52 protein-coding genes are annotated in these 55,264 nt (G+C 66.4%); 23 read left to right on the top strand and 29 right to left on the bottom strand.

The window, feature by feature from the left end:
- The first annotated feature begins 322 nt into the window (after positions 1 to 322).
- Complete coding sequence (locus IOC69_RS05830) at positions 323 to 841, top strand: hypothetical protein (RefSeq protein WP_290542597.1); 519 nt, start codon at positions 323 to 325, stop codon at positions 839 to 841.
- 75 nt (positions 842 to 916) lie between these two features.
- On the opposite strand, the gene IOC69_RS05825 is transcribed toward IOC69_RS05830, so the two are convergent.
- From IOC69_RS05825 to IOC69_RS05780, 10 genes are read right to left on the bottom strand one after another with little or no spacing between them, the layout of a single operon-like run.
- Positions 917 to 1,675: a pseudouridine synthase gene (locus IOC69_RS05825; protein WP_290542596.1), complete on the bottom strand. Its 759-nt coding sequence runs from the start codon at positions 1,673 to 1,675 to the stop codon at positions 917 to 919.
- The gene (gene moaD / locus IOC69_RS05820) at positions 1,675 to 1,926 is read right to left on the bottom strand and encodes a molybdopterin converting factor subunit 1 (protein WP_290542595.1); all 252 of its coding nucleotides are present in this window, start codon (positions 1,924 to 1,926) and stop codon (positions 1,675 to 1,677) included. The genes IOC69_RS05825 and moaD overlap by 1 nt, the downstream gene beginning before the upstream one ends.
- Entirely contained in the window at positions 1,926 to 2,534 is a 609-nt protein-coding gene (gene pgsA, locus IOC69_RS05815) for a CDP-diacylglycerol--glycerol-3-phosphate 3-phosphatidyltransferase (protein WP_290542594.1), read from the bottom strand. The genes moaD and pgsA overlap by 1 nt, the downstream gene beginning before the upstream one ends.
- Positions 2,531 to 4,441: an excinuclease ABC subunit UvrC gene (gene uvrC / locus IOC69_RS05810; protein ID WP_290542593.1), complete on the bottom strand. Its 1,911-nt coding sequence runs from the start codon at positions 4,439 to 4,441 to the stop codon at positions 2,531 to 2,533. The genes pgsA and uvrC overlap by 4 nt, the downstream gene beginning before the upstream one ends.
- A gap of 43 nt (positions 4,442 to 4,484) precedes the next feature.
- Positions 4,485 to 4,883 (bottom strand): dihydroneopterin aldolase, encoded by a 399-nt coding sequence (gene folB, locus IOC69_RS05805; protein WP_290542592.1) that lies wholly within the window; start codon positions 4,881 to 4,883, stop codon positions 4,485 to 4,487.
- On the bottom strand, positions 4,880 to 5,635 hold the full coding sequence (locus IOC69_RS05800) for an SDR family oxidoreductase (protein ID WP_290542591.1): 756 nt from the start codon (positions 5,633 to 5,635) through the stop codon (positions 4,880 to 4,882). The genes folB and IOC69_RS05800 overlap by 4 nt, the downstream gene beginning before the upstream one ends.
- Positions 5,632 to 6,003 carry a cupin domain-containing protein gene (locus IOC69_RS05795; protein ID WP_290542590.1) on the bottom strand — a complete coding sequence of 124 codons (372 nt, stop codon included), beginning with the start codon at positions 6,001 to 6,003 and terminating at the stop codon, positions 5,632 to 5,634. The genes IOC69_RS05800 and IOC69_RS05795 overlap by 4 nt, the downstream gene beginning before the upstream one ends.
- An 8-nt stretch (positions 6,004 to 6,011) precedes the next feature.
- The gene (locus tag IOC69_RS05790; protein ID WP_290542589.1) at positions 6,012 to 7,193 is read right to left on the bottom strand and encodes a CCA tRNA nucleotidyltransferase; all 1,182 of its coding nucleotides are present in this window, start codon (positions 7,191 to 7,193) and stop codon (positions 6,012 to 6,014) included.
- Positions 7,190 to 7,819 carry a CoA pyrophosphatase gene (locus IOC69_RS05785; RefSeq protein WP_290542588.1) on the bottom strand — a complete coding sequence of 210 codons (630 nt, stop codon included), beginning with the start codon at positions 7,817 to 7,819 and terminating at the stop codon, positions 7,190 to 7,192. The genes IOC69_RS05790 and IOC69_RS05785 overlap by 4 nt, the downstream gene beginning before the upstream one ends.
- Positions 7,816 to 8,397: a DUF1285 domain-containing protein gene (locus IOC69_RS05780; protein WP_366935501.1), complete on the bottom strand. Its 582-nt coding sequence runs from the start codon at positions 8,395 to 8,397 to the stop codon at positions 7,816 to 7,818. The genes IOC69_RS05785 and IOC69_RS05780 overlap by 4 nt, the downstream gene beginning before the upstream one ends.
- Before the next feature lie 124 nt (positions 8,398 to 8,521).
- On the opposite strand from IOC69_RS05780, the gene IOC69_RS05775 reads away from it, so the two are divergent.
- From IOC69_RS05775 to IOC69_RS05760, 4 genes are read left to right on the top strand one after another with little or no spacing between them, the layout of a single operon-like run.
- Positions 8,522 to 9,520, top strand: coding sequence for a MoxR family ATPase (locus IOC69_RS05775; protein ID WP_290542587.1), 999 nt, complete (start codon positions 8,522 to 8,524; stop codon positions 9,518 to 9,520).
- A gap of 4 nt (positions 9,521 to 9,524) precedes the next feature.
- Positions 9,525 to 10,403 (top strand): DUF58 domain-containing protein, encoded by an 879-nt coding sequence (locus tag IOC69_RS05770; RefSeq protein ID WP_290542586.1) that lies wholly within the window; start codon positions 9,525 to 9,527, stop codon positions 10,401 to 10,403.
- Complete coding sequence (locus IOC69_RS05765) at positions 10,400 to 13,180, top strand: DUF4159 domain-containing protein (RefSeq protein ID WP_290542585.1); 2,781 nt, start codon at positions 10,400 to 10,402, stop codon at positions 13,178 to 13,180. Before IOC69_RS05770 ends, IOC69_RS05765 begins: the two co-directional genes overlap by 4 nt.
- The gene (locus tag IOC69_RS05760) at positions 13,180 to 15,237 is read left to right on the top strand and encodes a hypothetical protein (RefSeq protein ID WP_290542599.1); all 2,058 of its coding nucleotides are present in this window, start codon (positions 13,180 to 13,182) and stop codon (positions 15,235 to 15,237) included. Before IOC69_RS05765 ends, IOC69_RS05760 begins: the two co-directional genes overlap by 1 nt.
- On the opposite strand, the gene IOC69_RS05755 is transcribed toward IOC69_RS05760, so the two are convergent.
- Together IOC69_RS05755 and IOC69_RS05750 are read right to left on the bottom strand one after the other, a co-directional pair.
- A complete protein-coding gene (locus IOC69_RS05755) occupies positions 15,178 to 15,741 on the bottom strand; it encodes a GNAT family N-acetyltransferase (RefSeq protein WP_290542584.1) in 564 nt (187 codons plus the stop codon). The two genes, IOC69_RS05760 and IOC69_RS05755, sit on opposite strands and share 60 nt — an antisense overlap.
- Positions 15,742 to 15,966: 225 nt before the next feature.
- Positions 15,967 to 16,446, bottom strand: a complete 480-nt coding sequence (locus tag IOC69_RS05750; protein WP_290542583.1) for an NUDIX domain-containing protein — start codon at positions 16,444 to 16,446, stop codon at positions 15,967 to 15,969.
- 128 nt (positions 16,447 to 16,574) lie between these two features.
- Here IOC69_RS05750 and IOC69_RS05745 point away from each other — a divergent pair, with 128 nt between their 5' ends.
- The 5 genes from IOC69_RS05745 to IOC69_RS05725 all read left to right on the top strand — a co-directional run bounded on the left by IOC69_RS05745 (position 16,575) and on the right by IOC69_RS05725 (position 22,130).
- A complete protein-coding gene (locus IOC69_RS05745) occupies positions 16,575 to 17,717 on the top strand; it encodes a dATP pyrophosphohydrolase (RefSeq protein WP_290542582.1) in 1,143 nt (380 codons plus the stop codon).
- 56 nt (positions 17,718 to 17,773) lie between these two features.
- Positions 17,774 to 18,709 (top strand): metallophosphoesterase, encoded by a 936-nt coding sequence (locus IOC69_RS05740; RefSeq protein ID WP_290542581.1) that lies wholly within the window; start codon positions 17,774 to 17,776, stop codon positions 18,707 to 18,709.
- Between the two features lie 162 nt (positions 18,710 to 18,871).
- Positions 18,872 to 20,092: an LptF/LptG family permease gene (locus tag IOC69_RS05735; RefSeq protein ID WP_290542580.1), complete on the top strand. Its 1,221-nt coding sequence runs from the start codon at positions 18,872 to 18,874 to the stop codon at positions 20,090 to 20,092.
- Positions 20,089 to 21,165, top strand: coding sequence for an LptF/LptG family permease (locus IOC69_RS05730; RefSeq protein ID WP_290542579.1), 1,077 nt, complete (start codon positions 20,089 to 20,091; stop codon positions 21,163 to 21,165). The genes IOC69_RS05735 and IOC69_RS05730 overlap by 4 nt, the downstream gene beginning before the upstream one ends.
- A complete protein-coding gene (locus IOC69_RS05725; protein WP_290542578.1) occupies positions 21,162 to 22,130 on the top strand; it encodes a diacylglycerol kinase family protein in 969 nt (322 codons plus the stop codon). The genes IOC69_RS05730 and IOC69_RS05725 overlap by 4 nt, the downstream gene beginning before the upstream one ends.
- A 113-nt stretch (positions 22,131 to 22,243) precedes the next feature.
- Here the strand turns inward: IOC69_RS05725 and IOC69_RS05720 are convergent, their stop codons facing one another.
- From IOC69_RS05720 to IOC69_RS05665, 12 genes are all read right to left on the bottom strand, one after another.
- A complete protein-coding gene (locus IOC69_RS05720; protein ID WP_290542577.1) occupies positions 22,244 to 23,452 on the bottom strand; it encodes an aminotransferase class I/II-fold pyridoxal phosphate-dependent enzyme in 1,209 nt (402 codons plus the stop codon).
- Between the two features lie 3 nt (positions 23,453 to 23,455).
- Positions 23,456 to 23,695 carry an acyl carrier protein gene (locus tag IOC69_RS05715; RefSeq protein WP_290542576.1) on the bottom strand — a complete coding sequence of 80 codons (240 nt, stop codon included), beginning with the start codon at positions 23,693 to 23,695 and terminating at the stop codon, positions 23,456 to 23,458.
- Positions 23,692 to 24,663: an NAD(P)-dependent oxidoreductase gene (locus IOC69_RS05710; RefSeq protein WP_290542575.1), complete on the bottom strand. Its 972-nt coding sequence runs from the start codon at positions 24,661 to 24,663 to the stop codon at positions 23,692 to 23,694. The genes IOC69_RS05715 and IOC69_RS05710 overlap by 4 nt, the downstream gene beginning before the upstream one ends.
- Before the next feature lie 28 nt (positions 24,664 to 24,691).
- Positions 24,692 to 26,491, bottom strand: coding sequence for a fatty acyl-AMP ligase (locus tag IOC69_RS05705; protein ID WP_290542574.1), 1,800 nt, complete (start codon positions 26,489 to 26,491; stop codon positions 24,692 to 24,694).
- A gap of 484 nt (positions 26,492 to 26,975) precedes the next feature.
- The gene (locus tag IOC69_RS05700) at positions 26,976 to 27,143 is read right to left on the bottom strand and encodes a hypothetical protein (RefSeq protein ID WP_290542573.1); all 168 of its coding nucleotides are present in this window, start codon (positions 27,141 to 27,143) and stop codon (positions 26,976 to 26,978) included.
- Positions 27,130 to 27,378: an Ada metal-binding domain-containing protein gene (locus IOC69_RS05695; RefSeq protein WP_290542572.1), complete on the bottom strand. Its 249-nt coding sequence runs from the start codon at positions 27,376 to 27,378 to the stop codon at positions 27,130 to 27,132. Before IOC69_RS05695 ends, IOC69_RS05700 begins: the two co-directional genes overlap by 14 nt.
- Positions 27,379 to 27,460: 82 nt before the next feature.
- On the bottom strand, positions 27,461 to 28,231 hold the full coding sequence (locus IOC69_RS05690; protein ID WP_290542571.1) for an SDR family oxidoreductase: 771 nt from the start codon (positions 28,229 to 28,231) through the stop codon (positions 27,461 to 27,463).
- Positions 28,232 to 28,251: 20 nt separating this feature from the next.
- Complete coding sequence (locus IOC69_RS05685) at positions 28,252 to 29,016, bottom strand: sterol desaturase family protein (RefSeq protein ID WP_290542570.1); 765 nt, start codon at positions 29,014 to 29,016, stop codon at positions 28,252 to 28,254.
- Positions 29,016 to 30,074, bottom strand: a complete 1,059-nt coding sequence (locus IOC69_RS05680) for an AbrB family transcriptional regulator (RefSeq protein ID WP_290542569.1) — start codon at positions 30,072 to 30,074, stop codon at positions 29,016 to 29,018. Before IOC69_RS05680 ends, IOC69_RS05685 begins: the two co-directional genes overlap by 1 nt.
- Positions 30,067 to 30,873, bottom strand: a complete 807-nt coding sequence (locus IOC69_RS05675) for an HAD-IIB family hydrolase (RefSeq protein ID WP_366935500.1) — start codon at positions 30,871 to 30,873, stop codon at positions 30,067 to 30,069. Before IOC69_RS05675 ends, IOC69_RS05680 begins: the two co-directional genes overlap by 8 nt.
- Positions 30,870 to 31,943 (bottom strand): FAD-binding oxidoreductase, encoded by a 1,074-nt coding sequence (locus IOC69_RS05670; protein ID WP_290542568.1) that lies wholly within the window; start codon positions 31,941 to 31,943, stop codon positions 30,870 to 30,872. Before IOC69_RS05670 ends, IOC69_RS05675 begins: the two co-directional genes overlap by 4 nt.
- Before the next feature lie 36 nt (positions 31,944 to 31,979).
- Entirely contained in the window at positions 31,980 to 32,915 is a 936-nt protein-coding gene (locus IOC69_RS05665; RefSeq protein ID WP_290542567.1) for a 3-keto-5-aminohexanoate cleavage protein, read from the bottom strand.
- A 153-nt stretch (positions 32,916 to 33,068) separates the two neighbouring features.
- On the opposite strand from IOC69_RS05665, the gene IOC69_RS05660 reads away from it, so the two are divergent.
- The 5 genes from IOC69_RS05660 (at position 33,069) to IOC69_RS05640 (ending at position 38,672) form a co-directional block, all read left to right on the top strand.
- Positions 33,069 to 34,076 (top strand): GGDEF domain-containing protein, encoded by a 1,008-nt coding sequence (locus IOC69_RS05660; RefSeq protein WP_290542566.1) that lies wholly within the window; start codon positions 33,069 to 33,071, stop codon positions 34,074 to 34,076.
- A gap of 400 nt (positions 34,077 to 34,476) precedes the next feature.
- Complete coding sequence (locus tag IOC69_RS05655) at positions 34,477 to 35,637, top strand: extracellular solute-binding protein (RefSeq protein WP_290542565.1); 1,161 nt, start codon at positions 34,477 to 34,479, stop codon at positions 35,635 to 35,637.
- Positions 35,638 to 35,742: 105 nt separating this feature from the next.
- Positions 35,743 to 36,846 carry an ABC transporter ATP-binding protein gene (locus IOC69_RS05650; RefSeq protein WP_290542564.1) on the top strand — a complete coding sequence of 368 codons (1,104 nt, stop codon included), beginning with the start codon at positions 35,743 to 35,745 and terminating at the stop codon, positions 36,844 to 36,846.
- Complete coding sequence (locus tag IOC69_RS05645) at positions 36,843 to 37,790, top strand: ABC transporter permease (protein ID WP_290542563.1); 948 nt, start codon at positions 36,843 to 36,845, stop codon at positions 37,788 to 37,790. Before IOC69_RS05650 ends, IOC69_RS05645 begins: the two co-directional genes overlap by 4 nt.
- Before the next feature lie 6 nt (positions 37,791 to 37,796).
- Positions 37,797 to 38,672, top strand: coding sequence for an ABC transporter permease (locus IOC69_RS05640; RefSeq protein ID WP_290542562.1), 876 nt, complete (start codon positions 37,797 to 37,799; stop codon positions 38,670 to 38,672).
- A 28-nt stretch (positions 38,673 to 38,700) separates the two neighbouring features.
- On the opposite strand, the gene IOC69_RS05635 is transcribed toward IOC69_RS05640, so the two are convergent.
- Both IOC69_RS05635 and IOC69_RS05630 read right to left on the bottom strand, forming a co-directional pair.
- Positions 38,701 to 39,771, bottom strand: coding sequence for a BsuBI/PstI family type II restriction endonuclease (locus tag IOC69_RS05635; RefSeq protein WP_290542561.1), 1,071 nt, complete (start codon positions 39,769 to 39,771; stop codon positions 38,701 to 38,703).
- Entirely contained in the window at positions 39,768 to 41,333 is a 1,566-nt protein-coding gene (locus IOC69_RS05630; RefSeq protein WP_290542560.1) for an Eco57I restriction-modification methylase domain-containing protein, read from the bottom strand. The genes IOC69_RS05635 and IOC69_RS05630 overlap by 4 nt, the downstream gene beginning before the upstream one ends.
- 615 nt (positions 41,334 to 41,948) lie before the next feature.
- Between IOC69_RS05630 and IOC69_RS05625 the strand changes: the two genes are divergently transcribed.
- Positions 41,949 to 42,245 (top strand): hypothetical protein, encoded by a 297-nt coding sequence (locus IOC69_RS05625; protein ID WP_290542559.1) that lies wholly within the window; start codon positions 41,949 to 41,951, stop codon positions 42,243 to 42,245.
- A 43-nt stretch (positions 42,246 to 42,288) separates the two neighbouring features.
- Here IOC69_RS05625 and IOC69_RS05620 read toward each other — a convergent pair whose 3' ends face one another.
- On the bottom strand, positions 42,289 to 42,717 hold the full coding sequence (locus IOC69_RS05620) for a YccF domain-containing protein (RefSeq protein ID WP_290542558.1): 429 nt from the start codon (positions 42,715 to 42,717) through the stop codon (positions 42,289 to 42,291).
- Positions 42,718 to 42,874: 157 nt separating this feature from the next.
- Between IOC69_RS05620 and IOC69_RS05615 the strand changes: the two genes are divergently transcribed.
- From IOC69_RS05615 to IOC69_RS05595, 5 genes are all read left to right on the top strand, one after another.
- Entirely contained in the window at positions 42,875 to 44,002 is a 1,128-nt protein-coding gene (locus IOC69_RS05615; RefSeq protein ID WP_290542557.1) for a DNA repair exonuclease, read from the top strand.
- Positions 43,999 to 46,659: a hypothetical protein gene (locus tag IOC69_RS05610; RefSeq protein ID WP_290542556.1), complete on the top strand. Its 2,661-nt coding sequence runs from the start codon at positions 43,999 to 44,001 to the stop codon at positions 46,657 to 46,659. Before IOC69_RS05615 ends, IOC69_RS05610 begins: the two co-directional genes overlap by 4 nt.
- Before the next feature lie 348 nt (positions 46,660 to 47,007).
- The gene (locus IOC69_RS05605) at positions 47,008 to 47,574 is read left to right on the top strand and encodes a BA14K family protein (RefSeq protein WP_290542555.1); all 567 of its coding nucleotides are present in this window, start codon (positions 47,008 to 47,010) and stop codon (positions 47,572 to 47,574) included.
- Positions 47,575 to 47,686: 112 nt separating this feature from the next.
- Positions 47,687 to 48,043 (top strand): metalloregulator ArsR/SmtB family transcription factor, encoded by a 357-nt coding sequence (locus IOC69_RS05600; RefSeq protein WP_290542554.1) that lies wholly within the window; start codon positions 47,687 to 47,689, stop codon positions 48,041 to 48,043.
- A 465-nt stretch (positions 48,044 to 48,508) separates the two neighbouring features.
- On the top strand, positions 48,509 to 50,323 hold the full coding sequence (locus tag IOC69_RS05595; RefSeq protein ID WP_290542553.1) for a PKD domain-containing protein: 1,815 nt from the start codon (positions 48,509 to 48,511) through the stop codon (positions 50,321 to 50,323).
- Positions 50,324 to 50,435: 112 nt separating this feature from the next.
- Here the strand turns inward: IOC69_RS05595 and IOC69_RS05590 are convergent, their stop codons facing one another.
- Both IOC69_RS05590 and IOC69_RS05585 read right to left on the bottom strand, forming a co-directional pair.
- Positions 50,436 to 51,872, bottom strand: coding sequence for a phosphomannomutase (locus IOC69_RS05590; RefSeq protein ID WP_290542552.1), 1,437 nt, complete (start codon positions 51,870 to 51,872; stop codon positions 50,436 to 50,438).
- Positions 51,859 to 53,298, bottom strand: a complete 1,440-nt coding sequence (locus IOC69_RS05585) for a mannose-1-phosphate guanylyltransferase/mannose-6-phosphate isomerase (protein ID WP_290542551.1) — start codon at positions 53,296 to 53,298, stop codon at positions 51,859 to 51,861. Before IOC69_RS05585 ends, IOC69_RS05590 begins: the two co-directional genes overlap by 14 nt.
- 330 nt (positions 53,299 to 53,628) lie before the next feature.
- On the opposite strand from IOC69_RS05585, the gene IOC69_RS05580 reads away from it, so the two are divergent.
- Both IOC69_RS05580 and modA read left to right on the top strand, forming a co-directional pair.
- Positions 53,629 to 53,982, top strand: a complete 354-nt coding sequence (locus tag IOC69_RS05580) for a hypothetical protein (protein ID WP_290542550.1) — start codon at positions 53,629 to 53,631, stop codon at positions 53,980 to 53,982.
- A gap of 102 nt (positions 53,983 to 54,084) precedes the next feature.
- Positions 54,085 to 54,870 (top strand): molybdate ABC transporter substrate-binding protein, encoded by a 786-nt coding sequence (gene modA, locus IOC69_RS05575; RefSeq protein ID WP_290542549.1) that lies wholly within the window; start codon positions 54,085 to 54,087, stop codon positions 54,868 to 54,870.
- Positions 54,871 to 55,264 lie beyond the last annotated feature (394 nt).

Below are 55,264 nucleotides of genomic sequence, written 5' to 3'. Positions count from 1 at the left end.
GTTCAGTTGGTCACTCTGGCGGCGCGTTCACCAAGCCCATGCCGCCGAGGCCCACTACCGCGCAAGACTCACCACGCAGACGCAACTGTAGTATTAGATTGCCGGGCGGTCAGCTGAAATCGGAATGATTTCCTCCCTTTTCGGGGACGGCTGTCGCATATGGCCTGAAACTGCCCTCTCCCCCCGGTCTGTACACCCCGGTGGGGGAGAGGAAAGATGAGGGCAGGGATCGATGGGCTGGACGAAAATGAAGGACCATGCTCCAAGGGACTGGCAACGCAAATCCCCTTTCATGCCCCTGGCATCGCGATTGGATGATCCCGTGATCGAAATCAAGATCAACGCGCCGGAACAGATTCTGAATTCCTTCGATCCGTCGCCATTCCACATCCGCGACCTGGATGACAGGGCAGCCGAATACATCATCGAATCCGCCGAGGAGCTGGGATCGGCCAACCCGCTGCTGCTGGTCATCGAACTCCCGCGCAGCGAGGCGGAGCGGGATCTGTCGCAAGACCTTCCCGAGGCTCTGAGCAATTCCTTTCGCTACCGCGCCACGCAGGCGCGCTTTCGGCTGAGGGACCTGTTCCGGATCGGCCGCCTGTCGCTTGCCATCGGACTGGCGGTTCTCGGCCTCTGCACGCTCACCATCCACCTGCTGGGGCATTCGGACGGAAGCTCGGCCCTCGTTCAGATGACCGAACAGGGTCTGTTCATCCTCGGATGGGTGGCCCTGTGGCGGCCGCTCGAGATCTTCCTTTATGACTGGTGGCCGATCAGGAAGCGGATCGCTCTCCTCGACCGCCTGGCTGGCGCGCGCATCGAGATCAGGCCGCGATGAGAGGCCTCATCCCGGTGCATATGGCTGCTCAGCCTGCCCTCTCCCCCACCGCGCCGCGGCGGCGAATGGGAAAGCTCAGAGCTTCGCGCCTTTCTTCGCGAGCTCGTCCATCAGCGCCTTCACCTGCGAGGATGGCGCTTCCCGGATTTCGCCGGGTTCAATGCCGCCCAATGTGAAGGGGCCGTATTGCAGGCGCACGAGGCGGTTCACCACGCAGCCGAAATGACCGAAGAGCTTGCGGATCTCGCGGTTCTTGCCCTCCGTGAGCACGCAGCGGTACCAGCGGTTGGCGCGCCCGTCCTGGCCATATTCCTCCACGAACTCCGCCCCGCGGTAATCGACGCCGTCAATGGCGATGCCCTGGGCAATGGCCTCGATCCCGGCGGGATTCAGCTGGCCCCGCACGCGCACGCGGTAGAGCCGCGACAGCGCGTTGTCCGGGTTCATCATGGCCTGGGCCAGCGGTCCGTCGGAGGAGAGCACCAGCAGGCCTTCGCTGTTCACGTCCAGCCGCCCGACATTCATCACCCGCGGGTGGCGGCTGGTCCATTGCGGCGGGTTCAATGCGGGGAGATCGAAGATGGTCTTGCGGTTCTTGTGGTCGCGGTGGGTGACCAGGACGTCGACCGGCTTGTTGAGCAGGAACAGGCGCGGCAGCGGCTTTGTCTCCGGCGCCACGGGGCGGCCGTCGATCAGCACGGTGTCGCCCTCCTCCACCGGCATGATCGGCGTGGCCTTGATGCCGTTGACCGAGACGCGGCCATCGGCCACCAGCCGCTCCGCCTCGCGGCGGGAACCCGCCCCCGCCTTCTGGAGATAAACGTTGAGGCGCATCAGCCGCCCGTGACGGGCGGGAAGAAGGCCACCTCGCGCGCGCCCCTCACCGGCGCGTCGAGCGCCACATGGGCCTGGTCCACCGCGGCACGCAGCGTGCGGCGCTCGGCCAGTGCCGCGGCCACGGCTTCGTCACGCGCGCTGAGGTGATCGATGAGATCGGCGACGGTGGCGATGGAGGCCGGCACATCAACCTCCTCCGAGCTCTTGCCGGCGATCTGCCGGATGCGGGCGAAATAGAGGATCTTCATCAGTCGACGACGTGGCGGATGCCGGCGCGGAAATAGTCATAGCCGGTGTAAAGCGTGAGGGCGGCGGCAACCCACAGCATCGTGATGCCGGCGGCCGTGGTGAGCGGGATGACGGTGTCGCCCGCCGGGCCGGCGATGAGGAAGCCGATGGCCACCATCTGCACCGCCGTCTTCCACTTGGCGATCTTGGTGACGGGGACGGACACCTGCAGCTCGCCCAGATATTCGCGAAGCCCCGAGACCAGCACCTCGCGCGAGAGGATGATGATGGCCGCCCAGATGTGGCCGCCGCGCAGAATGTCATCGGCGCAAAGCACGAGCAGCACGACAGCCACCAGCACCTTGTCGGCGATCGGGTCCAGCATGCGGCCGAGGGATGATTGCTGCCGCCAGCGCCTTGCCAGATAGCCATCGAAAAAATCGCTGATGGCGGCCAGCACATAGACGCCAAGCGCCGCCCAGCGCGCCTCGTTGCCGCCCCACAGCAGCAGCCCCGCCACCACGGGCACCGCCACGATGCGGCCATAGGTGAGGATGTTCGGAAGGTTCCACACCTTCGAATAGGCCGCCGTCCCGTCCGAATCCATTCCGTCCATTGCGCCGCTCATTCTGCACTCTCGTGGAAGTGGTCGTAAATGGCCTGCGCCAGGGCATGGCTGACGCCTTCCACCGCCGTGAGGTCGGTCACACTCGCGCGTGACACCGCTTTGGCCGAACCGAAGGCTTGCAGCAAGGCTTTCTTGCGCAGGGGTCCGATGCCCGGCACCTCGTCCAGCGGGTTGACCCCGATGGCCCTGGAGCGCCTGGCCCGGTGCGAGCCGATCGCAAAGCGATGCGCCTCATCGCGCAGCCGCTGGATGTAGTAAAGCACGGGGTCCCTCGCCTCGAGCATGAAGGACTGGCGGCCCGGCACATAGAAATGCTCGCGCCCCGCATCCCGGTCCGGCCCCTTGGCGACACCCGCCACAGGCAGGTCCGGCAGGCCCAGCCCGTCCAGCACGGCCTTGGCGGCGGAAAGCTGGCCCTGGCCGCCGTCGATCAGCACCAGGTCCGGCCAGGCCTGCACGTCTTTCGCCTGTTCCGCGCCGCGCTCCTGCGGCTCCTCCCGGAGCAGGCGGCTGAAGCGGCGGGTGAGCACTTCGCGCATCATGGCGAAATCGTCGGAGCCGATCTCTTCCGACCGGATGTTGAACTTGCGGTACTGCGACCTGATGAAGCCGTCCGGCCCCGCCACGATCATGCCGCCCACCGGATTCGCGCCCTGGATATGGGAATTGTCATAGACCTCGATGCGGCGCGGCGCCCCGGGCAGGCCGAAGGCCTTCTGCACGCCCTCGAGCAGCTTCATCTGCGAGGAGGTTTCGGCCATCTTGCGGCCCTGCGCCTCGCGCGCATTGGTGACGGCGTGCTCGACAAGCGTCTTCTTCTCGCCGCGCTGCGGCACGGCCACCTCGATGCGGCGGCCGGCATGGGTGGAGAGCGCTTCTTCCAGCAACTCGCGCTCCTCCACGTCATGCGACAGAAGCACGAGGCCGGGGATCGGCTTGTCGTCATAGAACTGGGCGAGGAAGGAGGCCATGATCTCCGCGGCCTCGTGGCTCTTGTCGGCCTTTGGGTAATAGGCGCGGTTGCCCCAGTTCTGGAAGGAGCGGAAGAAGAACACCTGGATGCAGGTCTGTCCGCCCTCCTGGGCAAGCCCAAACACATCCGCCTCCTCCACGCCCTGCGGATTGATTCCTTGCGTCTGCGTGACGAAGCTCATGGCCTGGATGCGGTCGCGGTAGGTGGCGGCGCGCTCGAAATCGAGGTTCAAGGCGGCCTCCTCCATCTGCCTTGCCAGCTCCGCCTTCACCGTCTGGCTCTTGCCGTTGAGAAAGGCTTCCGCCTCCCGCGCGAGCGCGCCATAGGCCTCTGGCGCGATGTGGCTGACGCAAGGAGCCGAACACCGCTTGATCTGATAGAGCAAACACGGCCTGGTGCGGTTGGCGTAGACGCTGTCGGTGCAGGTGCGCAGAAGAAACGCCTTCTGCAGCGTGTTGATGGCGCGGTTCACCGCACCCGCCGAGGCGAAGGGACCGAAATAACTGCCCTTGCGGTTGCGCGCGCCGCGGTGCTTCGCCAGCTGCGCCACGTCATGATCCCTGGCGATGAGGATATAGGGGAAGGACTTGTCGTCCCTCAGGATCACGTTGAAGCGCGGCTTCAGCTTCTTGATCAGGTTGGCTTCCAGCAGCAGCGCCTCGGCCTCGGTCGCGGTGGTGACGAACTCCATGTTGGCGGTGAGCGAGATCATGGTGGCGATGCGCGCCGTGTGGCCCCAGGCGCGGGTGTAGTTCGAAACGCGGCTCCTGAGGTTCCGCGCCTTGCCGACATAGATGACGCCGCCCTTGGCGTCATACATGCGGTAGACGCCGGGCCTCGCCGGAAGCCTGGTGACGAAGTCCCTGATGAGGCCTGCTCCCCTTGCGTCAGGCAGGGGCGACTCATCGGGCGCCTGGGCGGGTTCGGACGTCATGACGGCTTTCTACATCCGCGGCGCGGTGCGGCAAAGCACCCTGCTATCTCTGGCGCTCGATCTCGACGCCCACGCTGCGGGCATTCTTGATGATGTCGGGCTTTTCGACGCGCACGCGCGCGGCCACCACCCGTTTGTCGCGCAAGCAGGCGGCGGCGATCTTCTCGCACAGCGTCTCGACGAGGTTGATGTGCCCCCCGGCAACGATCTGCTCGACCTTCTTCACCACGATTTCATAGGACACGACATGGCCGATGTCGTCGTCCTGCGGGCCCTCGCCCTCCTGAACCGAGAGGTCGATGTTGACGATGATGCGCTGCGGCTCCGTCTTCTCGTGCGCGTAGATGCCGATCAGCGCCATCAGGTCCAGATCGCGCACGAAGACGTGGCGGAGGCCCGAGGCGGCGCTCGCCACGTGATGGCTGATCATCGGCTTCTTCATTCATTGACCTCGACGACATCGGGTGTCTGCCAGACCAGATGCTGCCCGCCGTCCAGCGCGATCATCTGACCCGTCAGTGACGGTTGTGACAATATGAACTTGACGGCGGCGGAAATCTCCTCCGGCGACGTGCCGCGGCCCAGAAGCGTCAGTTTCGCCTGCTTGTCGAACTCCGCCTGGTCCATGCGGGCCGAGGGAAGCGCGGGTCCGGGGCCGATGGCGTTGACGCGGATATTGGGCGCCAGCGCCTGGGCCAGCGTGCGGGTCGCGGTCCACAGGCCGGACTTGGACGTGGTGTAGGAGAAGAACCTGGGGTTCAGCTTCCACACCCGCTGGTCGATGATCGAGATGATGTTGCCCGCTTCGCCCTGCGGCAACTGCCGGGCGAAGGCCTGGGACAGGAACACAGGCGCGCGCAGGTTGGTGTCGAGATGATCCGCCCAGCTCGCCCTGGTGATGGCGCCCACCTCGTCAGGCTCGAACAGCGAGGCATTGTTGATGAGGCAGGTGAGGCCGCCCAGCGCGGCGGAAGCTTCCGCGATCAGCCGGTCCGGCACATCGGCCTCGGACAGGTTGCCGCGCACGATCACCGTGTTGCGGCCCATGGCGCGGATGAAGCCCGCCACCTCTTCGGCTTCCGCGATCGAGGCGTTGCAATGGACGGCCACGTCCCAGCCGTCCCTCGCGAAGTCGAGCGCCAGGCGGCGGCCGATGCGCCTGGCCGAGCCCGTGACGAGAACCGACATCCTCATGCGGAGGGCTTCGGCAGCAGGATGACGTAGTGCTTCCTGACCTTCTTCACGGTTTCCCATGTGCCCCTGAAGCCCGCCGGGATGATGAAGGCATCGCCCTTCCGGAGCGTCCAGGACGTGCCCTCCTCATTGGTGATGATCGCCTTGCCCTCGATGAAATGGCAGAACTCCCACTCGGAATAGTCCACCTTCACCTTGCCCGGCGTCGACTCCCAGATGCCGCAATGGAGCCGGTCATCCTCGCCGGTGAAATGGTTCCAGGTGGTGGTGCGGTACTTGCCCTTGACGAGCTTTTCCGTGTCCGGCTTGCCCTTTTCGGGCAGCGGCGCATGCTTGCCCTTGCTCTTCATCACCAGAATGTCGGCCATGTGTTCCCCTATGTCAGCCGTTTCAGCAATTCGTCGCGGCCGGGCTGGAAATCGGACGCGACCCACCAGTCCTCAAGTTTCCTCAGCATTGCGCCGATTTCAGGTCCGGGGCTCATGCCCGAAGCAACAAGATCCTTCCCCGCCACGGGAAGGCTGGGAATGGGCCAGCGATCAGGCAATTCCAGCAAGTCCCGCCACCGGGCGCCGTCAGCCGCAGCCCCGGAACGCGCCCAGGCGATGTGCACAAGGTCACGCCAGGCCGCAGCCCCGGTCTGGTAGAGGATGATGCGCTGTTCCGCGGGGCGCAGCGCGGGCGTGGGCGGGATGAGCGAAACGACGGCCTCCAGCCGCCGCGCCTCATGGTTCGACAGGCGCCAGCGGCCGGGCATCGACAGCGGATCCCGCGCCAGGACCGCCAGCCGCAGCAGCGGATCGGGCGGCAGCCGCTCCAGCACGCCCCAGTCCTCCGTATACGGAAGAAGACGCGCGAGGATGCCCCGCGCCGCCATCAGCCTCAGCGTCTCCGCCGCGCCGGGGGCGGCCATCAGCTTGAACATCTCCTGCCGGATGCGCTCCGCCGAGAGGTGATCGAGCCCGGACCTGAGGCGCGTGCAGGCGTCAAGACCCGCGGCATCGGGCGCGCCATGGCCATAGCGCGCATGGAAGCGGAAGAAGCGCAGGATGCGGAGACAGTCCTCGGCGATGCGCTGTTCCGCGTCGCCCACGAAAATGACGCGGCGGGCCTCCACGTCCGGCCAGCCATTGACGAAATCATGGACCGTGCCCCGCGCATCGCAGTAGAGCGCGTTCATGGTGAAGTCGCGGCGCCGGGCATCGGCCGCCCAGTCGCCGGTGAAGGCCACCCTGGCGCGGCGGCCGTCGGTTTCAAGGTCATGGCGCAGCGTGGTCACTTCGAAGGGGTGGTGACCGGCCACCACCGTCACAGTGCCGTGGTCGAATCCGGTGGGGTGAACGGCCATGCCCGCCGCAACGCAGGCCGCGGTGACCGCGTCAGGCGACAGGGTGGTGGCGACATCGATCTCCGTCACGTCCTCGCCCAGCAGCGCATTGCGCACGGCGCCACCCGCCACGCGGCCCTCGCCGCCAGCCGCGGCGAGCACGGCGAAGAGGCGCTGCAGCGCGGGCTCCCTGAGCCACGCTGCGGCGGCGAGGGAGGGAAGCTTGCTCATGGCGTTTCGTACATCAGGCGATAGAGGTTGCGGATCATGCCGGCGGTGGCGCCCCAGATATAGCGCCCCTGCCAGGGCATGGCATAATAATACCGGGTCTGGCCCTGCCAGTCGCGCGCATGGCGTTGATGATGCGCGGGGTCCATCAGGAAGCCGAGCGGCACCTCGAAGACGTCCTTCACCTCCGCCTCCTGCGGGGTGACGGTGAAGCCGGGGCGCAGCATGGCCACCAGCGGCGCGACGCGGTAGTTCGTCGAGGTCAGATAGGCGTCAAGGAAGCCGATGGGCTCCACGAAGGCGGGCGCGATCCCCGTCTCCTCCTCCGTCTCGCGGAGCGCGGCGGCCACGGCATCGCGATCCGTGTCGTCAATCCGGCCGCCGGGAAAGGCGATCTGCCCGGCATGGCGGCGCAGATGCGGCTGGCGCTCGGTCAGGAGCAGGTTGAGGCCGTCCCCGCGCGGCACCAGCGGCACCAGCACGGCGGCGGGTTTGGGCGGCACGTCGGCGGGGATCATCCGCAGGGCGGGATTGAGGTCGTCGTCGCTGAGTCCGTGGACGGGCGGGGCCGCGGCATGAAGCCGGCCGGTGGCGCGGGCGCGGAATTCCCGCTCGTCGAACAGGCTCAAGAGGCGAGCCCGATCTCGGCGGCCTTCTGCATAGGATAGAAGCGGCCTGACGACCAGACGCCGAACCAGCCATCCTCCACCGCGCCCGCCGCAGCCAGGTCATAGAACAATGCCCGGCTGACCAGCGCCTCAAGCCCGGCGCGGACCATCACATAGGGCTTGAGGCCGCCTGTGCCCTGCTCCTCGGCAAAGCGCAGGGGGTGGGCGTCATCGACCGTCACCGCGTCATCCACATTGGTCTCGAATTGGATGATCTGGCCCCGCCCCTCGCCCTCCACCCGCATGCGGATCGCGGTAAAGGGCGCGTCATCGACGAGGATACCGGCCTTTTCCACCGGGGTGACGAGATAGTATTTCCCGTCCGCATCCAGCCGCAGCACCGAGGCGAAGAGCTGGACCAGCGGTTTCCGCCCGATCGGCGAGTTCATGTAGAACCATGTGCCGTCCTGGGCGATGCGCATGCCGATGTCGCCGCAGAAGGGCGGATTCCACAGGTGCACGGGCGGCGGTCCCTTGGCCTTCCGGGCCTCTCCCAGCCCCTTCAGGGGATTGGCGGCATCGCGCTGATCCGTGTTCATTTTCGTGTCATTACAGGTGAGTCGGACTGTCCTTCGCGCCTCTTTTAGGCCATTCTCGACCGGCAAGGATGAAACCAATCGAGCCGGACCCTGCCGGCTTCGCATGCATATGATAGTGAGTTCCATGGCCAGCATCAACGAAGCAGACCACCAGATCGTCTCCGAGCTTGAGGCCGCCGCCGAACGGCTGGGCAAGGTCCGGCACGCCATCGGCCGGGTGATCTTCGGGCAGGACGAGGTGATCGAGCAGGTGCTGATCGCCATCCTCGGCGGTGGCCATGCGCTTCTGGTGGGCGCCCCCGGGCTTGCCAAGACCAAGCTCGCCGCCACGCTGGGCCGCGTTCTGGGCCTCAACGAAAAGCGCGTGCAGTTCACGCCCGACCTGATGCCGGCCGACATCGTGGGCTCCGAGGTGCTGGACGAGGACGAGACGGGCCGCCGCCAGTTCCGCTTCCTGAAGGGCCCCGTGTTCTGCCAGCTGATGATGGCGGACGAGATCAACCGCGCCTCGCCGCGCACCCAGTCGGCCCTGCTGCAGGCCATGCAGGAGCACCACGTGACGGTGGCCGGCCAGCGCCATGACCTGCCGCGGCCCTTCCACGTGCTCGCCACGCAGAACCCGATCGAGCAGGAAGGCACCTATCCGCTGCCCGAGGCGCAGCTTGACCGCTTCCTCGTCCAGATCGACGTGCCCTACCCTTCGCTTGAGGCCGAGCGCCGCATGCTGTTTGCCACCACGGGCGCCACCGAGGCGGAGGCCGGGACGGTGCTTTCGACCACGGAACTGCTGAATGCCCAGCGGCTGACGCGCCTCATTCCGGTGGGCGAGCAGGTGGCGGACGCGATCCTGCGGGTGGTCCGCGCCGCGCGCCCCGGTCCCGATGCCGACGATTACGTGAACCGCAACGTCGCCTGGGGCCCGTCGCCGCGCGCCAGCCAGGCGCTCATGCTCGGCGCGCGCGCGCGGGCCATGCTGCAGGGCCGGCTTTCGCCGTCGCTGGACGACGTCGCGGCGCTGATGGGCCCGGTGTTCCGCCACCGCATGGCGCTGAACTTCACGGCCCGTGCCGACGGCCACACCATCGACGGCGCCATCGGGCGGCTCTCCGGCCTCATCGCCTGAGCCGATGTCCAACGCCCCGGCTCTCACCCTTGCCGACCGCGCCGCGGCCCAGGCGCGCGCGCTGCCGCCCCTGCTGGTGGAGGCGGAGCGCATCGCCGCGACGGTGATCCTGGGCGAGCATGGGCGCAGGCGCGCCGGACCCGGCGAGAGCTTCTGGCAATACCGCCATTACAGCTTCGGCGATTCCACCCAGCGCATCGACTGGCACAAGTCGGCGCGATCGACCCATGTCTATATTCGCGAGAACGAGTGGGAGGCGGCCAACACGCTGTGGGTCTGGTCATCGCCGTCGGTTTCGATGACTTTCAAGTCGCACCTCGCCCGGGTGACGAAGCGCGAGCGCGCGCAGCTCCTGGCGCTTGCCATCGCCTCGCTCGCGGTGCGGGCGAGCGAGCGGGTGAGCGCGCTGGGGTCGCCCCACGCGCCTGACCACACGCGGGCGCAGCTCATCAAGCTCGCCCAATGGTTCATGACGGCGGAGGGCTCCGCACTGCCGGGCCTCACCCGCATGCCGCGCTTCTCGGGCGCCGTGCTGGCGGGCGACTTCCTCGAGCCGGTAGAGGACATCGCACGCGCCATCACGCCGCTTGCCGAAGCGGGCGTCAGGGGCCACCTCGTGCAGGTGGTCGATCCGGCGGAGGAGACGCTGCCCTATTCCGGCCGCGTCGAATTCCACGGGATGTCGGGGCCGCTCAAGTTTCTTTCGTCCAGGGCCGAGACGCTGCGCGAGGCCTATGCGCGGAAGCTCGCGGAGCATCGCGCGGCGCTCAGGGAACTCTGCCGGCGCATCGGCTGGAGCTTCCTCATCCACCGCACGGATGAGCCGCCCACCGGCACCCTGCTGGCGCTGCATGCGCTGATCTCCGGCGAGGCAGGCCGATGAGCATGCTCAGCGCCCTCACCTTCGCCACGCCGCTGGCGCTTGCCGCACTGCTGCTGCTGCCGGTGATCTGGTGGCTCCTGCGCTTCACGCCGCCGCGGCCCGAGACGGTGCGCTTCCCGGCGATCCGCCTGCTGCTGGGCCTGCGCAACCGTGAGGAACAGCCGGACAAGACGCCGTGGTGGCTGCTCCTCCTGCGGCTTGCGCTTGCCGCCCTCGTCATCATTGGCGTGTCGCAGCCGATTTATGCGCCGGGCCGCATCGGGACGCTGACGGCCACGCCGGTGCTGCTGATCGTCGATGACGGCTGGGCGGCGGCCAAGGCCTGGGACAAGCGCCTCGCGGTGATGGCCGAGGTGCTCGGCGATGCCGCCGCCAGAGGCGCGCCGGTGACGCTCGTCACCACCACGCCCGTCCTGCGCGCCCCGGCGCTGGAACCGAAGGCCGCCGCCGGCGTGAAGCCGCGCGCCGCGGCACTTCAGCCGCGCGCCTTCGACCCGGACCGCATGGAACTGCTGCCGCGTCTTGATGCCGCTTTCGGCCAGCAGGATGGGCTGCGGGTGATCTGGATCTCTGACGGCATCGACGACGGCAAGGCCAAGGATTTTGCCGCCGGCCTGCAGAAGCTTGCGAGGGGCGCCGCCTCGGTCGAGGCGATCCTGCCGTCCGGAGCGCAGCTTCCCGTGGCGCAGGCAACGCCGCTCTTCGAGGGCGGCAACATCAAGGTCAGCGTGCTGCGTGCGCCCGGCGGTGGGGCTCAGTCCGTGTCGGTCGCCGCCACCGCCGGCAATGGCCGCAGCTTCGGCGACGTCACGCTGAAATTCGCCTCCGGCGCCACCTCGGCCGGTGGTGCCATCGAACTTCCGGCGGAACTGCGCAACGAAGTGAGCCGCATCGCGGTGAGGGACGAGCGCAACGCCGCCGCGGTCTATCTCATGGATGACCGCTGGCGCAGGAAGACGGTGGGCCTGATGTCCGGCGCATCGTCGGAAAATGCCACGCTGCTGCTCGATCCGCTCTATTACGTGTCACGCGCACTGGCCCCCTTTGCCGATGTGGAGGAGCCGGCAGGCGCCGGCCCCCTCAAGGATTTGACCGATCGCGGCCTGTCCATGCTGGTGCTGGCCGACATCGGCGTTTTGCCCGGCGGGCAGCGGGAGCTGATCTCGAATTGGGTCAACAAGGGCGGTCTTCTTGTCCGCTTCGCCGGACCGCGCTTCGCCGCCGCGCAGGACGATCTTCTGCCGGTCACGCTGCGCGAGGGCGACCGCGCGCTGGGCAGCGCGCTCAGCTGGGAGACGCCGCAGCCCATGCAGCCCTTCCCCGACACCAGCCCCTTCGCCGGCCTTGCGACGGACCCATCGGTGAGGGTGAACCGCCAGGTGCTGGCCGAGCCCGATGCCGAGCTCAGCAGCAGGGTTTGGGCAAGTCTCGGCGACGGCACGCCCCTCGTCACCGCGCGAAAGCAGGGCAAGGGCATGATCGTGCTGTTTCACACCACCGCCAATGCCGACTGGTCGAACCTTGCCACATCCGGACTGTTCGTCGATATGCTGCTTCGCGTGCTCAACGCACCCGCCACCGAAAGCGACACGGCCGCCACCGCGGATTCGCTGGCTTTCGTTCCCGCCCTGACGCTCGACGGCTTTGGCGATCTTTCCGATCCGCCGCCCGATGCCCGGTCAATTCCGCTGGCGGAGATGGATAAGGCGGTTCCCACCCCGGCAACGCCGCCCGGCCTCTACCGGCGCGGAACGCAGGAGCGCACCATCAACATCACGCGCAGCGGCACGGCCCTGACCCCCGTGGCAGGTCTTCCCCCAGGCATCGTACTGCGCGCGCTGGAACCGCTGCCTGCCCTGCCGCTTGCGCCATATGCCTTCGCGCTCGCCATGCTGGCTTTCCTGCTCGACTGTTTCGCCACGCTGCTGATCGGCGGCTTCGCCCGTCTGCGCCACGGCCGCGCCGCCGTCACCGGCATGCTGGCTCTGGCGCTGCTCGCCGCCTCGCAGCACGCGCCGGGCCACGCGCAAGCGGCCGGCGACTTCGCCATGCAGAATGCGCTGGAGACAAGGCTCGCCTATGTGAAGTCCGGCGATTCCGGGATCGACGGCATCAGCGAGGAAGGCCTCAAGGGCCTGGGCGAAGTGCTGCGCGAACGCACCTCGGTCAATGTCGGCGATCCGATCGGCATTGACATCGAGAATGACGAGCTTGTCTTCTTCCCGCTGCTCTACTGGCCGGTGCGCGCCGGGGCCACCGCGCCGTCGGACGCCGCACTCGCCAGGATGGACGCCTACATGAAGGGCGGCGGCACCATTTTCTTCGACCTGCGCGAGGATGGCGCCGCGGCGGACGCGCTGGCGGGCGGCGCTGCCGCGTCGTCCGAGGCCTTGCGCCGCATCCTCGACAAGCTCGACATTCCGCCGCTCGAACCCGTGCCGCCGTCGCATGTGCTGACCAAGAGCTTTTACCTCCTCGACCGCTTCCCCGGTCGCTATGACGGCGGCAGACTGTGGGTGGAGCGCTCCGACAGCGAAGGCGCCGCCATGGGCAACACCGATGGCGTGAGCGGCATCATCATCGGCTCCAACGACTATGCCGCGGCCTGGGCCATGGATGTGAACGGCGACCCGCTCTACGCCGCGGTGCCCGGCACTGACCGGCAGCGCGAATTCGCCTTCCGCACCGGCATCAACATCGTGATGTATGCGCTGACCGGCAATTACAAGGCCGACCAGGTGCATGTGCCCGACCTTCTCGAAAGGCTGGGGCAGTGATGGACTGGACCCTCTCCTTTGCCCCGGAACTGCCCTGGGCCGTGATCGCGGCCGCTGGCGCCATCGGGCTTGCCCTGCTGGCCGCACTTGCCGCGCGCCGCGCGCGGGGCACGCTGCTGCGCGCCCTCTCGCTTGCGCTGCTCGTTGCCGCCCTCGCCAATCCGGTGATCCGCAGCGAGGAGCGCCAGCCTTTGCCCGACATTGCCGTGGCTGTCGTCGACCGGTCGCTGAGCCAGCAGAGCGGCGCGCGCATCGCGCGCACCGAGGCAGCTCTCGATGCGCTGAAGCAGGCCGTGGCGCGCTTGCCCAACACAGAGCTGCGCACCGTCGAGGTGAAGCCGGGCGGCGGCGAGGATCAGGGCACCCGCGCCTTTGACGTGCTGAACCGCGCGCTGGCCGACATTCCGCCCAGCCGCTTCGCCGGCGCCGTCATGATCACCGACGGCCAGGTGCACGATGCCCCGCAGGTTCCGGCGAGGAGCGGCATCGGCGGCCCGCTGCATGCGCTCATCACCGGCTCGAAGTCGGAAAAGGACCGCCGCATCCTCGTCGAAAAAGCGCCGCGCTTCGGCATGGTGGGCCAGCAGCAGACCATCGCCTTCCGTCTCGAGGAGGCGAACGGCCCCGGCCAGCCCGTGCCGGTGAGCGTGACGGTCGGCGGCGGGCAGCCGGTCACCATCGACGTGACGCCGGGCGAGACCATCGAGGCGCCGGTCACCATCGGGCATGCCGGCGAGAACATCGTGGAGATCGCAGCCCCTCCGCTCGACGGCGAGATCTCGCTGCAGAACAACCGCGCCGTCGCCGTCATCGAGGGGGTGCGCGACCGGCTGCGTGTGCTTCTGGTCTCGGGCGAGCCGCACCCGGGCGAGCGCAGCTGGCGCAACCTGCTGAAGGCCGATGCCTCGGTCGATCTCGTGCACTTCACCATTCTGCGCCCGCCGGAGAAACAGGACGGCACGCCCACCAGGGAACTGGCCCTCATCGCCTTCCCGACGCGTGAGCTTTTCGTCGACAAGCTCGACCAGTTCGATCTGGTGATCTTCGACCGCTACCGCAGCCAGTCGGTGCTGCCCGAAGCCTATATGTTCAACATCGCGCAATATGTCAGGAACGGCGGCGCGGTGTTGATCGCATCCGGCCCCGACCTCGCGGCGGAGGACGGCCTCTACTCCACACCGCTTTCCGACATCATGGCGGCGGCGCCGACGGGCGAAGTGGTCGAAAAGCCGTTCACGCCGATGCTCACCGGCCAGGGCCAGAAGCACCCCGTCACCAAGGACCTGCCGCAGTCCGCAGGCGACACCCCAAGCTGGGGCCGCTGGTTCCGTCTGGTCGACACCACCACGGCGCCGGCCGGCGAAACCGTCATGTCGGGTCCTGACGGCAAACCGCTGCTGGTGCTGTCACGCCAGGATAAGGGCCGCGTGGCGCAGCTTCTGTCCGATCAGGGCTGGTTGTGGGCGCGCGGTTTCGAGGGCGGCGGCCCGCAGACCGAGCTGCTGCGCCGCCTCGCCCACTGGCTGATGAAGGAGCCGGACCTTGAGGAGGAAGCGCTGACCGCGAGGCAGCAGCGCAACAACCTGGTGATCGAGCGCCGCACCATGGGCGGCAGCGCCATGCCCGTCGCGGTGACGCTGCCCTCCGGCAAGACCGAAACCGTGATGCTGCGCCAGGTTTCGCCCGGCCGGTTCCAGGGCTCTCTGCCCGTCACCGAGGCGGGCCTGCACCGCCTTTCCGACGGCAAGCTGGTGGCGGTGGCCGCCACCGGCAATGCCGATGCGCGGGAAATGTCGAGCCTGCTGGCCACCACCGCGGTGCTCGCCCCCGTCGTCGAAGCCACCGGCGGCGGCGCAAGCTGGCTGGAGGACGGCATGCCGCGGCTTGTCAAACTCGCGGCCGGGCGCCAGATGGCGGGCTCCGGCTGGATCGGCCTGCGCGCCAATGACAGCTACCGCGTGCAGGCAGTGTCCGACACGCCGCTGTTCTCAACACTGCTAAGCCTCGCAGCGCTGCTTATGGTCCTGGGCGGCATGTGGCACCGCGAGGGCCGCTGAGCGAGGGGCCTGCGCCAGGCCGCATACACCCGCGAGCGCCCCCGGCATGAGTTCCAGATAGAGGAAGCGCCTGGGGTCCACCGGTCCCGGCAGGCCGATCAGCCCGTCGGGGAGTTTGGCGAAGCCCACCCTGGCATAATAGGGCTCGTCCCCCACCAGCAGCACGAGGCCGTGGCCCTGCGCCCTTGCCCGCGCCAGCCCCTCGCGCATCAGCGCCAGGCCGATGCCCAGCCCCTGCCGGTCCGGGTGCACGGCGAGCGGACCCAGCAGCAGGGCGGGCGACCGCTCATCACCGATCTCCAGCGGCCAGAAGCTGATGGTGCCGGAAATGCCCACGCCGTCATCCCGCGTCACCAGCGACAGGCCGGGAACCGGGCTGTTGGCCTCGCGCAGGCGATAGGATGTTTTGCCGCGCCGGCTTGAGCCGAAGGCGAGGTCGAGCAGGTGCTCGACCGGATCATGATCAGCGGGAGTGGTGTCGTAAAGGGCGATGGGGCCGCACATGGCTGGTCTCTCGGGCGATCAGGGCTGAAAAGGGCGCCCGGGACCCCGGAGCGCGGGACTTTCGCCTCATGCGGGGAAGGGATGACCGGACGCGTTCAATCGGGCGCGCGCGTGGCGCGGGCTCGTCGTCGCAGGCTGATGAGGCATCTCATGGCCATGTTCCGCGCATAGCTTGCAGCGGACGGAACGTCAAGGCGGCGTAAAATGTTTCACGCCGGGGCCGCCTCACCATGTGGGCGGAACCGGCGCTCCCTCCAGCACCTCGCGCAGGCGGCGGCGGGTGCCCGGAGTCGTGCCATCGGGCAACGCCGCGAGCGGAAAGAAGCGCGCCTCGGCGATTTCGCCATTGGGCGTGAAGCCCTCCTCCCGGAAGCGGCGGAGCACATAACAGGCCACATGATCGCCCCTGAACTGGGCATCGTTCAGGAAAATGCCATGCAGCACCGGCTGCTCCTCGGCCAGGATTCCCGCCTCCTCGCGCACCTCGCGCAGCGCCGACTGCGCCAGCGCCTCGCCGCGCTCCACGCCGCCGCCCGGCAGCAGCCAGCCCGGTGCATAGCCGTGGCGCACCAGCAGCACCTCGCCCGCCTGTTCCCTGAGCACCACAACGCGCGTCCCCAGCGTCATGCCCCGCGTCTGGCGGTAGACGGCGCGCAGGAAAGGTTTCACGGCGCGGAACGCCACGCGCTTCAGTCGCCCGGACATTGCGTGTGGTTAGAGTATGATCCGCAAAAGTGGAACCACTTTTGCGATAAGATCATGCTCCAGCTTTTGATATGGCGCGCCGCCCGCCAGGCTTGAGTTCCATGGTGGCGCTTGTTAAGCCTCCGGAGATGACCCCGTCCGTCACCGTGCGCCCAGTCCGCGGCAAGGAAGATCTCAGGACCTTCCTCGACCTGCCGTTTGCGCTTTATGCCGGAGACCCCAACTGGGTTGCGCCGCTCTATCTGGAGCGCCTTGAGCATCTCGATCCGAAGAAGAATCCCTATTACCGCCATGCCGAGGTTGAGCTGTTCACCGCGCTGCGCGGCGGCAGGCCGGTGGGCCGCATCTCGGCGCAGCTCTGCCGCCTGCGCGGCGAACACTATCAGGATGGCGTCGGGCAGTTCGGCTTTCTCGAAGCGGAGGACGATCCGGCGGTGTTCGCCGCGCTGCTCGATGCGGCGGCGGCCTGGCTGAAGCAGCGCGGCGCCACGGCCATCCAGGGTCCGTTCAGTTTCTCGATCAACGACGAGACGGGCCTGCTGATCGAAGGCTTCGACACGCCGCCCTCGGTGCTGATGGGCCACGCCCTTTCCTATTACGGACGGCGACTCGAAGAGGCGGGCTTCGCAAAGGCCAAGGACGTGATGGCCTATGACTTCATCGATCAGGGCGGCATGCCGCGCGCCCTCCGGTCGGCCTATGACAAGGCGATGGCCGACCCCGGCGTGGTGCTGCGCCCGCTGGACAAGAGGCAGCTGATGAGGGAACTGCGGATCATCGTCTCCATCGCCAACGATGCCTGGTCCGGCAACTGGGGTTTCGTGCCCTGGACCGAGGAGGAGATGACGGCGCTCGCCAACAATCTCAAGATGCTGGTGGCCGGCGACTACATCGCGATCGCCGAATACAAGGGCGAGCCGGCAGCCATGGCCATCACGCTCCCGAACGTCAACGAATGGATCGCCGGTCTGCATGGCCGGCTGCTGCCTTTCGGCTGGGCCAGACTGGCCTGGCAGCTGTTCTCCAGGCCACCCCGGTCCGTGCGCATGCCGCTGATGGGGCTGCGCCGGAAGTACCACGGCACTGCGCTGGGGGCGGTTCTGGGCATGGCGGCGATCGCGCGGGTCTGGTCCTATCACGTGGGCCGCGGCACGGGGCGCGCCGAGGCCTCGTGGATCCTCGAGGACAACATGCCGATGCGCCGCATGATCGAGAGCTTCGGCGGGCGACCCTACAAGACCTACCGGATTTATGAGAAGTTAATCGGTTAGGCGCTATCCGCTTCAAGCAGCGGAGCGCTGCGCCCTCGCCTTTGTCCGTCAGCCGGATGTCCGCCGTTTCCGTGTTCACGCTCGCCCATCTCTCCGACCTGCATCTCGGGCCCCTGCCGGCGGGCGCGGCGCACCGTCATTTTGCCCTCAAGCGCGCCATCGGCGTGATAAACTGGCGCCTCACGCGGCAGCGCGTGCACAGCCCCGCCGTGGCGCTGGCCATTGCCGCCAATATCGTGCGCACCGCGCCTGACCACGTTGCCCTGACGGGCGATATTGTGAATGTGGCGGCGCCCGCGGAGTTCGCCGCCGCCGAACGCTGGATGAAGGCCTTCGGCGGGGCCGACTGGATCAGCTTCGTGCCGGGCAACCATGACTGCTATGTGCGCATGGCCTGGACGCACGGCCTCTCGCACCTCGAGCCCTATATGCGGGGCGACATGCGGGTGAACCTCACGCAGACGACTCCGCAGATCATGACGCCCTTCCCCTATGTGCGCCTCCGGCGCAACGTGGCGCTGATCGGCCTGTCGACCGGCGTGCCGCAGCCGCTGCACCGCGCCGCGGGTGAGCTTGGCGGCACGCAGCTGAAGTCGCTTGCCCAGCTGCTGCACGACCTGCGCGAACGCGGTTATGCCCGCGTGGTGATGATCCACCATCCGCCGCTCCCCGGCCTCGCCCAACCGCGCAGGGCGCTGATCGACGCAAGCCTGCTGCGCGCCGTGCTGGAGGAACACGGTGCGGAACTGGTGCTGCACGGCCACAACCATAAGCACATGACCAACAGCTTCCTTTCCCGTTTCGGCATGGTGCATGTGCTGGGCGCGCCCTCCGCCTCGGTGGCCCGGGACCGCCGCCAACCGCCGGCCGCCTGGAACCTCTGCCGCATCCAGCGCCAGGCGGGAAAATGGCAGATCGACGTTTCGGTCCGCGGCTATGACCCGGCCAGCCGGGAGGTGGTTCCGCTCAGAGAATTCGCCCTTCCTTACTGAAGCTGGCATGGCTAAAGCATTTTCAGGTCAGGTGGACACGGGTTGACCGTCGAAAATGCGACCAGACAAAGAGACAGGGCAGGTTTCGATTCCATTGAACCGAAGCCTGCTCTAGATTGCACGGGTTACTGAGTACCCTCCCCTCCGGAAGCTGAAAACACCTTGCTGCTCCCCATCGTCGACAGGCACGTCATGCGGCAGGTGTCGCTGCCCTTAGCCGGGGCGCTGGTGATCGGCTTGCTGATGCTGCTGGCCGACCGCATGGTGCGGCTGCTCGACACGACGCTGGGCAAGAAGAACTCCTTTTCCGTGGTGTTCGAGATGCTGGCCTATCTCGTGCCGCACTATCTCGGCACGGCGTTGCCCGCCGCGCTCTTCCTCGGCCTGCTGCTGGGCTTCGGCAAGATGTCGGCCAATTCCGAAACCGACGCCTACATGGCCTCCGGCATCGGCCTCAACCGCATGGCGCGGCCGGTGATCCTGATGGGCGTGGCCATCAGCCTGATCTCGCTCGTCATCATGGGCTGGCTCCAGCCCCATGCCCGCTATGCCTACCGCTCGGTGGTCTTCGACGTGCAGAACGTCGAGGTGTTCTACCTCGCCGAGGAAGGCGTGTTCATGCAGGCGGGCGGCCGCACATTCATCATCGACAAGCTCAACCGCGCCGCCAATTCCTTCGAACACGTCTTCATCTACGAGAACAAGGGCGCCAGCGGCTCCGACACCGTCACCGCCTCGCGCGGCCGGCTGCTCGAGAGTCCGGCGGGCCAGCGCCCCACGCTCCACCTCGAGGATGGCCACCGCCTCACCTTCAAGACAGCGCCCGATGTCGGCGCCGCCGAACCGGCCATCGGCGAGGCGACGGAGTTCGCCCTCGCCGACACGCCGCTCGGCCGTATTTCGAAGGATATCTTTCGTCCGCGCGGCGGGGACGAGCGCGAGCTGACGCTTCCCGAACTCGTTTCCGCGCTGGACAATCCGCCGCCCAGGGCCAGCCGCGAGAATGTCAATTCCGAACTCAGCGAGCGTCTGGTGACAGCGGTGAGCATTCTCATCCTGCCCTATCTCGCCATTCCCTTCGCGGTGGGCCTCCGGCGCAGCGCGCGAGGCTTCCGCACCGGCGTCGCGCTGGTGCTGATCGTCGTCTACAACGAGATCATCCACCAGGGCGCGGCGCTTGCCAACAAGGGCATCGCATCGCCGCTGGTCACCATGTGGCTGCCGTGCCTGCTGCTGGCGCTGTTCGCCGGCTGGCGCTACATTTCCGCCTGCTTCACGCTGCGCAACGACCCGGTGAGTGCTGTCATCGACCGGGCGGGGGACGTCCTCCGGAACCTGCGCGACAACCTGGTGCGCCGCCTCGGATGGGGATCCCCGGCATGATGAAAATCCTCGGCTGGATGCTGAACCGCATGGTGGCGATCCGTTTCTTCGGCATTCTTCTCGGCATCTCCTTCTTCGTTCTGTCGCTGGACGTGCTCACCAACGCCAGGGACCTGCAGGCGCTGCGCCCCAATGACATGACGATCCTGCTGCAATACATGCTCTACCGCGCGCCCGCGGTGCTGGTGAACTACATGAGCATTTCCATGCTGCTCGCCATGCTGCTGAGCCTCACCGAACTGAGCTACCGAAATGAAATGGCGGCGATGTGGGCGGCGGGCGTGTCGCCGGCGCGCCTCATCGTCATGCTGCTGCCGCTCGCCTTCCTGGCGGGCGGCATCAATTTCGTGCTGACGGACACCGCCATTCCCGCCACCACGCCGCAGCTGCGCGACTGGGGCATCGGCGACTATGGCGCGGAGAAGCTGAAGATGGGCGAGAAGGACCCGATCTGGATGCGCGCCGGGCCGGACATTCTGCGCGCCGCCGGCGCCAACGCCGACTCGACCAAGCTCGACAACGTCATCATTTTCCGGCGCGACGGTCAGGGCCTGCTGCGCGAACAGATCTACGCCAGGAGCGCCAAACTCGCGGACGGCCGCTGGACGCTGTCCGACGTGCTCATCTACTACCGCGACAATCTTCAGCCGTCGCGGCTGGAGGCCCTCGTCTATTCCGGCAACATGAAACCGGCGCAGGCCGGTGCGCGCTCCGGCGCGCCGGAGGACATGGCGCTGACGGAACTCTTCTACTTCATCGACAACCAGGGCTTCGGCATCCGCCCCGTCTGGGTCTATGAGACCTGGGCCAACAAGCGCATTTCGCTGTTCTTTTCCGGCCTGCTGATGATGGGGCTGTGCATTCCGCTGGCCACGCGCTTCCGCCGCGGCGGCGGGCTGGGCGCGCTCTTCGCGGTGGGGGTGGGCCTCGGCTTCGTCTACTTCATCGTCGACGGAATAGCGCTCACCATGGGCGAACTCGGCTTCGTCAAGCCATGGCTCGCCGCCTGGCTGCCGATCCTCGCTTTCGGCTCGCTGGCCGTGGTCATGACGCTCCGGTCGGAGACGGTGTGACGGCGGGTCCGCGCCATGCGGGGGTGATTATCAATCCCCATGCCGGCCGTGGCAACGGAAAGGGCCAGGCGCTGGCCGGGAGGCTGCGCGGCGACCCCGGCATATCGCTCTGCCTGCTTGATCGTTTCGAGCACCTTGAAGACGCGATCGGCCGCATGGCGCAGGACGGGGTGACGGACCTGTTCATCAGCTCCGGCGACGGCACGGCCCAGGAAATCCTGACCCTGATCGCCGAGCGCGGCGAATTCCGGGGGCTGCCCCGCATCTGCCTCCTGCCGCATGGCACCACCAATCTCAGCGCCAACGACCTGGGCTTCCGCAGCCACTCGATTGCCGCGCAGTCGGATTTCGTGCGCAACCTCAATGCCACAGCGCTGGTCACGCGCAACACCATCCGCTGCGCCAATCCCGGCGACGGCAAGGTGCGGCACGGCATGTTCGTGGGCGCCGGCGCCATCGCGGTGGCGACACAGCACTGCCAGCAGGCGCTCAACGACCGGGGCGTGAAGGGCCAGTGGGCGGCGGCCAAGACGCTGCTGGCCGCGGTGGGCAAGTATCTCTTCGCAGCGCCCCGCGCCGATGACGCGGAACGCTTCGACCGCCCCTATGCGATTTCCGTTGCCGCCGGCGGGCGCCTTATGACGCAAGGCCCTCAGCTGCTCCAGATGTCCACGACGCTCGACACGCTGCTGCTCAACTGCCACCCCTTCTGGGGCGGCAAGACCGGGCCGATCCGGACAACGGCCATTCCCTACCCCGTTCCACCGGTGCTGCGCTGGATCCTGCCGGTGATGTATGGCGGCGAAACCGGCGCCAAGCCTCCGGGCACGGTGAGCTTCTGCGCCGGGGCGCTGGAGGTCGCCTCCGATTCGATGTTCGTCATCGACGGCGAGTTCTTTCCGCCGCCGGCAGGCGAACCGCTGCGGCTGGAGACGGGGCCGCTCTTCACTTTCATCAGGGGTTAGTCTCCCCCCTCATCATCGCCGGGCTCGTCCCGGCGATCTTTTGTCGCCCGCCAAAAAGGCTACCCGGGACAAGCCCGGGTATGATGAATGAGAGAAGCGATCATGGAGCGGACCTACCCGTTTGCCACCTTCCTGCCATGGCCCTGCGCCACCACGTCGCCGAAGAGTTCGATGATGCGGTCGAGGTCGGCGTCGCTGTGCGCGGCGGACACCGAGCAGCGCAGCAGGCAGAGCTTGTTGGGCGTGCCCGGGGGCAATGCGATGTTGACATAGACGCCGGCCCTCAGCAGCGCATTCCACATGGCGATCGTCGAGGGCTCGTCGGGGCAGCGCACCGCGACGACGGGGCTCGCCTCGCCGCAGCCCAGTTCGAGGCCCAGCGCCCTGAAGCCCTCGAACAGCCGCGCCGAGTTCTCCGCCAGGCGCTTCCTGCGCTGCGGCTCGGCCGCCAGCTTGCGGACCGCCGCGATCGAGGTGGCGACCGAGGCCGGGGATGAGGAGGCCGTGAACATATAGGGCCGCATCGCAAAACGCAGGTATTCGAAATAAGGGTGATCGCCCGCGCCGAAACCGCCGATGGCGCCAACGCTCTTCGAGAAGGTGCCGACCACGAAGTCCACCTCCTTCTCGAGCCCCGCCTCGTCCGCCAAGCCGCGGCCATGGGGACCCAGCACGCCGAAGCTGTGCGCCTCGTCGACGAGCAGCTGGAAGCCGTGCTTCTTCTTCACCGCGATGAAATCGGCCAGCGGCGCGCGGTCGCCCATCATGGAATAGATGCCTTCGAGCACCACGAGCTTTCCGCCTTCATCCTCCTCCGCGCGCGACAGCCGCTTGTCGAGATCGGCCGCGTCATTGTGGCGGAAACGCACCAGCTTGGCGCCCGACAGCGTGCAGCCGTCATAGATCGAGCTGTGCGAGTCGGCGTCGAGGTAGATCGTGTCGCGCGGGCCCGCGAGGCCCGACATCATGCCGAGGTTCGCCTGATAGCCGGTGGTGAAGACGATGCAGTGCCTGCGGCCGAGGAATGCCGCGAACTCGGCTTCGAGCTGTTTGTGAAGCGCAAAGGAACCGTTGGCGATGCGCGAGCCGGTGGTGCCGGTGCCGTATTCGGCCAGCGCCTTCTGGCCCGCGGCGATGCACTCGGCGTCGAAGGTGATGCCCATGTAGTTGTTGGTGCCCGCAAGAATGGTCTCGCGGCCGTTGATCAGCGCGCGGGTGGGCGAGAGCATCTTCTCGTTCACCACGCCGACGGCGTCGCCGCCCAGCGCCTTCATGCGGGCGTGGCGTTGGGCAATCGCTTCGAGCTTGGCGAGCAGGTCCATGCCTTAACCCTTCCCGGTTCGCGCCTCGACGACCCTGGCGAGGTCGGCGACGGTGCGGGTTTCCGACAGCACGTTGAGCGGAATTTCGATGTCGAAATGATCCTCCACCTCCATCACGAAGTCCATGACGGTGACGGAGTCGATGTTGAGGTCGGTCGAGATGTCGGTCGCGGCAGAGAGCGCCGCGCCATTGGTGTTGAAAGGTTCGAGCAGCGTGCAGAGCTGGGAGACGGTGTCGGTCATTGAAACGTCCTTGAACTGGCGGTCCTTCTATCGGCGCCGCGCCCCCGAGGCAACCACCCGGCCTTGCGGTACCAGGTCACGGTTTCGGCAAATCCCGTGTCGAAGGGCGTGGGATCGGGAAGCGACAGGCCGCCCGGATGCGCCACCCAGTCAGGGTGGTAGAGCTCGGCGATCTTGCCGCGGTTCACCATGCCCGGCTTGCCGGTGAGGCGCGCCAGGCCTTCCGCCACATGGGCGACGGCGGCCGGCACGGCCCGCGGCAGGAAAATGGCCCGCACCGGGCCGCCACGGAAGGCGGACGCAGTGCGGATCAGGTCCGCCCAGCCATAGCCGCCCTGCCTGCCGTCGCTCACCTCGTGCAGGCCCTGCGCCCCGCCCTCCACGACCAGCGCGATCAGGCGGGCGAGGTCGCGCCCATGGATCAGCGAAAAGCGCGCGGAGGCAATCCCCGGAATGGCGGCCACGGGCCTGGTCAGTTCCCTGATCAGCGGCAGCGTGCCCTTGTCGCCCGGCCCATAGACGGCGGGCGGGCGGATGATAATGGCATTGAGAGCCGCCATGCGGGCAAGCACGATCTCCTCGCCTGCCCGCTTGCTGGCGGCATAGGCCGAAAGCTGCGGCTGGCTGGCGGCGAGCGAGGAGATATGGACGAAGCGGGAAACGCCCGCCTCCTGCACAGCGTGGACCAGCGCCCGCGTGCCCTGTTCGTTGACCTTGAAATAGTCCGCGCGGCTCAGTGCGGCGAGCGCACCGGCGAGATGGACCACGCCATCCGCCCCCGCCGTCAGCCGCGCCAGGGCGCCTGCGTCGGCGAGATCGCCCTGCACCGTCTCCACGGCGGCGGGCAGCCCCGCCGTTTCCGGGTTGCGCACCAGCGCGCGCAGGCGGTGGGCGCGCTGCAGAAGCTCGGTCACGGCGTGCCGCCCGGCAAAGCCCGTGGCGCCGGTTATGGCGATTGTCTTGCTCATGAATTCCGGCGCGGCGGGCACGCCCGCCTCAGTGAACGGCCCCGACTCGGTCCAGATCGGCGGCCGGCCTCAGCACGGACAATTCGGCAATCTCGCCCGAAAGGAACTTCTGCTTGGCGGCGGCGCGGGACAGCTTGCCGGAGGAGGTGAAGGGCAGGCTCTTCGGCGGCACCATCACCACCTTGCATTCAACGCCGGCGGAACGGTGCACGACGGCGGACACATCATGGCGCAGAGCCTCGATCAAGGCCTTGTCCTGCATGCGGCACTGCACCAGCACGGTGACCTCATCCTCGCCCGCGTCATTCTCCACGGCGAAGGCGGCGACATCGCCATCGCGCAGCGGTTCGATCTGCTCGGCGGCCCATTCGATATCCTGCGGCCAGATATTGCGGCCATTATGCAGGATCAAGTCCTTGGCGCGGCCGGTGATCACGATCTCGCCGTCAAGCCAGTAGCCCATGTCACCGGTGTCGAGGAAACCGTCCTGGCCGACGACTGCGGCGGTGGCCTCGTCATTATGGTAATAGCCCGTCATCCGGCTCGGGGAGTTGACGAAGATGCGGCCCACGGCGCGCGCGCCCAGAACATTGCCGCGCCCGTCGCGGATCTCGACGGCCGATCCCGGCATCGGGCGGCCGCACGCCACGAAGCTGCGCGCCGATGGGCCCTGGGAGGGGACGGCGCGGCCTTCATGCTTCAGCGCGTGGCGGTCGATCGTGTCGATGCGGATCGCCTTGCCGGGATCGACAACGGAAATTGCCAGCGTCGTCTCGGCCATGCCATAGCTCGGCAGGAAGGCCTCCGGACGGAAGCCGGCGACGGAGAGATGCGCCGCGAAGCCTTCCAGCACGTCGGCGCGCACCATGTCGCCGCCGATGCCGGCAATGCGCAGATGCGACAGGTCCAGCGTCACCGCCTCGCCATTGATCCGGCGGGCGGCAAGGTCATAGCCGAAGCTCGGCGAATAGGTGATGGTCGACTTGTTGTCCGACATCAGCTTCAGCCACAGGGCCGGGCGGCGCGCGAAGGACGCAGTGGCGAGAAAATCCACGCTTACCTGCCCCATGGCGGCCGACAGGCAGAAGCCGACAAGACCCATGTCGTGATACAGCGGCAGCCAGGAGAAGGCGCGATCCTCGGGGGTGATGCGCATGCCGTCGCGCAGAATGCCGCGCGTATTGGACATGATGGCCTGCTGCGAGATCAGCACGCCCTTGGGGCTTGACGTCGATCCCGAGGAATACTGGATATAGGCGTCTTCATCCACCCTGAAAGGCTCGAGCTTGGCGGCGGCTTCGGGCAGCGCCTGGAGTTCGGCATGGGTCAGCACGCGGCGCGCACCCGCACGGGCCGCACCCTCGCTGATGTGGCCGAGCAGGTCTTCGCCCGTCACCACGGTCTGGACCTTGGCCGCGGCGAGCATGCCGGCCACACGGCCGACGTAGCTGTCCCTGCCGCCGATATACATGGTGAAGGGAATCGGGCAGGCAATGAGGCCGGCATACTGGCAGCCGAAGAAAACCGCCATGAACTCAGGCCCCGTCTCGGCGACGACCGCAACACGGTCGCCGCGCCTGAGGCCGAGCGAAAGCAGCTTGCGCGCCGTGGAGACCGCCTGGCGGCGCAGCTCGGCATAGGGCAGCACGCCCTGCAGCTGGCCGCGCGGAGAATAGAAATTGAAGCCGGTGACGCCCCTGGCGGCGTAATCCAGCCCTTCGGCAAGCGTGCCGAAGCCGGCGAGATTCTGGGGAAGGCTGCGGTTTGAGGACGGCGTAACCGATCCGGCCGTTCCGGCGTCAGTGATCCGCTTCAAAGCACTCTGCATGCAATCACTACCTTGCCAATCCCTGAATACTTGCCGCGAAGCCGTCCACACCACGAAGTTCCCGCCCGAAACCGGTAATTTTTCGTAACAGCGGTGATGAGTCCGGGGAAATCAAATGTTGTTTCAGTTTGTAACGAACGGCGGATGAATGACATTAGCCGAAAAGAATCAATGTCTTATAACACCACGATAGAGCGCCGCGGCAACCAGTGCCAAGGCCCCGAGCGCAACGCCTGAAACCCAGGCCAGAACGGGCGCCGCCAAACTGTATTGCGCCGCAGCGTTCGCGCGCCACGGGGCGATGCGCCATGTGACGGCGGATGGCTTCCGCCGCCTGCCCGCGGTCAACTCCTTCGAACAGAATGTCGCGGCTGTCCTGCCTGTCCCGCGGCAGGCGGTAGGTGCGGCGGTCAGGCTCCATCACGACCTGGGTGGTCAGGTCCCGCCACAGCTGCGGCGGGTCCCCCGGCAGCAGCGCGGAGGATTAGAGCCCGGCCTCCTCCGCCTCGTCGGCCGCTTCCGACAGCAATTGCGAAATCTCCTTCAGCGCTGTCTTCTGCTTCGGGCTGAGCTCGGCTTTGGGTTTGTCGAGCATCGCCGATACCTCGTTGCGCAGCTGGTCGAGGCGGGCGGTGAGCTCAGCGCTGGCCATGATCGCTCCCCCGGTCCGGGTGGCAGCGCTTGCAGGCCCTGAGGCCTGCCGCGCGGGCCGCCTCCCGTGTGTCGAAAAACCTCACGTTCTGGCGCTTCGGCCGCCCGGCGCACTGGGGCCGGCAATAGATCCCCGTGGTCACCACGCCGCACCAGAACAGCCCGTCGGCAGCGCGGTCGCGGTCCGCAACTGCCTGCCAGCGCGCGTCGTCTGTTCGATAGGGGGAAACGTTCATCGTATGTCACTCCTTGCTTCGCAGCCTTGTGTGGGCTGGCTTGTCTTGGCCGGTGCGGGCCGGCAGCGCCACCCGTTTTCCGCTATTGCGCGGTGAAGCCGCCATCGAGCAGGATCACCTGGCCGGTGATCATGTCGGAGGCGGAGGAGGCGAGGAACAGGATAAGGTCCGCCACCTCGGTCGTCCGCCCGAAGCGGCCGGCGGGGATTTTGGCCTTCATCGGGCCGCCCTTGGCGGGGTCGCCCCACACCATCTCGCCCATGGGGGTGAGGATCACCGTGGGGCAGATCGAGTTGGACTGCACATTGTGCTTCGCCCATTCCACCGTCATCGCCTTGGTCAGCATATTGAGCCCGCCCTTGGAGGCGCTGTAGGCCGCATGGTCGTCCAGTGCCGCAACACCCGACTGGGAAGAGATGTTGATCACCTTGCCCATGCGCTGTTCGATCATCTTCGGCGCCAGCGCCTGGGCGAGCAGGAAGGGGGCGCGCAGGTTCACGTGGTTGAGCCACTCCCAGTCCTCGACCGGCGTGTCGATGATCGACTTGATGGAGGTCACTCCGGCATTGTTGACGAGAATGTCGATGGCGCCGAAGGCGTCGAGCGCCTGGCGCGCCGCGTCCTTCGGGCCCTCGACGGTTGCAAGATCGGCCGAAATGGCAACGCAGCGGCGGCCCAGCGCCTCCACCTCTTTCTTCACCGCGGCAAGCCCCGCCGCGTCGCGCCCCACGGCGGCAATGTCAGCGCCCGCATCCGCCAGCACGCGGCAGGTCTCGAAGCCGATGCCCTTGGTGGCCCCGGTCACCAGCGCACGGCGGCCTTCGAGTGAAAATCGCTTGGTCCATTCCGCCATGTCTCACCCCTCCCTTTACCCTACCGCTCTTCGAAGGGTCTGGCGAGCAATCCCGCAAAGCCCCGGTCCTTCAGCCCTTCCGCGCCGACCGGCATCTCCGGCGTCCGCACCGTCGGGCTGCGGCTGGCGAACAGACGGTCCCAGACGGAGAGCAGCGCGGCATAATTCGAATCCGTATCCCGCCGGACCGCATGATGGTGCACCCAGTGGATCGACGGCGTGACGATGATCCATGACAGCGCGCGCTCCAGCTTCGGCGGCAGCCTCACATCCGAATGGTGGAACAGGGTGTTGAAGGCCAGCAGCGTCTCGAACACCACCACACTCAGCAGCGGAATGCCGAGCAGCAGGATCACCCCCGCCCGCGCCAGCGACGACATCAGCACCTCGCCGAAATGAAAGCGCAGCGCTGAACTTGCATCGAGAAACTCATCCAGATGATGAACTTCATGGAAGCGCCACAGCAGCGGCCATTCATGGTTCGCCCGGTGCCACCAGTAAATCCACAGGTCGAGCACGAGGATGTCGAGGGCGAGTCCCGTCCAGCCGCCCCACCACGGGGGCCGCCAGCCCAGCGCATGCGAGGCCGCGAAAGCTGACACCGGCACCACGATCAAGGGCGACAGCAGCGCGTTGAACCCGGCGAGCGAGAGGTTCTTCGCCACCCGGCGGAATCCCCCCACCACCTTCGCCAGCGGAAACATCCGCTCCAGCGCCAGCAGCAGCACGAGCCAGCCCAGCACCGCGGCGACCTTAAAGGCGAGCAATCCGGAGAGCTGTTCCATCAACCTTCTTCCACCTTTGCTGCCTGGCTTCCACAGGCCCCCATGCGTTTCAGCACATAGGCCGTGGCCGCCGGCATGAACAGGGCAAGCCCGATATAGCGCGCCATCTGATGGGCGCCCACATAGGCAGGGTCGAGGTTCAGCGAAAAGGCCATGATGGTCATGGCATCCAGACCTCCCGGCGAGAAGGCCAGCAAGGTGAGCGCGAAGGGAAGGTTGGAGAACCAGGCCGCCACCGCCGCCCCCGCCATGGCGATCGCCAGCGCGATGACGAAGCCGGAGAATCCTTCGACGAGCGCCGCACGGAACTCGGCCAGAGTGAAATGCGAAAAGCGCGCCCCGATCATGACACCCAGGACGACATTTGCTGGAATCAGGACGGACATCGGCGCGGCGCCCGCGACCAGTCCGGAAAGCTCCAGCCCGGCGCTTGCCAGCATCGGCCCCAGCATCAGCCCCGCCGGCGCCTTCAGCCATTCGAGCGCATAGCCCGCCGCGGCCGACACGACGACCAGCAACAGGATGTCCCACACCCCGCCGATCTGGGCGAGCGACATCGTGAGGTGATCCCCCGGCGGCCTCAGCCAGGTGATGACGGTCGGCAAAGCCGCCACGAGGAAGAACAGCCTTATGCATTGCGCGATGGTGACCCGCCGCATATCGGCCGTGGTGCTGCTTGCCAGCAGCAGGGTGAGTGACAGCGCCCCGGGCAGGCTGGCGAACAGCGCGGTGGGCACATCCCAATCATGCCGCCGGATGTAATAGGCCATGCCGGCCCAGGTGACGGCAACCACCGTCAGGCAGAGGAAAGCGATGGAGACCGGCCAGTGTATGGCCCGGTCCAACGTATCCCAGGACACCGCCGTGCCGGTCTGGATGCCGAGAAAGATGAAGGCCACGGCGCGCAGCCAGTCCGGCATGCCGATCCTCACCTGCGCGAAGACGGCGGCAATCGCCGCCATCATGCTGCCCGCCAGCCACGGCGCTGGAATGCCGAGAAGCCAGAAGGCCAGTCCGCCGGCGGCGCCGATCAGCAGGCCAGCGGCCGTGTCACGCATGGCGCGCCTTCAACACGGCATCCACGAATTCGGCGAAGCCGTGGCCTCCCTCGCCCTGCGTCACATAGTTCGGCAGATGCGCCATCAGCTTCGCATAGGGCCTGATATTGGCCACGCCAATCCCCAGCGGGAACACCGCGAACATCGGCGCGTCATTGGGCGAGTCACCGCAGTAGGCGATGTGGTTCAAATCCGTTTCAATCCTGATATCAAGGGATTCGGCGAGGAACCTCCTGCTCATGGTGAGCTTGTCATGCGCACCGAACCAGGCATTCACGTGGATGGACGAAACCTTCGCCGCGGCCCCCTCGGCGTGGAATGCCTCGGCGATCTTCTGCGCGGTGGCCAGCGGCAGCGGCGGCACGTCCTCGCGGAAGTCGATCACCACGTCGATCTCGCGATAGGCCTGGTCGGAGGCGATCGCCGTGCCGGGAAAATCCGCCAGCACCTGATCGGCGATCTTCCAGAGTGTCTTGCTGTTGGCGCGCCGCAGCTCGGGGGGCTGCGCATAGACGCGGATCATCTTTTTCGCCGCCTCGTCATAGCGGAAAGACAAGGCGCCATTCTCGCCCACCACGCCATCGACCGGCCATTGCCGCGCGATCAGGTCGCACCAGCCGGCGGGCCTTCCCGTGATGGGCACGACCTTGATGCCGGCGCGCCGCAATTTCCACAATGCATCAAAGGCTTCCGCCGGAAGCCTGCCATGAAGGGTGAGCGTGTCGTCGATGTCCGTGAGCACCGCCTTCACGCCAGCGAGAAGGGCGCGCGGGGCCTGTGCGAGGGGCTGCATGGTCATGCGAGGCTGGGCCGGTCGGGCGAGAAGGTGGCAAGCAGAGGGTCGCGCGTGCCGTTGAGCAGTTCCTGCGCCGCGAACAGGCCGAGGGCTGCTGCCAGCGTCACGCCCGAGTGGGTGACGACGAGATAGAGCCCGTTCTTGCCGTGCGGCCGGCCGATGGCGGAGAAGCCATCCGCCGGGGTGGGCCGGTAGCCGACGGTGAAAAAGGCGAGGCCCAGCCCCTCCGCCCCCTCGACCATCGCCCCGACCTTTGCCTGCAGGTCTGCGGCGAGCGCTTCCGCATTGCCCTCGGGGTCTGCTCCGGCGAAGTCGGCGCCCGCCACGATTCGCCCCTCCGCCGTCTGGCGGATATGGAGGCCGGGAGTCATGACGAGGCCGTTCAGCAGTTTCGGAGCGGGTTTGGAATGGGAGAGGAGACCGGCCGGCGCACTCATCCTCAGGGTGATCCCCACGCTGTCGAGCAGCTGGGCCGTGTTCGCTCCCGCCGCCACCACTGTCTCGTCGGCGTGGATCACGCCCTCGTCGGTCATCACGCCGGTGACCCTGCCATGCTCCTCCGCCAGCCACTTCACCGGCATGCCGGAGATCACATCCGCACCCGCGGCACTGGCGGCGGACAGCAGCGTCCGGGCGGTGGCAAGCGGCTCCAGCATGCCCTCGCCGGCAGCGAAGTAGCCGTAATCGGGAAGCTGCCTGAGGTTCGGCTCGACGGCATGGATTTCCTCCCGCCGCAGCCTTCTCAGCGGCTGGCCCCATTGCGCGCGTTCTGCGGCATGGGCATCGAGTTCCGCGGGCGGCAGATCCCAGATAAGCCCGCCGCACCAGTTGATGGCAAGCCCACCGATCTCCGATTGCATCCTGTGCCAGTGATCGATCGAGCGGAGGCGCAGGCGGAAATAGGGCTCGGGGTTCCCCCAGCTCGCGTTGATCCAGGCCCAGCTCGCCCTCGTGGCCAGGCCACCCGTCCCGCCCGCCTCGATCACCGTCACCTCCGCCCCGGCCTTCGCCAGATGCCAGGCAATCGACGCCCCGATGATGCCCGACCCGATGACGATGACCCGCTTGGCCATTGCTTCCCTCCCCCGCCCCTTCCGCGCCATAGGCCCTCAGAACCTGACGCCCGCCGCCCCCTTGGTCTCCAGCATGGCGCGTGCCTCATCGGCGCTCGCGATGTCGATCGACAGCTCTTCCAGAATATGCCGGATCTTGGCGACCAGCGCCGCGTTGGACGGCGCGAGCTGGCCCTTGCCGAGATAGAGATTGTCCTCGAGCCCGACGCGGACGTTCGCCCCCATCGTCGCCGCCATGGTGGTGAAGGGCAATTGGAAGCGGCCCGCCGCCAGCACCGACCAGTGATACTGCTCGCCGAACAGCCGCTCCGCCGTCTCGCGCATCACCATCACATTCTGCGGGTCCGGCCCGATGCCGCCCAAAATGCCGAAGATCGTCTGCACGAACAGCGGCGGCGTGACCAGCTTGCGGTCGAGGAAGTGGGCAAGCGTATAGAGGTGGCCCACGTCATAGCACTCGAACTCGAACTTCACGCCATGGCCCTTGCCCAGGCGTTCGAGGATCTTCTCGATGTCGCCGAAGGTGTTGCGGAAGATGAAGTCCCTGGAATTCTCGAGATGCGCGCGCTCCCACTCATGCGCGAAGGCGGAATAGCGGTTGAGCATCGGGTAGAGGCCGAAGTTCATCGAGCCCATGTTGAGCGAGGTCATCTCGGGCGAGAAGGCCTCAGCCGCCCTGATGCGCTCGTCGATGCTCATGCCCTGGCCGCCGCCCGTGGTGATGTTCACGATGGCGCCGCAGCCCTGCTTGATGCGCGGCAGGAACCGGTTGTAGGTCTCGGGCTCGCCCGAGGGCCTGCCGTTTTCGGGGTCGCGCGCATGAAGATGCAGGATGGCGGCCCCCGCCTCCGCCGCCTCCACCGCCTGGGTGGCGATCTCGTCCGGCGTCACGGGGAGGTGCGGCGACATCGACGGCGTGTGGATCGAGCCGGTGATGGCGCAGGTGATGATGGTCTTGTTCTTCTTGCGCAAAAGGGCCTCCCTGGGGTGCTGGAATTTGCCCCAAGGCTACCGGGCATTGTCCGTTCCGTCACGCACAAGTTTGGGCAGGCGGGCCATGCAAGTTTGCCGCAAGCGGCGGAGTTTAGCTTTCCGCTGAAACCAACAACGCGGGGGACACGCACCATGACCTCGATCCTGCGCATCCTGCTTGCCGCCGTATCCGCCGCCGCCGGGCTCCTCGCGCTCTACCTGATCCGCAGTCCGGGCGGCATTGCCAATTCCAAGGCCTGGGAGCTGGGCGCGGTTGTTGTGCTCACCGCCGCAACGCTGCTCAGCACCGTGTGGGACACGCTGCGGGCTCCGAAACCCAGGCCTGAAGCCGTGCCGGCTCTGGCGGAACCTGCCGCTCCGGACGCCTCCGCCGCCGCCTCCGACCCGGTGCAGACCGAGGTCACCAAGCTTCTGTCGCTGTTGCGCCAGCATGCCGAGGCGAACGAGAACTTCTCCACCGTGTTGGAGCGCGCCAAGGAGGAGCTGCACGAAAGCCTCAAGATCGAGCAGGTGCGCATCATCATCTCCTATCTGATGATCGAGAACGACAATATGAAGGCCCGCACCTCCAACCTGCAGGCGAGCCTCGAAACCTCGCAGAAGCAGATCGAGAAGCTCAAGACCAACCTCGCCAATGCGGAGGCGCAGGGGTTGAGCGATCCCTTGACCGGCCTCAAGAACCGGAGAGGCTTCGACGTGGTTCTGGCCTCCCATGTCGCAGCCGCCAGGAATGGCGGCCAGCCCCTCTCCCTCATCATCGCCGACATCGACCATTTCAAGTCGATCAACGACCGTTATGGCCACCCGGCGGGCGACGACGTTCTCAGATGGTTCGCCAGGATCCTGTCGAGCAACGTCAAGGGCCGCGACACGGTGGCGCGCTATGGCGGCGAGGAGTTCGCCATCGTGCTGCCGGCAACACCCGTCGACAACGCCTTCAAGATCGCCTCGCAGATCAAGGCCCAGTTCGAGGCGCAGTTCTGGCAGAAGCCCGGCGCCCCCAACACCATGCTCCGGGTGACGGCCAGCTTCGGCGTTGCCCAGCTCGAAGGCTCCGAAGGCACCTCGGCGCTGGTCGCCAGGGCCGACGCCAAGCTCTACGAGGCCAAACAGGGCGGCCGCAACCGCGTGGCGGCCTAGCCTTTAAGCCGCCGCGCGGGCCTTCAGGCGGTGGCCACCGCAGCGGGATCGCGTCTGCACATCCATTCCCGAAACTGGCGGCAGCGGCTCACTCCCGGATGCCCCGCCCGGCGCGCCATTCCGCCGGCAGCGCATCTGGAGCAGGTTTCGTTCCGGCGGAATTGCCTGAGGGAGAAGAAGATGCCCTTAGGGCAAAGGCGGCTGCCCCCTGGGGTGTGCGGCCCAAACTAAAACCACCGCCAAAATGAACTCAATCGGCTGTTCCCACAATCCCGTTGCACGCTGTTGCATGATCGTCATATAGACTTGGAAAGACATTGGAAGCCGGAATGAAAACCGGACCGGTCACACAATCAAGCACCGGCACTGGCGCTGGTGCGAACACGGAGGACGATACTTAATGAAGAAGCTGACATCCGCGCAGGAAACCATGCGCGCCGCGTCTCTGTCGCGCCGCACCCTGCTCAAGTCCGCCGCCGCGCTGGGCGCGGTGGGCCTCGCTGGTCCGCTCTATGTCAAGTCCTCGCTCGCATCCTCGGGCGAAGTGAACTTCATGGGCTGGGCCGGATATCCCGATCTCGCCGCCAAGGTGTTCCCGGCCTTCACCGCCGACACCGGCATCAAGGTGAACTTCACCGAGCAGGCCAGCCAGGACGACATGTACGCCCAGGCCAAGCTGTCGCTGCAGACCGCCGCTTATGACGTTGTGGAGCCCACGGGCGACCGGGTTGGCGGCTGGGCCGCCGATGGCCTCGTGCAGGGCTGGGACACCAACAAGCTCGCAATGGACAATTATCTGCCGGGCCTCGCTGACGGCAAGGCCGGCGAAATGGCCACCGTTGACGGCAAGCGCATGATCGTTCCGTCCGTCTGGGGCACCGAAGCCATCGTCTTTTCCAAGAAGGACTTCCCGACCGAATACGGCAAGGCCTCGCTGGGCGACCTCTGGGGTCCGAATCTCGATGGCAAGATCTGCATCCGCGCCCACTCCTCGCTCGCCGCCATGGGCCGCTGGCTCGACTCGGAAGGCAAGCTGCCGAAGCCCTGGCTCGACAGCTACAAGGACGAAGCCACGATGAAGGAGCTGTGGGACATCGCTCTCGCGGAAGCCATCAAGCACAAGGCCAACGTCGTGCAGTTCTGGTCGGGCGAGAACGAGGCGCAGGCCGCTTTCCGCACCAATGGCGCGACCCTTGGCCTCAACTGGGATTCGACCGGCTTCAACCTGGCGCCGGACGGCTTCGGCTTCGTGGCGCCCAAGGAAGGCGCCTTCGCCTGGAACCAGGGCTTCGTGCTCATGTCCAACGCGAAGAACACCGAGCAGTCCACCGAATTCGCCAAGTGGGTGTCGACCGCCAAGGGCTCGGCCGCCTGGGCTTCGGCCTTCAAGGCGAACGCCGTGGGCAAGGGCGGGCCGGAGCTCGCCGACGAGGCCGTGAAGGCCTTCTACAACGCCGCCTATCCGGGCGATGCGCTCTCGAAGCTGTGGTGGTGGCCGGCCCAGCCGGGCTGGTTCATCAAGCTGCGCGGCGAATACGCCGACAAGTGGAAGGCCGCATAAGCCAGGTCGCTTGGATCTGTGGGCCGCCGGGTTGTAATGACCCGGCGGTTCGCTTTATGATGAACCAATTCTTAAGAAATTCCGCTCCGGGGGAGTAACGCGCCGATGAGTGCTGGCGTCGATTTGCAAAATGTGTCCTGCGACTTCGGCAAGTTCCGCGCCGTCGACAAGGCCAACGTCTCGATCAAGCCCGGCGAATTCTTCTCCTTCCTCGGCCCCTCGGGCTGCGGCAAGACAACGATCCTGCGCATGGTGTCCGGCTTCATCGACCCTTCCGAGGGCCAGATCAGGATCGGCGGCCAGGACATGAACGGCATCCGCCCCAACAAGCGCCCCACCGCGCTCATCTTCCAGAACCTCGCCCTCTTCCCGCTCATGCCGGTGTGGGAGAACATCTCCTTCGGCCTCGAGGTGCGCGGGGCCTCGAAGGACGTCCGCCGCGCCAAGGCCGAGGAACTGCTGAAGCTGGTCGACCTGCATGACTCTGCCGACAAGGCGATCTCGCAGCTTTCGGGCGGCCAGAAGCAGCGCGTGGCCATTGCCCGCGCGCTCGCCGTGGAGCCGTCCGTCATGCTGCTTGACGAGCCGCTCTCGGCGCTCGACCTCAAGCTCCGCCAGCACATGCGCGCCGAGCTGCGCGCCATCCAGAAGCGCACCAAGGTCACCTTCATCTACATCACCCATGACCAGGGCGAGGCGCTCGCCATGTCGGACCGCGTGGCCGTCATGAGCCAGGGCAAGATCCAGCAGATCTCCACCCCGCAGGAGATCTACAACGCGCCGGTCAACGGCTTCGTCGCCTCCTTCGTGGGCGAGAACAACATTTTCAAGGGCAAGGTGACGTCGATCGACAGCGGCAGGTGCAGCTTCGAGACCGATGTCGGCGCCTTCACCGCGGCGCTTGGACCTGCGGTCGATGCCTCGACCATCGCCCGCCTTTATGTCCGCCCCGAATATTCCAGGCTGCAGGCGGCCCCTGCCGGGGGGGCCAACAGCATCCCCGTGACGGTGACCGACATCAGCTTCGAGGGCAACTTCATCCACGTCCACGCCGCCGACAGGACCGGCCGCCACCTCACCGTCGAGACCCGCAACGACGGCTCGGTCACGCTGCCCGCCATCGGCAGCGCGCAATATCTGTGCTTTGACGCCGCCACTGCCCGCGTCCTCGCCGACCAGGGCATGAAAGATCCGGGCATCGACGAATGAGCGAGCTCCTGCGCCGCTACGGCCACACGCTCACCTGGACCTTCGTGGCCCTCACGGCTTTCTGGCTGCTGGTGCTGGTGATCCTGCCGCAGCTCTACTTGCTGGAGGAAAGCTTCCGCCTCTATCTGCCGCTCGCCGACATCGGCGGCCCCAGGGACGTCTACACGCTCGCCAACTACCGCTCCGCCTTCGAGCAGCCCATGGAGTGGAAGTTCTGGCTGCCCTTCGCCTCGAAACCGGTCATCCTGCCCATTGAGGCGCCGATCCGCGTCCAGGTCTTCGTCCACACGCTGCTCTACAGCACCGTCACCACGGTGATCACCCTGGTCCTGTGCTATCCGGTCGCCTATTACCTCGCCAAGGTGGCGAACCCGAAGAACGTGCCCCTGCTCTTCGTCGGCCTGCTGGTGCCGATGTGGGTGTCCGAAATCCTGCGCGCCTTCGCCTGGTTCATCATCCTGGCCTTCAAGGGTCCGCTCAACATGGCGCTGGTGAACATCGGCGTCATCGACTCGCCGATCCGCTGGATGACCGGTTTCAACTCCGTCACCTTCGGCCTCGTCTACGTCTACCTGCTCTTCATGCTGCTGCCGATCTACAGCGCCATCCAGTCGCTGGACACCAACCAGATCGAGGCCGCGAAGGACCTCGGCGCGCCGGGCTGGCGCACCCATTGGCGCGTCATCATCCCGCATTCGAAGCCGGGCATCGCGTCGGGCTGCGTCATGGTCTTCATGCTGGCCGCGGGCTCGATCCTCGTGCCCACGCTGCTTGCCTCCACCCAGTCGCGCTGGTTCACCGAGATCATCCAGCAGGCTATGTTCGAGTCCCAGGACTGGAACACCGGCTCGGCCTACGCCTTCATGCTGCTCGTCACCTGCACCGTCTTCGTGATCCTCGCGATGCGCGTGTTTCGCGTCAAGCTTTCGGACATTGCGAGGTAACAGCCCATGCGCTCCAGGTCCAACTGGCTGTTCCACCTCTACATCTTCATCTTCCTGCTCTACATGCTGCTGCCCCTCGTGGTGATGGGCGGCGCCGCCTTGAACGACTCGCGCTTTCCCTCGGTCTATCCGTGGGTCGGCTTCACCTCGCAATGGTTCGTCGAGCTGTTCCAGGACGCCCGCATGTGGCAGGCCTTCGTGAACACCATTCTGGTCGCCATCGCGGTGGTCATCATCTCGGTGCCCATCGGGGCCGCTGCGGCAATCCTCATCAACAGCATCGCGGGCACAACGCGCACCGTGCTTTACGGCCTCATGGTGGCGCCCATCCTCACGCCGGGCGCGGTCATCGGCATCTCGACGCTGCTGTTCTGGAACGAGTTCGGCGTGCCCGCCGGCCTGCACCTTTCGGCGCTGGGCCAGGCGTCCTACATCTCCGCCTTCGTCATGCTGCTCGTGCTCGCCCGCCTGCAGAGCTTCGACCGCGGGCTTGAGGAAGCAGCCCTCGACCTCGGCGCCAACTACAACCAGGTGGTCCGCCGCATCCTGCTGCCGCATCTCTATCCGGCATTGGGTGCCGGTGCGGCCATCGCCTTCTTCCAGTCGATCGAGAACTTCAACACCACGCTGTTCACCCGCGGCACCTATGACACGCTGACGGTCTATGTCTTCTCCAAGGTCAGGAGCGGCATAACGCCGACCATCAACGCGCTGGCGCTTATCCTCATCGTGGTGACGCTGGTCATCATGCTCTATTTCGAATGGGCCCGCCGCCGCAAGGAAAAGGCCCTGGTCGCGCGCGCCGACACGAAGGAACAGATCACCAAAGCCGAAGCCATAGGCCGCAACCAGCCCCAGGTCACCTTCCCGCCCACGCAGTAGGGAGGTTATAGAATACTTACATACGCTGCTATAGGCTTGAGATCAACAAAGGCTCATCATAGAGCCACATCAGGCAGGTGGGCTCGGACCTAAACCACGCGAACGTTCCCCATGCGAGATCAGGAAGGCATCTCTTGAACGGGCTATCTGAACGGTCTTCAAAGGCGGTTCCGAACAGACACTGATTTTCGGGAAATCCCGATTCCTTGATGTAGTGCCTCAATGCATCGCGTCTCGCCTGATTCATGGGACCGTCGCTGGCCACGACCTCCATAAAGACCAGCTGCGTTTCTTCTCCTGTTTCGCCCACGTCAGCGAGGATTATGTCGGGCAGAATCTTGTTTTGATCGATATTCAAGCCCAACGCCTTGGTTGTCTTCTCATCTTGATACCGGACTTTCGCACCGCTTTCCGAGAGCCAGAGCAATGCCGGTGTGGAAAGAAAATTCGGGGCAAAATGTTCGATCACAGCTTTTGAAATGATGGACGACGGACCGGGCGACAGCTTCGCCACAGTTCCATCTGGACAATTCACCAAGACCTGGCCGTGCGCCTTCAGCTTGCCCGCGACGAGCAAATTCACACGCGCGAGGGCTGCGGCCGTAAGATGCGTACCCCGCCAATTTGCGATAGCCGACTCCAGTGCGTCACCTTGTAGGTCCGGGTCAAATACTGCCGCGAAATCGGCCCTTAGAAAGTAGATGGGAAGGCTGGACGTTACTGCTTGCCCCGATAACTTCCCGACCGCTCCGATATGTTGCAATCCATGGCGAATAGTTTCATCCCGGATGGGCTCCCGAGTCGTATCGGCGTACCACCGCCTGCCATCGGGGCGGAAGCCTGGCTTCTGCGATCTGGAGAGCCACAGTGACCGGTCACCATCGCCCGTCTTCCCGGCTTGTTCTTCTGTGAAGAAATACACATGGCTTGGACGAAGGCGCCGGTCAGCACCCTCCACCATGCCGCCATATAGGAACACAAAGACAGTCTTCGCCGTCATCTCACGGACAAGGTTTTTCCGCATCTCCAGTCCACGCGGGAAAAGACGTTCAAGACGGTCATGGATATCGGCCACGCTCGGCAGTTTGGGCAGCGTCACGCAGCGGCCCTGGCGGAAGCTGCGGACCGCTCCAATTCGGACTGAACGGCCTCATCAATCTCACGGAGCGTGGGATGCGCGGAGATTCTATCGCCAATAGCTTCAATGACGCCCATCGGGGGTAGCGGCAGGGAGCGCAGTTCACTCGCGTTAATCTGCGTGCTTCCGGCTATTGACCTGAGGCGCCGGTCAACGATGCTGCTTGCCAACAATGCAGCCAGACCGCGAACTTCGGAAGCCGACATCTGTCCATTTGGGCGATGGATGTAGTTCAAGTGATTCTCCAATCCGATAACGGCGCCAGGCAGCGTACCCAGATAGGGCGCACAAACAGCCCGGCGCTGCTCTTCTTTCGGTGAAAATCGCCGCATGATCACCATCGGGGCATTTGCAACAAGCGTCCAAGCATTTGCGGCAGTGGCGCGAACGTGATCTGATTTCCTTAAGATGGGCCAATTAATCTCATGCTGGCCAACATGCTGCATCCAGAGAAGCGGAACGGTATCGAAGCCGGCAGTTGAACTGATAAACTCGCGGCAGCGGAATGCTACAACAGGACCAGTGCTAACTTTAAGTCCATATGTCGCCAAGGTCGCAGTCCATCCGCCGAGAGTGTCCACGCTGTCAGCTGGAAGTGAGACCCTCGCATGCTCATCATCAGAAAGAACTCTGCCTGCCGGGATAACTTGCACCAAAGCCTGGTCCAAGTCGGACATGCCGTGACTGCTGGAGAATCGAATGCTCGCGCGCTCCTCAGTGGACCTCCCATTTGCCCATGCAACGATTGTTTCCTGCAAGACGGCATCTTCCTCGAAGCTGTCTGTCCGGCTTTCGAAAGCGTGCAGGCTCTCGAAGGTGAGGTGCCTCATCATGGTCTGACGGACAGCCTTAAAGTACTGGCCATTCATCCAGCTGCGGGGAACGATGAAGCACCAACGTCCATCGGCAGGCGTTAGACGGGCCGTCGCCGCCATAAAAAGTCCATAGGCATTCGGTTGGCCATAAACCGCATAGTTGTGGCGGCGCGCCCGTTCATCGCTCGATTTCTTGAGTTTGAAGAAAGGTGGATTGGCGATAGTAATCAAGCCCTCAACCGGCGCGCCGCGCAGCGCCAATTCGGACAGGAGAAAATCCTCGCCACGGATATCGTACTCAAATCTTATCCCGGCAGCGGCGCAAAAGCCGCGGATTCGCCGGCAAACGGCTTCCAGGGTCGGAAGCAGCCGGATGTCCAGTTCATACAGCAGCGCCTCGATAACGGCAGGCGGACGCTGTCTTTCCAACAGCGCCTCAACCAAAGCAGCTATCAGGATGCCGCCACCCGCACTCGGCTCCAGAATACGGACATGCTGATGGTCCGCTGAAGACGCCAGTCGCTGCGCCATGAACTTGGCAATCTTCGGCGGAGTCATGAATTGACCAGATGCTTTCTGATCATCTCGTGTGATCCCGGCAACGAATGACCGCCCTGCATTATCGGCATAACGCAGGAGTGTATGCAGGCCATCATCCGGACGCCGGTTTGCAGCCAAACCCCCGTCGCCTGCTTGCAGTTGAGTCACCGAACAACCCCTATCAGGACAGCCAGTCGATTTCGATCCAGAATAGCAACAAATGCAGCCCAGTGTAATCGCAAAATCCCGATTCACCTCCGGAAGACGGAGACGCGCTCCGGGGGTTGAACCGCTTTTGAATTCTTTCTCGACCAGCCCCAGGCCACCTTCCCGCCCACGCAGTAGGGGGCACCCCGTCTCCTCGCCGCGGAAACGCCCGTTAAAGCTCCGACCGGAGAAACCCGCTCGGGCGCCAAGCTGGCAGAAATGAGCGACCCGGGCGGGGCGGGGGCGGCTGGGTTGAAGCGGAGATGGCATCAGCTACCCCCTTAAGCCATCTGCCGTGACCTCAAACCATCATCCGCCAACACCCTTCAAGCCGTCATCCGCCACCCCCCTTCAAGCCGTCATCCGCCACCCCCCTTCAAGCCGTCATCCCGGCGAAAGCCGGGACCCAGCTTTCTCACCGCGCTTGCTGAACCAAAGCGGGGCCCCGGCTTTCGCCGGGGTGACGGCAATCAGGAACGCGATCGCGTCAGCCCCCTCAACCCCTAACCTTCGCCTGCGCCACCTTCATCGCCAGGTTTCGGTTCATCGCCAGCGTCAGCGCGATACTCGGAACGCATGGAAAAACCCACACTCCGTCACCACGGCGGCGCCATCACCCACTCCGCCGTCATCCCGGCGAAAGCTGGCATCCAGCTATGCGCGGCTGCGCACAACACCGCGGCCCACAATATTCGAAAAAGCGCGCCCATCCCCACCAAAACCTCCGGCCCGTCAGGCTGGAAGCCCCCGGGTGTTCAACGTCGATGCCGATTTCTGGAGTATGCGCCTTTCCAGCACATCGAGCGCGCGCTGTCAAGGACTTTTTTCCTCAAATGGGTTTCGCAGGGCGACTGGCGGAACGGCGTGGCATGATGCGCGCGGTGCATCCGTTCCGCGGGAAGCGTGTGCCCTGTGATCAGACGCGCGGGTGCGCGGGCATGCCCGCCTGGCCGTTCGGCACGATCGTCTTGCCCACCGGCCACAGCGCGATGCCGACGAGCTTCAGGTGCGCCCAGGCGAAGGGAATGCCGATAATGGTGATGGCATAAAGGAAGGCCCAGAACAGGTGCATCAGCGCCAGCCACCAGCCGGCCAGCAGCAGCCAGACGATGTTGCCGAGGGTACCGAGCGGCCCGGTGCCGATGTCGTCCTGTCCGGTCACCCGGTCACGCGGCAGGGCGGTGTAGCCGAAGGGCATCAGCGCATAGAGCGCGATGTTGAAGGCCGCGCGCGCCCACGGAATACCGATGATGGTGATGGCCATGACGACCGCCGCGACCAGCCAGCCGAAGGCCATCCAGGCGCCGCCCAGAAATATCCAGATGATGTTCAACAGAAGCGACATGTTGGCCTCCTCGGTTCCCGACCCGGCATATGGGGAGTTGCGCGGCGTTTCGCCAGCGGAATCTCGCGCCTGTTCCGATCAGGCGGAACAGCCTGGCCGGAGCGTGCGCCCGATGGTGGCGGTTGACCCCCGTTGCCGGGGCTTCCATGCTGCGTCCATGCGATTCATCCACACTGCGGACTGGCAGATCGGCAAGCCCTTCCGGAACTTCGGCGAGAAGGAAAGCGTGCTGCGCCAGGCGCGGCTTTCCGCCATCGAAACGATCGGCCGCCTCGCCCTTGCCGAGGGCGCCGGGCATGTGCTGGTGGCGGGCGACCTCTATGACAACGATGCGCCGGCCCCGAAGACCCTGCTGGAGCCCGTGGAGCGAATGCGCGGTTTTCCCGCCGTCTCGTGGCACGTGATTCCCGGCAACCACGACTATCACCGGGGCAACGGGCTGTGGGACCGCGCCCGGGCGCTCGGCCTGCCGGAGAACGTCCGGCTTCACCTCACGCCGGAGGTCGCGTCACTCGGCGATGATGCCGTGCTGCTCCCCGCCCCCTTGCGCCGCAAGAGCGAGGTGAACGACCTCACCGAATGGATGGACCGGGCGGAGAGTGCCGCCGGCAAGATGCGCATCGGCCTCGCCCACGGCTCGGTCACCGGCTTTGGTGGCGAAGGCGACACCGGAAACCCCATCGCCCCTGACCGTGCCCGCCGCGCCCGCCTCGATTACCTGGGCCTGGGAGACTGGCACCGCACGCTGCAGATCGGCCCCGCCACCTGGTATGCGGGCACCCCCGAGGCCGACCGCTTCAACAGCCAGGAGGTTGGCGAGGTGCTGCTCGTCGACATCGCAGGCCCGGGCGCGCCGCCCGTCGTCACGCGCAGGCGCACCGGCGCCTTTCGCTGGCTCGCCCAGACGGAAGAACTCGCCAGTGCCGCCGATCTCGATGGCCTGGAGGCCAGGCTTCGCGCGCTGCCTGATCTCCCGGGCCTTCTCATGCGCCTCGGCCTCAAGGGCACGCTGGACCTGACAGCCCGCTCCGATCTCGAACGCCGGCTGAGCGGGCTCGAGGCCGCGATGTTCTGGCTGGAAGCCGATCTTGAACAGCTTCACGCCCGCCCCACGCTGGCCGATCTGGAGAAGATCGACTTCGACGGCGTGCTGCGCGAGGCGGCGGAGAAACTGAAGCAGCAAGCGGAGAACGCCGCACTCGGTCCGGTGGAGCGCCGCCGCGCCGGGGAGGCGCTGGTGCAGCTCTATCTCCTCACCCGCGACAGCCGCGGAGAAGCGGCATGAAGCTTCTCCACGTCTCCGTTGAAGGCTGCGGCCGCTTCGGCACCCCGGCGCGGATCGAAGGTTTCGCGCCCGGCGTCAACATTCTCGCGGCGCGCAACGAGGCGGGGAAGTCCACCCTGTTCCGCGCCATCCGCACCTGCCTGTTCGAGCGCCACTCGTCGACCGCCAGGGACATCGCGGCACTCGCCACTGACGGCCTGCTGCTACCCGTCGTAATCAAGGTCGGCTTCGAGCATGACGGCAGGCGCTACGAGATCGCCAAGTCTTTCCTCAAGAGCAAGTCGGCGAGCCTCTGGCGCGATGGGGTGGAGATCGCGCGCAATGCAGCAGCCGACGAAAAGGTATGGGACGTCCTCGGCATCGCGCCCAAATCGGCGCGCGGCCTTGATGAAGCAGCCTATGGCCTGCTGTGGGTGGCGCAAGGCAAGTCCTTCCTCACGCCGGAGCCGTCCGAAGGCGCCAGGAGCGCCTTGAACGAGGTGATCCAGCAGGAGGTTGGAACACTGGTCGGCGGCGAACGCGCGCGGCAGCTCCTGGGAACGGTGAAGGAGGAGCTTGGCCGCTTCCTCACGGACAGCGGAAAGCCGAAGACCGGCGGCCCCCTGCACGCCGCCATCGAGGCCAATGCGGGGCTCACCGCCGAGCGCCTCGACGTCGAGGAGCGGCTCGCGGCCCTCAATGCCAGGCTCGATGATCTCGCCAAGCTGAGGGCCGATTATCGTGCGGCAAGCGATGCGGCCACAGCGCAGGACATGAAGGCGGACCTCGAGGAGACGCGCCAGAAGCTCGACGCCGCGGAGAAGGCGGGCGAGGAGTTGAAGCGCCTCGCCGCGGACGAGCGCCAGGCGAATGATCTCGTGCGCTCGCAGGAGGAGAAGTGTCAGGAACTGAAGCGGCGCGCCGAGGCCATCGACGGCCAGCGCGCGAGCCTCAAGGACTTGCTGGCCGGCCTCGCGCCGATCGACCAGGACATGGCGGTCGTCACGGCGGCGCTGAAGGACCTCGGCGCGCGCAAGGCGGCGCTGGAGGCCGGGGCGGACGCGCTCGACAGAGAGGAGCGCGATCTCGCCCGCCTCGCCAACCTCGCGGCGAAGCTCGCCCAGCGCGCCGCGCTCGCGTCGCGGCTGGAACAGCTGGAGGCGCTGCGCAGCCGCACCGCAGCCAATGACGCGGCGCTGAAATCCGCCCGCGTCGATGAGGCGGCGCTGAAGTCGCTGGAGGCTCTTGAGCAGGACGAATCGAAGCTGCGTGCCCGCCTTGAAGCCGGCGCACCGCGCATCAGCATCGAAGCAAGGCCCGGCGCGGATGTGCGCATTGATGGCGCGCCCGTCACCGGCGCCACGGCGCGCTCGATCACGGAGACCGTTGCCATCACCGTGGGGAGCGACGTGGCCATCAGCGTCACGCCCCCGCAGACCACGCGCGATGCGGCGGAAAAGGCTCTGGCTCTGCACCGCGACAGGCTGAAAGCGCTGCTCTCGTCCTGCGGCGCCGCGGATGCCGCCGATCTCCGCCGCCTGCGTGCGGAGCGCGCGGCGCTGGAGGAACAGGCACGCGAACTCAGGGCCGAGCGTGCCGCTCTTGCGGTGAAGGACAGTGCCAGCGCCGAAATCGAGCGGCTGCAGGCAGCGATCGGCGACATCGATGCCGAGGCGGCGCGCTCCACGTCCGATGGCCAGCCGATGCCGGCCGCCGCCGAGATCGAGAGCCGCAAGCATCAGGCTGCCGCACGGCGCGGCGAGCTTCACGCTTTGCGCAGCGGCCTTGAGGCGCAGGCGGACGCCCGGAAGGAGGCGGAGACGCGGCTCATCAAGTCGCGCGCCAGGCTGCAGGGCCAGACGGAGGCGCTCCACGCGCAGCTCGCCTCCGAAATCGCCCTGCTGCCTGACGAGACGCGCGCCGCGCGGATCGCGGCCAGCGAGGCGGACCTCGCGGCACGCCGCGATGCACACCGCATCAAGGTCGCGCTGCTGGCCGGCAGGCAGGCGCAGGCGCCGGAGGAGGGCGAGATCGAGCGCCTGCGCGCCCGCGCCGCGCGCCTCGCCTCGGCCATCGAGGGCCAGCAGAAAAGGGCCGAAGAGCTGCGCGGGGCCATCGCCAGGCTCGAGGGCGAGGTGCAGGTGGCGGGCGGCGACGGCCTGGGCGAGCGCGCCGCGAGCCTGAAGCTGCAGCAGGAGATGGCGCTCGCCGGGCAGGCCCGCATCGCCGAGCGCGTCGAGGTGCTGAAGCTGCTGCGCAGGACGGTTGACGATTGCTATGCCGAGCGCCGCGAGCAGCTCAGCGCGCCGCTGCGCCGCCACCTCAAGCCCTTCCTGCACGACGTATTTCCGAAGGCGGATATCGAGCTGGGCGAGAATTATGAGATCGCGGCGCTGAGCCGCTCCGGCCCCGCGGCGGAACTCTTCGGCCGCCTGTCGCTCGGCACGCAGGAACAGGTGGCGGTGCTCGTCCGCCTGGCCATGGGCGCCATGATCTGCGAGCGCGGCGCGGAGGTGCCGGTCATCCTCGACGATGCGCTGGTGTTCTCCGACGATGCGCGCATCGAGCAGATGTTCGACGCCATCAACCGCGCGGGGAAAAACCAGCAGGTCATCGTGCTCACCTGCCGCGCCCGCTCCTTCACCTCGCTCGGCGGCAGGCAGCTGCGGATCCTCTGACATGGAGCATGATCCGCAAAAGTGGAACCGCTTTTGCGATAAGAACATGCTCAAGGTTTTTTATCTGGCAGATGATCCGATCAGGTGCTTCCTCGCGATCGGAATATGCGCTGGACGGAAGTCCCGGCGTCTCCGCCAGCCCATGGCGCCACCGTGGGCGGTGGAGGCGGAGCGATTATTCTTCGCTCAACACGATTCCGCCACGTTCTCCACCGAAATGGACCTTCGGCAATCTTGTTCCGTTCGTGGTCCGCGTTCAGCCGGCAGGCGGGGTTACCGCCGTCCGCGCCTGTGGCTTCCCGGCCACCTGTTGGACGAGATGCGGCGCCCTCTGGGAGATCGACCGACATGAGGAAATTTGGCTTTGGCCTTCTGGCAGCCGGCATGCTTGCAACCGCAACCGTGCTGACCAGCCTGCCCGCGCAGGCGCGCGGCGGCGGCACGATCTGGATTCCGCCCGTGGATGGCGACATGGGGGGCGGCATGCGCGACGGCCTCGGCGATATGGGCGGCGCCTGGGGCGGCGGCTGGCAGGGAGGCCGCGGGTGGAACGGGCGGCCACCCTACAACGGCCGCTGGAACAATGGCGGCTGGAACAATGGCCGCTGGAACAATGGCGGCTGGAACCGGAACTGGTACCGCAACGGCCGCTGGTATGGCCCGCGTTATGTTTACCGTTATCCCGGCTATAATTACTTTTATGGCGGCTTCTGGTATCCTTGGCCGTGGTGGAACAGTGGCTGGAATGCTCCGATGGGCGGCAATTACGGTTATTATGGCGGCTACTCCGGCGGCGGCGCAAGGGCGCGCCATGTCGCCTGGTGCCAGGGCCGCTATCGCAGCTACAATGTCCGGACCAACACCTACAGGGGCTATGACGGTCTTGAGCACCGTTGCAACAGCCCCTACGATTGACCGAATCGAAACCGGGCGGAACCGCCGCTTGGCCCGATCCCTGCCCTTGCAATTGCCTGGGCGGCAACCATGCCGCCCCCGGCCAACGTGTTCAACCAGTGTGTGAAAGAATATGAGCATCCTCGATTTGGCTAGAGTTACCGGCAAGGAGCGCAAGCTCGTGCTGGCCAAGGTCCCCCGCGCCACCGCCATCCTCAAATCGCTGTCGCACGAGGCGCGGCTGCTGATCCTGTGCCTGCTGTGCGACGGCGAAAAGCCGGTCTCCAAGATCGAGGAACTGATGGGCATGCCGCAGGCAGCCGTGTCCCAGCAACTGGCGCGCCTTCGCCGTGCCGGGCTGGTGAGCACGCGGCGCGAGGGCCGCAGCATATTCTATTCGATCGCCAGCGAGGATGCCTCGCGCCTGATCTCCACCCTGCATGACATGCTGGGTGGCGAGAACCGCCCCATGCCGCGCAGCCGCGCATAGAGCATTTTCAGGTCAAGTGGACACCGGTTGACCGTCGAAAATGCGACCAAACAAAGAGATAGATCACGATCCGCAAAAGTGGAACTCACTTTTGCGGCAAGATCATGCTCAATCAAATTATATGGCGTATGTCTGACCAGGTGATTCCACCTGACCGGAACATGCGCTGACCGCGCCGCACAAGTTTTCAGCGCATCAGCGCTGGAACCCGGTTCACGCGGTTTGCGCGCTCATTCAACTCTTATCGAATCCGAACGGGCCGCAATAACCGTGGTTCCGGCTTGCGCTTTTCGGCGCGAAAATGCCTGTCATATGTAAGCGCGGAACTCCGCGGATAAGTTTTCCCGGAATGCGGCGGGGCAGGCAACCCGGCGGCATTTCATCCATGCGGACTCCGTGATGTAACGCAGATTGCGGCAGCCCTCCGGGTGCGGAAGCTGTTCGTGAGGAAAGGCTGGAGCCAACATGTTCATAAGGATTGGGCGCGCCAGGCGCCTGTTGACGGCAACGCTGGCGGCGGGCGCGCTGTTCGCCGCCGCCGCGGGCGCTGAAGCGCAGAACACCCAGGGCGAGCGGCTGCGCCCCGGCTTCCCCGTCCTCAAATTCGCCGAACAGCAGGTCTCGGGCAGAACCGCGGTCGACCGCCTCGGAGCCCGCCTGCCGGAGGTGGCAGGCTGGTATGGCAAATCCGCCGGTCAGCTGCGCGACCTGCTGCTGACGGACCGTAGCGTCCGCCTCGACGCCGAGGGCCGCATGTTCGTTGTCGAGGACCTTGCAGCGCCGCTGCAGGCCGTGACGCCGGGCACGCAACGCGGCGTCGCCGATGGCCAGCTGTCGCCCCCCGCCCAGACCTTCCGGCTCCACTCGAAGCCTGGCTCCAACCGCACGATCTATCTCGACTTCGATGGCGCGACCCTGACTGGCACGGCCTGGAACACCACCGGGAAGCCCATCACCGCCAAGCCATTCGACATCGACGGGGTGGTGAGCACCGCCTTCTCCGCGGCGGAACTTCAGCGCATCCAGTACATCTGGCAACGGGTCGCCGAGGACTATGCGCCCTTCGACGTCGACGTGACGACGGAAGCGCCACCGGCCGACCGGCTGGCGCGCAGCAACAGCGCCGACACCGTGTTCGGCACAACCGTGCTGATCACCAACAACGCCGGAGTCTACGCCTGCACCTGCGGCGGCATCGCCTATGTCGGCGTGTTCAACAGCACGACGGAAAAGTTCAAGCCCGCGCTGGTGTTCCACAACATGCTGGGCAAGGGCGACGAGAAGTCGGTGGCGGAAGCCATCTCGCACGAGGCCGGCCACAACATGGGCCTGAGCCACGATGGCACGGCCAGCGCGGCCTATTACAGCGGCCAGGGCGCCGATCCGCTGACAGCCTGGGCCCCGATCATGGGCGTGGGCTATTACAAGCCGCTCGTCCAGTTCAGCAGGGGCGAATACGCCGGCGCCAACAACAGGGAAGACGACTTCGCGGTGGCGCAGAGCTTCGGCCTGCCGCTGCGGGCGGATGACCATGGCGACACCGTCTATGCCGCGGCGCCCTTCAGCGGCGACATGCAGGATGGCGTCATCGGGCGCGCCGGCGACGTGGACATGTTCGCGATCACGGCCAATGCCGGCGCGTTCAGCGCAACGCTTGCCCCGGCCACCCGCTCCGGCAACGCCGATCTCGCGCTCTCGCTGCTCAACGCCGCGGGCGAGGTGCTCGCCACCGCCAGTCCACAGAACACTCTTGGCGCCGCACTGAGCTTCCAGCTTCCGGCGAAAGGCCAATATTTCATCGCTGTGCGCGGCACGGGCCAGGGCGACCCGGCGGCCACCGGCTATTCCGACTATGGGTCGGTCGGCAATTTCCGCCTTACCGCCCGCTATGCCGCCGCGGCCGGCGCGCCGCCCAATGCGGTGCTCGCCGCCAGCGCCACCTACGGCATCGCGCCCGCCGCCATTCGCTTCGATGCCAGCAAATCGACTGACAAGGACGGCGCCGTCCGGTCCTTCTACTGGGATTTCGGCGACGGCACGGCGGATAATACCGGCGCGCTGCGGACCCTTACCAAGACCTATTCGGATCCCGGCCTCTACACGGCCCGCCTGACGGTGGTGGACAACAGCGGCTTGCGCTCCGGCGCCACCATGCAGATATCGATTACCGCGGGAAGCGCCTCGGGGACGCCCCAGGTCCGGCCAGCCGGCGTGTCGCTGGCCGTCAGCGCCTCGGGGGCGGTGCACGCCCGGGCCGCCGTGGCCGCGGTCTTCCGGTAAGGCGCCCGCGCATGTTCCGTTCAGGCGGAACCACCTGAACGGAACATGCGCCAGATCAAAAATTTGAGCATGATCTTTTCGCAAAAGCGGTTCCACTTTTGCGGACCATGCTCTATGACGGCGAGCCGCTGAGCAGGGAGGCGAGCCGCGATAGGCATGAGCTGCACAGCCGCTCGGCCGCTGCGGCGGTTGCAGCCTCGGCATAGCAGCGCAACTCGGGTGCGTTGCCGGACAGCCTGACATGCAGAATGTCGCCGCTGGCGAGTGTTGCCCGCAGGCCATCGCTGCGGTCGGTGGCGGCAGGCATGCCGCCGAACAGCCTTTCCATGCCGGCAACCGAGGCATCGGCGGCGGCCAGCAGCACCCGGCAGGCGGCGGGGTCGACGTCCTGCAGCCTGCCGCTGAAGCTGAAGCGGGCCGGCAGTCCCGTCAGCAGCTGCGACAGCGGCGCCTGCAGGCGGCGCGCGGCCGACAGCGCCAACAGCAAGGGCAGCACCGCATCGCGCGTGGGCAGCGGGTCCAGCACGCCACCCGCCAGACTGGCGGGGCTGCCGAGCAGAAAGCCGCCATTCGCCTCGAACCCAACCACGGGCTGGTGGCGCGCCCCCTGCATGCCGGCAATCACATGGGGCGAGCCGATGCGCGTGCGCCTGACCTCGGCAAACAGCCCGCAGGATTCGATCGCCGTGGTGCTGTTGACCGGGGTCACAACCGTTCCGGCCTGCAACTCGCGGGCAGAGAGCAAGCCCAGCGTGTCGCCGCGCAGCCACTGCCCCGTCCCGTCGGCAATCAGCGGCCGGTCGGCATCGCCATCGGTGGTGATGATCGCGTCAAGCGGGCAGGCCGCGGCCCAGGCAAGGGCAAGCGCCCTGTCCTCCTCGCGCACGGCCTCGGTGTCGATGGCCACGAAACCGTCGCTGCGGGCCAGCGGCAGCGTCTCGGCGCCGAGTGCGCGGAACAGCTCATGCAGCAGGTCCCGCGCCGCCGAGGAATGCTCATAGACGCCGATGCGCAGGCCGGACAGCGCATCGGGCGCGAAGGCGCTCCGGTAGCGCGCGGCATAAAGCGCCAGGGGTGCGGGGTCGGCGGGCGGCAGGGCCGCGGGTGAACTGTCGTCGAGCGGCCAGGGCGCCTCCGCGGCCAGGATCAGCCCCTCGTCCTGCTTCGAGATCTCGCCTTCGGCGCGGTAGAACTTCAGGCCGTTGCGGTTAAAGGGAATGTGGCTTCCCGTCACCATGATGGCCGGAACGCCAAGCTTTGCCGCCGCGAATGCAAGCGCCGGCGTGGGCAGCACCCCGGCATTGATCGCGCCGATGCCGAGCCGCCGCGCGGCGTCATGGCAGGCCGCCGCGATCCCCGGGCTGCTGGGGCGAAGGTCGTGTCCGATCAGCAGGCCCCGCGGCGGACTGGCGGGCATGGCGAGAAAGGCTTCGGCATAGGCCCGGCACAGGCCGGGCGTCAGGCTGGCGACAGGCCCGCGCACGCCGCTGGTGCCGAAGCCAGCCCCCGCCTCCGCGGCAATATCGCCAAGGCGCCTAGTTGCGGGCATAGATGTCTTCGTAGCGGATGATGTCATCCTCGCCGAAATAGCTGCCGGTCTGCACCTCGATCAGCACCATGTTGCTCTGGCCGGGATTCTCCAGCCGGTGCTTCTCGCCCAGCGGGATGTAGACGGACTGGTTCTCGCTCACGAGCCTCACGCTGCCGCCCACGGTGACCCGTGCCGTGCCCTCCACCACGATCCAGTGCTCGGAGCGCAAGCGGTGCGACTGCAGGGAGAGCGCGGCACCCGGCAGCACCACGATGCGCTTCACCTTGAAGCGCTCGCCGGTGGCCAGGGTTTCGAACCATCCCCAGGGGCGGCGGTCGCTGCGAAAGGCGGTGGCCTGCGCCACCTTGTTCTCCTTCATCGCCTCCACCGCGTCCTTCACCCGCTGGGCATCGGCCTTGCGCGCCACCAGCACGGCGTCCGGCATGGCCACCGCCACGATGCCATCAAGGCCGATGCCGACGAGTTGCAGCGTCTCGTCCTCCGAGCGCAGCAGGCTGTCACGGCAGCCGATCGCCAGCACCGCGCCTTCCTGCACCACGCCATCGCCGGACGCGTCGCCTTCGCTCCAGACGGCGGCCCAGCCGCCGAGATCGGTCCAGCCGCCGCCATAAGGCACCGCCCACAGGTCACCGGCGCGCTCCATGATCGCGTAGTCGATGGAGATGGACGGGACCGTGTCCCACGCCCCGGGCGCGAGGCGAAGGAAGGCGAGGTCCGGCCCCGCCTCGTCAACGGCGCGCGTCACCGGTGGCAGCAAGTCCGGCGCGAGCCTGGCGAAGGCGCCGATCATCGTGTCGCTGCGGAACAGGAAGATGCCGGCGTTCCACAAATGCCGGCCGGAGGCCAGCATGTCCTTCGCGGCCGCCAGGTCCGGCTTCTCCACGAAGCCCGCGAGCGGCACGGCCTCCGCGCCATCGGCAGCGGCGGCGAGTTCGAGATAGCCATAGCCCGTTTCCGGCGCATGCGGCCTGATGCCGAAGGTGACGATGCCGCCGTCCCCGGCGCGGCGCGCGCCCGCCGCCACAGCGAGACGGAAGGATGCAGGATCCGGCATGAGATGGTCGGATGGGGCCACCAGCGCCAGCGCGCCGGGCGCCTGCCGCTCCAGCCACAGCGTGGCGGCCAGCACGGCCGGCGCGGTGTTGCGCGGCGATGGCTCGATCAGAACGGCGGCGGGCGCGATGCCGATCGCCGCCAGCTGGTCGCGCACCACGAAGCGGAAGTCGGCGGAGGTGACGACCACGGGACTGGCATAGCCCTCGCCTGACAGCCGCCGCGCCGTGGCCTGGAACAGGCTCTCCTCCCCCACCAGCCGCGAGAACTGCTTGGGAAAGCTCTGGCGCGACACCGGCCAGAGCCGCGTGCCGGACCCGCCGCAGAGAATGACCGGGTGGATGATGCCGCCAGCCTGCCCTGTGACCATGAGGGTGAACTTCTCCCGACCTGTGCTGGAACGCCGCCCGTGACTCCCGGCGCCGAGTGATAGGGGAGCGCTTCCCCCGAGGCAAGCGAAGGCGCTGCTCCGGGCGGCCATGCGCCTTGCCGCTTTGGCACCTGCCCCGCGCGCCCCGGCGCCCGATTGCCGCGCCGGAACGGGCATGCGCACAACCCCGCATGAGCGAATATAAGTTTCCGCCCAAATTTCCTTATCTAGATTGTGCGGGCAATGTTTAGTGGTATAGTCTCAGGGAGTCCGGCAACCGACAGTCGGGGCGGCAGGCGGCAGGACCCGCATGGGAGGGACAACATCACCGTGGACAAGAGCCATCTGATATTCCGCATCAACCGCGCGGTCCGCGCGATCGAGGCAACATCGGGGCTTGGCGAGCTCGACATTTCGGCGCGCAGCATTCTCAGTTTCATCGGCGAGGCCGAAGCCGGGCAGCGCACGCTGAACGTCTCGGACATCGTGAAGGGACCGGGCTTCGGCACGGCGCCCACCGTCTATGCCCGTCTGTCGGAGCTGGAGAAGGCAGGCTGGATCAAGTACTTTCCCGATCCGCGGGACGGTCGCGCCAAGCAGGTTCAGCTCACTCCGCTGGCCCACCGCACCTATGCGAAAATGTCGAGCGAAGCCCAGAAGCTGATGGCGGCCCAGAGGGCCTGACCTCTGTTTTCCGGCGGTGCCGGCCGACAACCGCTGACGCTTGACGTCCTCCCGGCCATCGTTATATCTGACTGGATATAACGATTTTGGAAGGAGATTGAGATGATCGCGCGCCGGGCATTCGCCATCGGGTTCGTGGCTGCGGCTGCCGTTCTTGCCGCACTTCCGCCCCTTCCAGCCTTGGCCGCCGAAAAGGTGACTGTTTTCGCCGCCGCCAGCCTCAAGAATGCTCTGGACGAGGTGAGTTCCGCCTGGAAATCCGCTTCAGGCAAGGAGACCGCCAGCAGCTACGCAGCGAGCTCTGCCCTGGCAAAGCAGATCGAAAGCGGAGCGCCCGCCGACATTTTCATTTCCGCCGATCTCGACTGGATGACGTATCTGGCCGACAAGACGCTGATCGTTGGCGGCAGCCAGGTGAAGCTGCTGGGCAACGCCCTGGTGCTGGTGGCGCCGGCCGACTCCAAGGCCTCGGTCACCATCGCCCCCGGCTTCGACCTCAAGGGCGTGCTCAACGGCGGCAAGCTCGCCATCGCCGACGTCAAGGCCGTGCCCGCCGGCAGATACGCCAAAGCGGCGCTCGAGAAGCTGGGCGTGTGGGACAAGGTTGAGGGCAGCCTCGCCCAGGCCGAGAATGTGCGCGCCGCGCTGAAGCTCGTCGCCACCGGCGAGGCCACGGCCGGCATCGTCTACCAGACGGACGCCAACGAAGAGAAGGAGGTCAAGGTTCTCGGCGTCTTCCCGGAAGATACCCATCCGAAGATCATCTATCCGGCCGCGCTTGTGGCGGCCTCGAAAAACCCGGATGCGGCGGACTTCCTCAATTTCCTGCAATCGCCCGAGGCGCTGGACATCTTCAAGGCGCACGGTTTCGTCATTCTCGCCAGGTAAGGACGGTCCCTTTTCCGGCCAAAGGCCGCTGGACGCAAAGGTGCAGCAGGCATTCCGTTCAGCGGATGTTTTGCAGAACCAAGGAGCGTGCGCCGCCACCGAAAACGCCGCCCGGCCTTCGGCCAGACGGCTTTGGGAACTGGTAGCGGGAGGACAACCCCCCATGATTGTGTTCCAAGCGACCGAGCCGGCGCCTGCAATAATTTGTTGTAGTAGTGAACCGTGATGAAGTTTCGTCACGGCGTAAGTCGCTCTAGGAGCCTGTCTGGAAAACAGCCTAGACGGCGGGGATAGAATTTGATTCACTCGGGTTATGAGCAAGACATTTCGATCGTGGGAAGTAGATCAGGCGTGGCTTTTGCCGGCTTCGGTTCATGACTTTGTGCCGCCTGGT

Origin of the sequence: Aestuariivirga sp. (assembly GCF_020252405.1) — a bacterium.
Classification (GTDB): domain Bacteria; phylum Pseudomonadota; class Alphaproteobacteria; order Rhizobiales; family Aestuariivirgaceae; genus Aestuariivirga.
This window is presented reverse-complemented; position numbering and strand designations above follow the sequence as displayed.

Coding starts and splice junctions, on each gene's coding strand:
- IOC69_RS05605 (WP_290542555.1), top strand. CDS start 47,008: ATGAGGAAATTTGGCTTTGGCCTTCTGGCAGCCGGCATGCTTGCAACC.
- IOC69_RS05745 (WP_290542582.1), top strand. CDS start 16,575: ATGACCCCGTCCGTCACCGTGCGCCCAGTCCGCGGCAAGGAAGATCTC.
- IOC69_RS05705 (WP_290542574.1), bottom strand. CDS start 26,491: ATGCAGAGTGCTTTGAAGCGGATCACTGACGCCGGAACGGCCGGATCG.
- IOC69_RS05755 (WP_290542584.1), bottom strand. CDS start 15,741: ATGTGCGGCCCCATCGCCCTTTACGACACCACTCCCGCTGATCATGAT.
- IOC69_RS05750 (WP_290542583.1), bottom strand. CDS start 16,446: ATGTCCGGGCGACTGAAGCGCGTGGCGTTCCGCGCCGTGAAACCTTTC.
- IOC69_RS05780 (WP_366935501.1), bottom strand. CDS start 8,397: ATGAACACGGATCAGCGCGATGCCGCCAATCCCCTGAAGGGGCTGGGA.
- IOC69_RS05770 (WP_290542586.1), top strand. CDS start 9,525: ATGTCCAACGCCCCGGCTCTCACCCTTGCCGACCGCGCCGCGGCCCAG.
- IOC69_RS05620 (WP_290542558.1), bottom strand. CDS start 42,717: ATGTCGCTTCTGTTGAACATCATCTGGATATTTCTGGGCGGCGCCTGG.
- IOC69_RS05585 (WP_290542551.1), bottom strand. CDS start 53,298: ATGGTCACAGGGCAGGCTGGCGGCATCATCCACCCGGTCATTCTCTGC.
- IOC69_RS05730 (WP_290542579.1), top strand. CDS start 20,089: ATGATGAAAATCCTCGGCTGGATGCTGAACCGCATGGTGGCGATCCGT.
- IOC69_RS05710 (WP_290542575.1), bottom strand. CDS start 24,663: ATGAGCAAGACAATCGCCATAACCGGCGCCACGGGCTTTGCCGGGCGG.
- IOC69_RS05765 (WP_290542585.1), top strand. CDS start 10,400: ATGAGCATGCTCAGCGCCCTCACCTTCGCCACGCCGCTGGCGCTTGCC.
- IOC69_RS05695 (WP_290542572.1), bottom strand. CDS start 27,378: ATGAACGTTTCCCCCTATCGAACAGACGACGCGCGCTGGCAGGCAGTT.
- IOC69_RS05680 (WP_290542569.1), bottom strand. CDS start 30,074: ATGCGTGACACGGCCGCTGGCCTGCTGATCGGCGCCGCCGGCGGACTG.
- IOC69_RS05760 (WP_290542599.1), top strand. CDS start 13,180: ATGGACTGGACCCTCTCCTTTGCCCCGGAACTGCCCTGGGCCGTGATC.
- IOC69_RS05655 (WP_290542565.1), top strand. CDS start 34,477: ATGAAGAAGCTGACATCCGCGCAGGAAACCATGCGCGCCGCGTCTCTG.
- IOC69_RS05640 (WP_290542562.1), top strand. CDS start 37,797: ATGCGCTCCAGGTCCAACTGGCTGTTCCACCTCTACATCTTCATCTTC.
- uvrC (WP_290542593.1), bottom strand. CDS start 4,441: ATGACGTCCGAACCCGCCCAGGCGCCCGATGAGTCGCCCCTGCCTGAC.
- IOC69_RS05615 (WP_290542557.1), top strand. CDS start 42,875: ATGCGATTCATCCACACTGCGGACTGGCAGATCGGCAAGCCCTTCCGG.
- IOC69_RS05610 (WP_290542556.1), top strand. CDS start 43,999: ATGAAGCTTCTCCACGTCTCCGTTGAAGGCTGCGGCCGCTTCGGCACC.
- IOC69_RS05715 (WP_290542576.1), bottom strand. CDS start 23,695: ATGACCGACACCGTCTCCCAGCTCTGCACGCTGCTCGAACCTTTCAAC.
- moaD (WP_290542595.1), bottom strand. CDS start 1,926: ATGAAGATCCTCTATTTCGCCCGCATCCGGCAGATCGCCGGCAAGAGC.
- IOC69_RS05670 (WP_290542568.1), bottom strand. CDS start 31,943: ATGGCCAAGCGGGTCATCGTCATCGGGTCGGGCATCATCGGGGCGTCG.
- IOC69_RS05675 (WP_366935500.1), bottom strand. CDS start 30,873: ATGACCATGCAGCCCCTCGCACAGGCCCCGCGCGCCCTTCTCGCTGGC.
- IOC69_RS05720 (WP_290542577.1), bottom strand. CDS start 23,452: ATGGACCTGCTCGCCAAGCTCGAAGCGATTGCCCAACGCCACGCCCGC.
- IOC69_RS05645 (WP_290542563.1), top strand. CDS start 36,843: ATGAGCGAGCTCCTGCGCCGCTACGGCCACACGCTCACCTGGACCTTC.
- IOC69_RS05800 (WP_290542591.1), bottom strand. CDS start 5,635: ATGAGGATGTCGGTTCTCGTCACGGGCTCGGCCAGGCGCATCGGCCGC.
- IOC69_RS05660 (WP_290542566.1), top strand. CDS start 33,069: ATGACCTCGATCCTGCGCATCCTGCTTGCCGCCGTATCCGCCGCCGCC.
- IOC69_RS05600 (WP_290542554.1), top strand. CDS start 47,687: ATGAGCATCCTCGATTTGGCTAGAGTTACCGGCAAGGAGCGCAAGCTC.
- IOC69_RS05775 (WP_290542587.1), top strand. CDS start 8,522: ATGGCCAGCATCAACGAAGCAGACCACCAGATCGTCTCCGAGCTTGAG.
- IOC69_RS05790 (WP_290542589.1), bottom strand. CDS start 7,193: ATGAGCAAGCTTCCCTCCCTCGCCGCCGCAGCGTGGCTCAGGGAGCCC.
- IOC69_RS05740 (WP_290542581.1), top strand. CDS start 17,774: ATGTCCGCCGTTTCCGTGTTCACGCTCGCCCATCTCTCCGACCTGCAT.
- IOC69_RS05590 (WP_290542552.1), bottom strand. CDS start 51,872: ATGCCCGCAACTAGGCGCCTTGGCGATATTGCCGCGGAGGCGGGGGCT.
- folB (WP_290542592.1), bottom strand. CDS start 4,883: ATGAAGAAGCCGATGATCAGCCATCACGTGGCGAGCGCCGCCTCGGGC.
- modA (WP_290542549.1), top strand. CDS start 54,085: ATGATCGCGCGCCGGGCATTCGCCATCGGGTTCGTGGCTGCGGCTGCC.
- IOC69_RS05685 (WP_290542570.1), bottom strand. CDS start 29,016: ATGGAACAGCTCTCCGGATTGCTCGCCTTTAAGGTCGCCGCGGTGCTG.
- IOC69_RS05700 (WP_290542573.1), bottom strand. CDS start 27,143: ATGGCCAGCGCTGAGCTCACCGCCCGCCTCGACCAGCTGCGCAACGAG.
- IOC69_RS05625 (WP_290542559.1), top strand. CDS start 41,949: ATGGAAAAACCCACACTCCGTCACCACGGCGGCGCCATCACCCACTCC.
- IOC69_RS05650 (WP_290542564.1), top strand. CDS start 35,743: ATGAGTGCTGGCGTCGATTTGCAAAATGTGTCCTGCGACTTCGGCAAG.
- IOC69_RS05690 (WP_290542571.1), bottom strand. CDS start 28,231: ATGGCGGAATGGACCAAGCGATTTTCACTCGAAGGCCGCCGTGCGCTG.
- IOC69_RS05595 (WP_290542553.1), top strand. CDS start 48,509: ATGTTCATAAGGATTGGGCGCGCCAGGCGCCTGTTGACGGCAACGCTG.
- IOC69_RS05795 (WP_290542590.1), bottom strand. CDS start 6,003: ATGGCCGACATTCTGGTGATGAAGAGCAAGGGCAAGCATGCGCCGCTG.
- pgsA (WP_290542594.1), bottom strand. CDS start 2,534: ATGAGCGGCGCAATGGACGGAATGGATTCGGACGGGACGGCGGCCTAT.
- IOC69_RS05825 (WP_290542596.1), bottom strand. CDS start 1,675: ATGCGCCTCAACGTTTATCTCCAGAAGGCGGGGGCGGGTTCCCGCCGC.